The sequence below is a fragment of the Halobaculum sp. CBA1158 genome (assembly GCF_021431925.1).
Lineage (GTDB): Archaea > Halobacteriota > Halobacteria > Halobacteriales > Haloferacaceae > Halobaculum.
The window spans coordinates 1-56640 of sequence record NZ_CP090371.1; the positions used below are offsets into that span (position 1 = coordinate 1).

The 56640-nt window shown below is 71.3% G+C and carries 52 protein-coding genes and 1 tRNA gene (1 of these 53 only partly in view); 37 read left to right on the top strand and 16 right to left on the bottom strand.

Annotated elements, in window-relative coordinates; translation table 11 throughout:
- Positions 1 to 1812, top strand: coding sequence for an orc1/cdc6 family replication initiation protein (locus Hbl1158_RS00005; RefSeq protein ID WP_234298046.1), 1812 nt, complete (start codon positions 1 to 3; stop codon positions 1810 to 1812).
- Between the two features lie 170 nt (positions 1813 to 1982).
- On the opposite strand, the gene Hbl1158_RS00010 is transcribed toward Hbl1158_RS00005, so the two are convergent.
- Positions 1983 to 2780, bottom strand: a complete 798-nt coding sequence (locus Hbl1158_RS00010) for a S26 family signal peptidase (protein ID WP_234298047.1) — start codon at positions 2778 to 2780, stop codon at positions 1983 to 1985.
- Positions 2781 to 2962: 182 nt separating this feature from the next.
- Between Hbl1158_RS00010 and Hbl1158_RS00015 the strand changes: the two genes are divergently transcribed.
- Positions 2963 to 4633: a DNA-directed DNA polymerase II small subunit gene (locus Hbl1158_RS00015; RefSeq protein WP_234298048.1), complete on the top strand. Its 1671-nt coding sequence runs from the start codon at positions 2963 to 2965 to the stop codon at positions 4631 to 4633.
- Between the two features lie 27 nt (positions 4634 to 4660).
- Here the strand turns inward: Hbl1158_RS00015 and Hbl1158_RS00020 are convergent, their stop codons facing one another.
- Positions 4661 to 5089: a hypothetical protein gene (locus tag Hbl1158_RS00020; protein ID WP_234298049.1), complete on the bottom strand. Its 429-nt coding sequence runs from the start codon at positions 5087 to 5089 to the stop codon at positions 4661 to 4663.
- 126 nt (positions 5090 to 5215) lie between these two features.
- Here Hbl1158_RS00020 and Hbl1158_RS00025 point away from each other — a divergent pair, with 126 nt between their 5' ends.
- Positions 5216 to 5908, top strand: coding sequence for a class I SAM-dependent methyltransferase (locus tag Hbl1158_RS00025; RefSeq protein ID WP_234298050.1), 693 nt, complete (start codon positions 5216 to 5218; stop codon positions 5906 to 5908).
- Between the two features lie 94 nt (positions 5909 to 6002).
- On the opposite strand, the gene Hbl1158_RS00030 is transcribed toward Hbl1158_RS00025, so the two are convergent.
- The 3 genes from Hbl1158_RS00030 to Hbl1158_RS00040 form a co-directional block, all read right to left on the bottom strand.
- Positions 6003 to 7232, bottom strand: a complete 1230-nt coding sequence (locus Hbl1158_RS00030) for an ABC transporter ATP-binding protein (RefSeq protein WP_234299550.1) — start codon at positions 7230 to 7232, stop codon at positions 6003 to 6005.
- Between the two features lie 100 nt (positions 7233 to 7332).
- Complete coding sequence (locus tag Hbl1158_RS00035) at positions 7333 to 9105, bottom strand: iron ABC transporter permease (RefSeq protein WP_234298051.1); 1773 nt, start codon at positions 9103 to 9105, stop codon at positions 7333 to 7335.
- The gene (locus Hbl1158_RS00040) at positions 9066 to 10247 is read right to left on the bottom strand and encodes a thiamine ABC transporter substrate-binding protein (RefSeq protein WP_234298052.1); all 1182 of its coding nucleotides are present in this window, start codon (positions 10245 to 10247) and stop codon (positions 9066 to 9068) included. The genes Hbl1158_RS00035 and Hbl1158_RS00040 overlap by 40 nt, the downstream gene beginning before the upstream one ends.
- 85 nt (positions 10248 to 10332) lie before the next feature.
- Between Hbl1158_RS00040 and Hbl1158_RS00045 the strand changes: the two genes are divergently transcribed.
- Positions 10333 to 11577 (top strand): AI-2E family transporter, encoded by a 1245-nt coding sequence (locus Hbl1158_RS00045; RefSeq protein WP_234298053.1) that lies wholly within the window; start codon positions 10333 to 10335, stop codon positions 11575 to 11577.
- On the opposite strand, the gene Hbl1158_RS00050 is transcribed toward Hbl1158_RS00045, so the two are convergent.
- The gene (locus Hbl1158_RS00050; protein WP_234298054.1) at positions 11567 to 12412 is read right to left on the bottom strand and encodes a rhodanese-like domain-containing protein; all 846 of its coding nucleotides are present in this window, start codon (positions 12410 to 12412) and stop codon (positions 11567 to 11569) included. The genes Hbl1158_RS00045 and Hbl1158_RS00050 overlap by 11 nt on opposite strands.
- 266 nt (positions 12413 to 12678) lie before the next feature.
- On the opposite strand from Hbl1158_RS00050, the gene Hbl1158_RS00055 reads away from it, so the two are divergent.
- Positions 12679 to 13554 carry a sulfurtransferase gene (locus Hbl1158_RS00055; protein ID WP_234299551.1) on the top strand — a complete coding sequence of 292 codons (876 nt, stop codon included), beginning with the start codon at positions 12679 to 12681 and terminating at the stop codon, positions 13552 to 13554.
- A gap of 111 nt (positions 13555 to 13665) precedes the next feature.
- Here Hbl1158_RS00055 and Hbl1158_RS00060 read toward each other — a convergent pair whose 3' ends face one another.
- Positions 13666 to 15261 carry a stage II sporulation protein M gene (locus Hbl1158_RS00060; protein WP_234298055.1) on the bottom strand — a complete coding sequence of 532 codons (1596 nt, stop codon included), beginning with the start codon at positions 15259 to 15261 and terminating at the stop codon, positions 13666 to 13668.
- A 135-nt stretch (positions 15262 to 15396) separates the two neighbouring features.
- On the opposite strand from Hbl1158_RS00060, the gene Hbl1158_RS00065 reads away from it, so the two are divergent.
- Positions 15397 to 16032: a transcription antitermination protein gene (locus tag Hbl1158_RS00065; RefSeq protein WP_234298056.1), complete on the top strand. Its 636-nt coding sequence runs from the start codon at positions 15397 to 15399 to the stop codon at positions 16030 to 16032.
- 39 nt (positions 16033 to 16071) lie between these two features.
- Here Hbl1158_RS00065 and Hbl1158_RS00070 read toward each other — a convergent pair whose 3' ends face one another.
- Entirely contained in the window at positions 16072 to 16341 is a 270-nt protein-coding gene (locus tag Hbl1158_RS00070; RefSeq protein WP_234298057.1) for a hypothetical protein, read from the bottom strand.
- A 264-nt stretch (positions 16342 to 16605) separates the two neighbouring features.
- On the opposite strand from Hbl1158_RS00070, the gene uvrB reads away from it, so the two are divergent.
- Positions 16606 to 18693, top strand: coding sequence for an excinuclease ABC subunit UvrB (uvrB, locus tag Hbl1158_RS00075; RefSeq protein ID WP_234298058.1), 2088 nt, complete (start codon positions 16606 to 16608; stop codon positions 18691 to 18693).
- A 208-nt stretch (positions 18694 to 18901) separates the two neighbouring features.
- Here uvrB and Hbl1158_RS00080 read toward each other — a convergent pair whose 3' ends face one another.
- Positions 18902 to 20386 (bottom strand): MATE family efflux transporter, encoded by a 1485-nt coding sequence (locus tag Hbl1158_RS00080; RefSeq protein ID WP_234298059.1) that lies wholly within the window; start codon positions 20384 to 20386, stop codon positions 18902 to 18904.
- A gap of 146 nt (positions 20387 to 20532) precedes the next feature.
- On the opposite strand from Hbl1158_RS00080, the gene lipA reads away from it, so the two are divergent.
- From lipA to ilvA, 5 genes are all read left to right on the top strand, one after another.
- Positions 20533 to 21534 carry a lipoyl synthase gene (gene lipA, locus Hbl1158_RS00085; RefSeq protein WP_234298060.1) on the top strand — a complete coding sequence of 334 codons (1002 nt, stop codon included), beginning with the start codon at positions 20533 to 20535 and terminating at the stop codon, positions 21532 to 21534.
- Positions 21535 to 21753: 219 nt separating this feature from the next.
- On the top strand, positions 21754 to 22869 hold the full coding sequence (gene pdhA / locus Hbl1158_RS00090; RefSeq protein ID WP_234298061.1) for a pyruvate dehydrogenase (acetyl-transferring) E1 component subunit alpha: 1116 nt from the start codon (positions 21754 to 21756) through the stop codon (positions 22867 to 22869).
- A 1-nt stretch (position 22870) separates the two neighbouring features.
- Positions 22871 to 23875 (top strand): alpha-ketoacid dehydrogenase subunit beta, encoded by a 1005-nt coding sequence (locus tag Hbl1158_RS00095; RefSeq protein WP_234298062.1) that lies wholly within the window; start codon positions 22871 to 22873, stop codon positions 23873 to 23875.
- Positions 23876 to 23877: 2 nt separating this feature from the next.
- Positions 23878 to 25581 carry a dihydrolipoamide acetyltransferase family protein gene (locus Hbl1158_RS00100; protein ID WP_234298063.1) on the top strand — a complete coding sequence of 568 codons (1704 nt, stop codon included), beginning with the start codon at positions 23878 to 23880 and terminating at the stop codon, positions 25579 to 25581.
- Between the two features lie 94 nt (positions 25582 to 25675).
- Complete coding sequence (gene ilvA, locus Hbl1158_RS00105; protein WP_234298064.1) at positions 25676 to 26917, top strand: threonine ammonia-lyase; 1242 nt, start codon at positions 25676 to 25678, stop codon at positions 26915 to 26917.
- A gap of 491 nt (positions 26918 to 27408) precedes the next feature.
- Here the strand turns inward: ilvA and Hbl1158_RS00110 are convergent, their stop codons facing one another.
- The 3 genes from Hbl1158_RS00110 to rnz form a co-directional block, all read right to left on the bottom strand.
- Positions 27409 to 29382, bottom strand: a complete 1974-nt coding sequence (locus Hbl1158_RS00110) for a DUF460 domain-containing protein (RefSeq protein WP_234298065.1) — start codon at positions 29380 to 29382, stop codon at positions 27409 to 27411.
- A gap of 51 nt (positions 29383 to 29433) precedes the next feature.
- Positions 29434 to 29898, bottom strand: coding sequence for a hypothetical protein (locus Hbl1158_RS00115; RefSeq protein WP_234298066.1), 465 nt, complete (start codon positions 29896 to 29898; stop codon positions 29434 to 29436).
- Between the two features lie 151 nt (positions 29899 to 30049).
- Positions 30050 to 30985 carry a ribonuclease Z gene (gene rnz, locus Hbl1158_RS00120; RefSeq protein ID WP_234298067.1) on the bottom strand — a complete coding sequence of 312 codons (936 nt, stop codon included), beginning with the start codon at positions 30983 to 30985 and terminating at the stop codon, positions 30050 to 30052.
- Positions 30986 to 31194: 209 nt separating this feature from the next.
- Here rnz and Hbl1158_RS00125 point away from each other — a divergent pair, with 209 nt between their 5' ends.
- From Hbl1158_RS00125 to hjc, 6 genes are all read left to right on the top strand, one after another.
- On the top strand, positions 31195 to 32880 hold the full coding sequence (locus Hbl1158_RS00125) for a DUF4382 domain-containing protein (RefSeq protein WP_234298068.1): 1686 nt from the start codon (positions 31195 to 31197) through the stop codon (positions 32878 to 32880).
- A 132-nt stretch (positions 32881 to 33012) separates the two neighbouring features.
- Complete coding sequence (locus Hbl1158_RS00130) at positions 33013 to 33537, top strand: DoxX family protein (RefSeq protein WP_234298069.1); 525 nt, start codon at positions 33013 to 33015, stop codon at positions 33535 to 33537.
- Positions 33538 to 33551: 14 nt separating this feature from the next.
- Positions 33552 to 33842 carry a hypothetical protein gene (locus Hbl1158_RS00135; RefSeq protein WP_234298070.1) on the top strand — a complete coding sequence of 97 codons (291 nt, stop codon included), beginning with the start codon at positions 33552 to 33554 and terminating at the stop codon, positions 33840 to 33842.
- A gap of 301 nt (positions 33843 to 34143) precedes the next feature.
- Positions 34144 to 35193, top strand: coding sequence for an AAA family ATPase (locus Hbl1158_RS00140; RefSeq protein WP_234298071.1), 1050 nt, complete (start codon positions 34144 to 34146; stop codon positions 35191 to 35193).
- Complete coding sequence (locus Hbl1158_RS00145) at positions 35190 to 35945, top strand: protein sorting system archaetidylserine decarboxylase (protein ID WP_234298072.1); 756 nt, start codon at positions 35190 to 35192, stop codon at positions 35943 to 35945. The genes Hbl1158_RS00140 and Hbl1158_RS00145 overlap by 4 nt, the downstream gene beginning before the upstream one ends.
- A 132-nt stretch (positions 35946 to 36077) precedes the next feature.
- Positions 36078 to 36566 carry a Holliday junction resolvase Hjc gene (gene hjc, locus Hbl1158_RS00150; protein ID WP_234298073.1) on the top strand — a complete coding sequence of 163 codons (489 nt, stop codon included), beginning with the start codon at positions 36078 to 36080 and terminating at the stop codon, positions 36564 to 36566.
- 28 nt (positions 36567 to 36594) lie between these two features.
- Here hjc and Hbl1158_RS00155 read toward each other — a convergent pair whose 3' ends face one another.
- Positions 36595 to 37374, bottom strand: a complete 780-nt coding sequence (locus Hbl1158_RS00155) for an SWIM zinc finger family protein (RefSeq protein WP_234298074.1) — start codon at positions 37372 to 37374, stop codon at positions 36595 to 36597.
- 217 nt (positions 37375 to 37591) lie between these two features.
- On the opposite strand from Hbl1158_RS00155, the gene Hbl1158_RS00160 reads away from it, so the two are divergent.
- A complete protein-coding gene (locus Hbl1158_RS00160; RefSeq protein WP_234298075.1) occupies positions 37592 to 37792 on the top strand; it encodes a hypothetical protein in 201 nt (66 codons plus the stop codon).
- A 49-nt stretch (positions 37793 to 37841) separates the two neighbouring features.
- On the opposite strand, the gene Hbl1158_RS00165 is transcribed toward Hbl1158_RS00160, so the two are convergent.
- Complete coding sequence (locus Hbl1158_RS00165; RefSeq protein ID WP_234298076.1) at positions 37842 to 38969, bottom strand: DNA primase; 1128 nt, start codon at positions 38967 to 38969, stop codon at positions 37842 to 37844.
- A 425-nt stretch (positions 38970 to 39394) separates the two neighbouring features.
- Positions 39395 to 40498, bottom strand: coding sequence for an aminopeptidase (locus Hbl1158_RS00170; protein WP_234299552.1), 1104 nt, complete (start codon positions 40496 to 40498; stop codon positions 39395 to 39397).
- A 165-nt stretch (positions 40499 to 40663) separates the two neighbouring features.
- Here Hbl1158_RS00170 and Hbl1158_RS00175 point away from each other — a divergent pair, with 165 nt between their 5' ends.
- The 18 genes from Hbl1158_RS00175 (at position 40664) to Hbl1158_RS00260 (ending at position 54472) form a co-directional block, all read left to right on the top strand.
- Positions 40664 to 41593 (top strand): NADP-dependent phosphogluconate dehydrogenase, encoded by a 930-nt coding sequence (locus tag Hbl1158_RS00175; RefSeq protein ID WP_234299553.1) that lies wholly within the window; start codon positions 40664 to 40666, stop codon positions 41591 to 41593.
- Positions 41594 to 41665: 72 nt separating this feature from the next.
- Entirely contained in the window at positions 41666 to 42235 is a 570-nt protein-coding gene (locus tag Hbl1158_RS00180; RefSeq protein WP_234298077.1) for a hypothetical protein, read from the top strand.
- A gap of 168 nt (positions 42236 to 42403) precedes the next feature.
- Positions 42404 to 42985 (top strand): 2Fe-2S iron-sulfur cluster-binding protein, encoded by a 582-nt coding sequence (locus Hbl1158_RS17240; protein WP_303647428.1) that lies wholly within the window; start codon positions 42404 to 42406, stop codon positions 42983 to 42985.
- Between the two features lie 138 nt (positions 42986 to 43123).
- Positions 43124 to 43196, top strand: a tRNA-Arg gene (locus tag Hbl1158_RS00190).
- A 553-nt stretch (positions 43197 to 43749) separates the two neighbouring features.
- Positions 43750 to 43935 carry a CbtB domain-containing protein gene (locus Hbl1158_RS00195; protein WP_234298078.1) on the top strand — a complete coding sequence of 62 codons (186 nt, stop codon included), beginning with the start codon at positions 43750 to 43752 and terminating at the stop codon, positions 43933 to 43935.
- Position 43936: 1 nt separating this feature from the next.
- Entirely contained in the window at positions 43937 to 44716 is a 780-nt protein-coding gene (locus tag Hbl1158_RS00200; protein WP_234298079.1) for a CbtA family protein, read from the top strand.
- On the top strand, positions 44716 to 45075 hold the full coding sequence (locus Hbl1158_RS00205) for a (2Fe-2S) ferredoxin domain-containing protein (protein WP_234298080.1): 360 nt from the start codon (positions 44716 to 44718) through the stop codon (positions 45073 to 45075). Before Hbl1158_RS00200 ends, Hbl1158_RS00205 begins: the two co-directional genes overlap by 1 nt.
- Before the next feature lie 140 nt (positions 45076 to 45215).
- Positions 45216 to 45863, top strand: a complete 648-nt coding sequence (gene cbiT / locus Hbl1158_RS00210) for a precorrin-6Y C5,15-methyltransferase (decarboxylating) subunit CbiT (RefSeq protein WP_234299555.1) — start codon at positions 45216 to 45218, stop codon at positions 45861 to 45863.
- Positions 45860 to 46603, top strand: coding sequence for a cobalt-factor II C(20)-methyltransferase (locus Hbl1158_RS00215; RefSeq protein ID WP_234298081.1), 744 nt, complete (start codon positions 45860 to 45862; stop codon positions 46601 to 46603). Before cbiT ends, Hbl1158_RS00215 begins: the two co-directional genes overlap by 4 nt.
- Positions 46600 to 47439 carry a cobalt-precorrin-4/precorrin-4 C(11)-methyltransferase gene (locus Hbl1158_RS00220; protein ID WP_234298082.1) on the top strand — a complete coding sequence of 280 codons (840 nt, stop codon included), beginning with the start codon at positions 46600 to 46602 and terminating at the stop codon, positions 47437 to 47439. The genes Hbl1158_RS00215 and Hbl1158_RS00220 overlap by 4 nt, the downstream gene beginning before the upstream one ends.
- 29 nt (positions 47440 to 47468) lie before the next feature.
- Positions 47469 to 48500 carry a cobalt-precorrin 5A hydrolase gene (gene cbiG, locus Hbl1158_RS00225; protein ID WP_234298083.1) on the top strand — a complete coding sequence of 344 codons (1032 nt, stop codon included), beginning with the start codon at positions 47469 to 47471 and terminating at the stop codon, positions 48498 to 48500.
- Between the two features lie 62 nt (positions 48501 to 48562).
- Positions 48563 to 49423 carry an SAM-dependent methyltransferase gene (locus Hbl1158_RS00230; RefSeq protein WP_234299556.1) on the top strand — a complete coding sequence of 287 codons (861 nt, stop codon included), beginning with the start codon at positions 48563 to 48565 and terminating at the stop codon, positions 49421 to 49423.
- 26 nt (positions 49424 to 49449) lie between these two features.
- The gene (gene cobJ / locus Hbl1158_RS00235) at positions 49450 to 50487 is read left to right on the top strand and encodes a precorrin-3B C(17)-methyltransferase (RefSeq protein WP_234298084.1); all 1038 of its coding nucleotides are present in this window, start codon (positions 49450 to 49452) and stop codon (positions 50485 to 50487) included.
- Between the two features lies 1 nt (position 50488).
- Positions 50489 to 50767, top strand: coding sequence for a ferredoxin (locus tag Hbl1158_RS00240; protein ID WP_234298085.1), 279 nt, complete (start codon positions 50489 to 50491; stop codon positions 50765 to 50767).
- Positions 50764 to 51522 (top strand): cobalamin biosynthesis protein, encoded by a 759-nt coding sequence (locus tag Hbl1158_RS00245; protein WP_234298086.1) that lies wholly within the window; start codon positions 50764 to 50766, stop codon positions 51520 to 51522. Before Hbl1158_RS00240 ends, Hbl1158_RS00245 begins: the two co-directional genes overlap by 4 nt.
- Positions 51519 to 52748, top strand: coding sequence for a CbiX/SirB N-terminal domain-containing protein (locus Hbl1158_RS00250; protein ID WP_234298087.1), 1230 nt, complete (start codon positions 51519 to 51521; stop codon positions 52746 to 52748). Before Hbl1158_RS00245 ends, Hbl1158_RS00250 begins: the two co-directional genes overlap by 4 nt.
- A gap of 1 nt (position 52749) precedes the next feature.
- The gene (locus Hbl1158_RS00255; RefSeq protein ID WP_234298088.1) at positions 52750 to 53118 is read left to right on the top strand and encodes a DUF3209 family protein; all 369 of its coding nucleotides are present in this window, start codon (positions 52750 to 52752) and stop codon (positions 53116 to 53118) included.
- Complete coding sequence (locus tag Hbl1158_RS00260) at positions 53099 to 54472, top strand: PQQ-like beta-propeller repeat protein (protein ID WP_234298089.1); 1374 nt, start codon at positions 53099 to 53101, stop codon at positions 54470 to 54472. The genes Hbl1158_RS00255 and Hbl1158_RS00260 overlap by 20 nt, the downstream gene beginning before the upstream one ends.
- A gap of 31 nt (positions 54473 to 54503) precedes the next feature.
- Here Hbl1158_RS00260 and Hbl1158_RS00265 read toward each other — a convergent pair whose 3' ends face one another.
- Positions 54504 to 56640, bottom strand: the 3' portion of a protein-coding gene (locus tag Hbl1158_RS00265) for an ATP-binding protein (protein WP_234298090.1). 158 nt of this gene lie beyond the right edge of the window; 2137 of the gene's 2295 nt are visible here — the last part of the coding sequence; its start codon lies beyond the right edge, outside the window; its stop codon occupies positions 54504 to 54506.

Genomic DNA, 56640 nt, shown 5'->3' on the forward strand with positions numbered 1-56640 from the left:
ATGACACAGGACGATCGAACGGACGATGGAACGGACGGCGAGGGAAGCGACGGAACCAGCGATACTGACGCCGACCAGCACGACGCTGCCGATGATTCACACGAATCCGCGGCAGTAGACGAGTCCCGAGCAGTAGATCCCTCCGGAACGGGCGGTGAATCCGGGGGGGCGGACGAGTCCGAGCGGACGGCCGGTGAGTCCGAGCCGACGGCAGATGAGTCCGGGTCGATCGATGTGTCGACCGACGACGCGTCGTCTCGAGGGGTCACTCCAGATATCGAGGACACTCCGGATGCCGGTGACACCCCGGATATCGGTGACGACAGCGGCTCGTTCCGATTCGGATCTGGATCACGCTCGCGTGCGGACGTGGATTTGGACGTCGACGATCTGGATGTCGACGAGGTACTCGGCGACGACGACGAGGCGAGCACCGGACTGTTCGACGACCTCCTCTCGGGCGAGCCGATCTTCGAGAACAAGGAAGTCCTCCGACCGTCGTACACTCCTCATGAACTCCCTCACCGCAACGATCAGATCAACAAGATGGCGACGATCCTCGTGTCGGCGCTGCGTGGGGAGACGCCGTCGAACATCCTCATCTACGGGAAGACGGGGACCGGTAAGACCGCCTCCGCGAAGTTCGTCTCCCAGGAGCTGGAGTCGACCTCCCAGAAGTACGACGTTCCCTGCGAGGTTGAGTACATCAACTGCGAGGTGACCGACACCCAGTACCGGGTGCTCGCACAGCTCGCGAACAAGTTCATCGAGAAGAACGAGGCGGTCATCGACGACCGACTCGACGACCTCCGCGACCTCCGCTCGGAGGCGACGGACCGTCCGGACGCGTTGACCGACAGCGAGTTCGACGCAGTCGCCGACATCGACGACCGGATCGCCGACCTCGAATCCGACCGCGAGGAGATGGAGGAGGTGCCGATGACCGGGTGGCCCACCGACCGCGTCTACTCCACGTTCTTCGACGCCGTCGACTACCACGAGCGCGTCGTCGTCATCATGCTCGACGAGATCGACAAGCTCGTCGAGAAATCCGGCGACGACACGCTGTACAACCTCTCGCGGATGAACTCCGAACTGGAGAACTCCCGGATCTCCATCATGGGGATCTCGAACGACCTGAAGTTCACCGACTTCCTCGACCCTCGCGTCAAGTCGAGCCTCGGCGAGGAGGAGATCGTCTTCCCGCCGTACGACGCCAACCAGTTACGGGACATCCTCCAGCACCGCTCGGACATCGCGTTCAAGGGCGACGCGCTCACCGAGGACGTGATCCCGCTTTGTGCGGCGTTCGCCGCGCAGGAGCACGGCGACGCCCGCCGCGCGCTCGACCTCCTCCGCACAGCGGGGGAACTCGCCGAGCGCTCGCAGGCGGATCTCGTCGAGGAGGCGCACGTCAGGCAGGCCCAGGACAAGATCGAGTTGGACCGCGTCGTCGAGGTCGTTCGCACCCTCCCGACGCAGAGCAAGATCGTCCTCTTTTCGATCATCCTGCTCGAACAGAACGGCGTCCACAACGTCAACACCGGCGAGGTGTTCAACATCTACAAGCGGCTCTGTGAGGAGATCGACGCCGACGTGCTCACCCAGCGCCGGGTGACGGACCTGATCTCCGAACTCGACATGCTCGGCATCGTCAACGCGGTGGTCGTCTCGAAGGGTCGCTACGGCCGCACGAAGGAGATCAGCCTCTCGGTCCCCATCGACGAGACCGAGGCGGTCCTCATGTCCGACTCCCGTCTCGGCGACATCGAGGACGTCCAGCCGTTCGTGCAGGCGCGCTTCGACAACTGATCGCAACTCTCTCGCTCCGGAACGCTCACGGGATCAACACCCCTTCACTTCGCCTCGAGAAACCTACCTACGTACCTGTATTTTCTCGCCATTTCGATTCCACACGAAACGGTAGATGTCACCGGTACAGACGAGAGAGGGCGGTCACCCGATCACGGTCGATTCCCCTACTACCCGGGGACGGGAGTCGGTACCGATGGGCTCGGTCCGGTGGTTGCAGTCGAAGGGCTCGGTGCCGCGACCGCGGGTCGTCCGTCGTCGGCCGTCGCCGGCGCGGTCCCGGGTGACGCCGCGGTTTCGGACGTCGCCGCCGCGGTTCCCGATTCGGCGGCGACGACGGCCTCCGAGAAGATCAGCCGGACGTATCCCAGGTACGGAATTCGGACTCGGGCGACCCCGTGAATCCAGTCTGCGCGGACCACCGGGGCGATGCCGCTGACCTGGTCGTACTGGGAGTTCGCGTCGCCCTTGGTGATGAAGCCGTCGTAGGGGGCGGGACAGGCCGGCACGCGGTCACAGGAGTCGGCCGGGAGGTGGTCGGGATCCGCGCGGTCGACCCAGTTTTCTCCCTCCTCGACGTGCAAGCGAGCGCGGTGGATGATCGGCGGTCCACCTTCGCCTGGCGGCCGGTAGACGATCACCGATCCGGGGTCGCCGAAGGTTCCGTACTCCTGCTCGACGCCCGTCTCGTAGGTGACGACGCCGGTGTCCTCGTGGGCGAACTCGGGCGAGAAGCGGTCGGGATCCGTGATGAACACCAGGTCTCCGCGCTCCATGTGCGGTTCCATGCTCCCGGACTCGACGGCGACCATCGGCGGCCAGACGCCGGAGACGGCGAACAGGATCAACCCGACGAGCGCGACCGCAAGCGCCGAGGAGAGCACCTCCCGGATGAACAACAGCGTCCCGGTCTCGGCGTTGAGGAACCGCGACAGCGGGTCGTCCGGCCGCCGTCCGTCGTCGCTCATTATCGTCTCTGACCCGGCCGGCGGTGTTGAAGCTTCTGTTACCTCGATTTCTCGACCCCCGGACTCGTCCGCCGCGCCGGCTCCGGTTGTCATTCCGGCTCCGGTTCACCCGCACTCCGACTCTCTCTCGGATCGCGGGCCCGTCCGCTATGCTTTTGCCCGGCGACGGCAGACCCCCGTGCGTGCCGCTGGAATCGTCCTCCCGTGTCGTGCAGGCGCTCGCCAGCCGCGGCTACAACGCCGAGCGGGAGGCCGTCACGCTCATCGCCGAGGCGGACGCGCCCGGCGTCGCGCTGGAAACCGCCGTCGAGGTCGCTCCCGACGACGCGCTCGTGATCACCACGGACCACGTCCGCGAGGCGCTGGCGACCGAGCCGGTTCCCGACCCCAGCGCCCTCGACGAGGACGCGACCGACGACCGCGGTACCGCCGATGGAGTCTCCGCGAGCGAGGGATCCGCCGCAGGCGACGGATCCCCCGTGACTGACGGATCCCCCGCGCCCCAAACCCCCTCGGTTTCGTCTGGAACCGAGTCGACGTATCCCACGGACGACGGTGGGCGAGTTCCAGACGAAACGGGGGGGTCGATAGACGAGTCGACGACGGGCGATCCGTCACCCGAGAACTCGCGGGTCGGCGACCGATCGCCCCCCGCGCCCGTCGTCGCCAACGACATGACTGGCGAGTCGACCGGTACGGGCGAGTACGACGAGTTCGTCGGCGTGTTCCGCGACCGCTACGAGCGGCTCTCGGGTCAACTTCGCGGTCGCGTGAACCACCGTCCCGCCGACTCGATCGAGGCGATGGGCGGGGGGGCCGACGTGGAGACGATCGGGCTCGTCAACGACATCCGGTCGACCGCATCGGGCCACTGGCTGATCGAACTGGAGGACACGACCGGAACGTTCCCGTGTCTGGTGATGAAGGACCGCGACATCGCCGACCTGGTCGACGAACTCCTCCTGGACGAGTGCATCGCCGTCTCGGGGACGCTCGCCGACGACGCGGGAATCGTCTTCGTCGACGCGATCCACTTCCCGGACGTCCCCCGCACCCACCGCCCGAGCACCGCCGACCGCCACGTGCAGGCGGCGCTGATCTCGGACGTGCACGTCGGCTCCCAGGAGTTCCTCGCCGACGCGTGGAGCCGGTTCGCCGACTGGCTTCACACGGAGGAGGCCGAACGCGTCGAGTACCTGCTCATCGCCGGCGACATGGTCGAGGGCGTCGGCGTGTATCCGGGGCAAGACGAGGAACTGGACATCGTCGACATCTACGACCAGTACGAGCGGTTCTCCGAACACCTCAAGCAGGTCCCCGGCGACATGGAGATCGTCATGATCCCCGGGAATCACGACGCCGTCCGACTGGCCGAACCCCAGCCGGGGTTCGACGAGGAGCTCCGGGAGATCATGAGCGCCCACGACCCCCAGATCGTGAGCAACCCGGCCGTAGTCGACGTGGAGGGCGTGTCGATCCTGATGTATCACGGGGTCTCGCTGGACGAGGTAATCGCCGAACTGCCGGAGGAGAAGGCCAGCTACGACGAGCCCCACAAGGCGATGTACCAGCTCCTCAAGAAGCGACACGTCGCCCCGCAGTTCGGCGGGAAGACCCGCGTCGCCCCCGAGGAGCGCGATTACCTCGCGATCGACGAGGTGCCGGACGTGTTCCACACCGGCCACGTCCACAAGCTCGGCTGGGGGAAGTACCACAACGTCCTCGCGGTCAACTCCGGCTGCTGGCAGGCGCAGACCGACTTCCAGAAGTCGGTGAACATCGACCCCGACGTGGCCCACGCCCCGATCCTCGACCTCGACACGCTCGACATGACCGTCCGGAAGTTCGTGTGATTCCCGAACCCGTTCGGATACGTTTCCTCAGGCCTTCTCGACCCGGTAGCGCGTCGTCTCTTTCCCATCGAAGCGAGGCCCGGGACCGACCTCCTCGAACCCGGCGGCGTCGGCGGCCTCGCGAAGCGCGGACTCGCCCTCGACGACGAGCAGTTCCACCGCCATTCCCTCGCTCGCAGCGAACCGCAGCGGCTCTCCGAGGAGGCGCTCGGCGGCCTCGCGGGTCCCGCCGAACTGCGTGACGTGGACCGTCTCCCCGTGGGCGTCGAAGCTGACGAAGCCGAGCAGGTCGTCGGGGTCGGCGTCGACGTCCTCGTTGGGGTCGGTCGCGTCGGCCTCGCCGACGGCGACGCGGACGGTTCGGTCGTGGACCAGCCCCCGCATCGCGGCCGCGGGCGCGTCGGCGATGGACGAGAGCGCCTCCGCGTCGGCCTCCACCGCGTCCCGGACGTGCATACCCCCGCTTCGGCCGCATCCGTCCTAAAGCCTCACCCGCTCTCGACATCGACGGGGTGGGTCGTCCAACCGGCGGATCGGTCGTCAACCGTCGGAGTATTTGTCTCCGGCCGCGAACCCCGGCCCATGAGCGTTCGCGAGGAGTTCGACGCCTGGGCCGCCGACGGCCGCGACAGGGGGATGGAGGAGCGTCACTGGCACACGGCCAAGCACGTGCTCGCGCGGATGCCCGTCGAGGACGGCGACCGCGTCCTCGACCTGGGCACCGGCAGCGGGTACGCCCTCCGCGCGCTGGCGGATTCGACGGGGATGGCCCGCGGCTACGGCCTCGACGGCGCGCCCGAGATGGCCCGCAACGCCCGGGAGTACGCCCTCGGTGCGACTCGCGACGCCGATCTCGGGTTCGTGATCGGTGACTTCGGCCACCTCCCCTTCGCCGACGACTCGCTGCACCACGCGTTCACGATGGAGGCGTTCTACTACAGCGACGACCCCGTCGAGACGCTCCGGGAGATCGCGCGCGTCCTGATACCGGGAGGTACCTTCTACTGCGCGGTCAACTACTACGAGGAAAACGTCCACAGCCACGACTGGCAGGACGCCATCTCGGTCGACATGACGCGCTGGGACGCCGACCGGTACCGCGACGCCTTCCGCGAGGCGGGCCTCCACGTCGCCGAGCAGGACAACGTCCCCGACCGCGAGACGGAGATCCCCCCCGCCGACGAGTTTCCGACCGAGAACTGGGACACCCGGGAGGCGATGGTCGAGCGCTACCGCGAGCTCGGGACGCTGCTCACCGTCGGCGTCGCGCCGTGATCGGGTACCCGAGTCGCGTCCCGGCGTCGCGTCGTAGATAGTCGTGGGGGACGCCGGCGGCCGGCAGTTCGAGCGCGGGGACCGAGCATCCGAGCTACCCGCGATCCGCCCGCTCGACCACGCGTACGTCGTCGCGCTCGACGACGAGTCGCACGGGCTCGCCGGGCGCGAACGATCGCTCGCCGTCCGTGCGCGCCGCGATCGCGACGCCGTTCCAGTCGCAATGGAGGCGGGTGGCGTCGCCGAGGAACTCCGTGCTCTCGACGGTCGCCGAGAGCGTCGTGGACGCTGTGCCGCCGGCGCGTCTCATCCCGATCGGGGATCCCGTGTCGGGGGATTCGCCCGCGGCGTCGCCCCGCTCCACGCCGATCCGTTCCGGTCGGACGCAGGCGACGAGCCGGTCGCCCGCGGTCGGTCGTCGTCCCGCGGTCGGTCGTCGTCCCGCGGTCGACCGTCGTCCCGCGTCGGTCCCACTCGCCTGCGTTCCCTCCGCTTCGACTGGAAGCGGAATCGACATCCCTCGGTCGCTGTCTGCGGGGTTTCCGCCTTCGTCGAGGCCGTCGACACGAAGCCAGGGGGCCGCGTCGGTGTCGTTTCCCTCGACGACGCGCCCGTCGAGGACGTTGTTGTCCCCGAGGAACTCCGCGACGAACCGGGTCGCGGGCGCGTCGTACAGTTCCCTGGGCGGGCCGACCTGCTCGATCCGTCCGTCGTCGACGACGGCGACGCGGTCGGACACAGCCAGCGCCTCCTCCTGATCGTGGGTGACGTACACCGTCGTCAGGCCGAGCTCGTGCTGGATCGTCCGGATCTGCACGCGGAGTCGCTCGCGCAGGCGAGCGTCCAGCGCCGACATCGGCTCGTCGAGCAGCAGGAGCCGGGGTTCGGGCGCGAGCGCCCGCGCCAGCGCCACCCGCTGGCTCTGTCCGCCCGAGAGCGTGTCCGGGTCGCGGTCGGCGAACCCCGAGAGGTCGACCAACTCGAGCAGGTCGTCGACCCGACCGTCGACCGTCGTCCCCTCGGGGGGGTCGGCGAACCGGAGGCCGTAGGCGACGTTCTCGCCGACGGTCATGTGCGGGAACAGCGCGTAGCTCTGGAAGACGACGCCGATCCCCCTCGCTTCGGGTGGAACCCCCGCCATCGACTCGCCGCCGATGGCGATCGAGCCGTCGGTTGGCTCCTCGAACCCCGCGAGACACCGGAGCGTCGTGGTCTTTCCGCAGCCCGAGGGGCCGACGAGCGTGAAGAACTCCCCGGGCTCGATCCGGAGGTCGACGCCGTCGAGCGCCGTCGTCGGCCCGTACTCGACGCGGAGGTTCTCCACTCGAACCCCTCCTCCGGGGTCGTCGCCGTCGCGGTCGCCGTCGCGGTCGCTGTCGCCGTCGCGGTCGCCGTGAGTGCGCCCCCGTCCGGACCGCTCTCGCTCACCCACGGAACTCACCCCCGACGCGCTCGACGACCACGAAGGCGGCGGCGGTCACCGCCAGCAACACGGTCCCCATCGCCGTCGCGGGACCGAGCCGGCGACCGATGAACCGCTCGACGGCGACGGGCATGGTGTAGGTCCCGCCGCCCTCGGCGAGGATCACCGTCGAGTCGAACTCGCCGATCGAGATGGCGACCGCGAACGCCGCGCCGGCGACGACGCCGGGCCACACCAGCGGGAGTTCAACGTCCACGAGCGCCCGCGCCCGCGACGCGCCGAGCGCCCGCGCGGACTCGACGAGCGAGCGGTCGAGGGTGTCGAGCGGCGGCGCGACCGTCCGCACGACGAACGGGTAGGCGGCGACGGCGTGGGCGGCGACGATGGCGACCGCGCCCGTGACGGTGAACCGGTAGCCGAACGCCTCGAACCCGAAGACGAGCCCCCGGAGCATGCCGAGGCCGACGACGATCCCCGACACCGCGAGCGGGGCCATCGACAGCGCGTCGACGAGCCACCGCCCGCGGAAGCGGCGCGTCGTGAGCACGCCCATCGCGACGCCCATCGGCACGGCGACGAGGAGCGTCGCCGCCGCGAACAGCACGGAGTTGACGATCGCGGGGAACGGCTTCACCTGGAACGTCGCCCCGGTCGTCTGTCGCTCGAGGAGGAACCGGTAGGAGTCGAGCGTGAGCCCCGCGTCGCCGGCGACGCTGGCGTATACTGTGCTCGCAAGCGGTGCGAGGAACACGACGGCGACGACGGCGGCGTAGCCGGCGACCGCGAGGCGGCTCGCGAGTCGCTCGCGCGTCCACGACTCGGGCACCAGCGGCCGCCGGGCGAGCGTGCGGTTCCCTCGCCGCTCGGCCGCCTGCGCGCGCTCGTAGCGGAGGTACAGCGCCATCAGCGACAGCGACACGCCGGTCTCGAGCGCCGCCAACGACGCCGCCCGGCCGTACTCCAGTTGCTGGCGCGCCGAGTAGATGAACACCTCGATGGTCGCGAACTGCGCGCCCCCCAGCGCCAGGGGGATCGCGAAGGAGGCGAACGTGAACACGAACGTCAGCGCCGCCCCCGTGAGCATCGCCGGCAGCAGTTGCGGGAGCACCACGTCGAGAAAGGCCCGCGGTCGCGACGCACCCAGCGAGCGCGCCGTCTCGACGGCGCTCGCGTCGACGGACTCCCAGGCGGCCGTCACCACCCGGGTCACCAGCGGGGCGTTGTAGAAGGCGTGCGCGACGAGGATCGCCCCCAGCGACGGGAGCAGGTCGACCGGCGGAAGGCCGACGGCCGACAGCGTCGCGTTGAGCGTCCCGTCCGCGCCGAAGGTGGCGTAAAACCCCACGGCGACGAGCACCGACGGGAGCACGAACGGCACCATCGTCACCGAGCGGAGCGTGGCGCGCCCGCGGAACTCGAAGCGCGCGAGCACCCACGCCCCCGGCAGCCCGAGGACGACGCTGAGAAGGGTCGACAGCGCCGCCTGATAGGCAGTGAAGCCGAGCACGCGCCCGAGGTAGAACTCGTCGGTGAGCACCTCCGCGAGCGGACCGAAGGTGAGGCGACCGTCCTCGACGACGGCGTCGACGAACACGGTCGCGACCGGGTAGTAGAACAGCACGGCGAGCAGGAGGGCCGTACCGACCGCCAGCAGGGGGAGGGCGACCCGCTCCGCGAGCGCCGCGGGGCCGGCCTCACGTGCGCGACGCAGCGCGCGACCGAGTCGGGCCTCGCTCACCCGCCGGCGAAGCGCCGCGCCCACTGGTCGGTCCATGTCCCGAGGTTCGCTTCGAGCTCGTCGTACGTGAAGGTGACCGACTCCGGCGGCTCCTTGGCGTACTGGGCGTAGTCCTCGGGCAGCGGGGCGTCCGCGATCGCCGGGAACGCGACGTTGCGCTGGGCGATCCCCGCCTGGATCTCCGGCCGGAGCATGAACTCCATGAACGCCTCGGCGAGCCGGGGCGCGTCGGTGTCGGCGAAGCGGGCCATCCCCTCGGGGTTCGCGTACCCCTGGTCGTTGAGGAACCGGATCTGGTGTCTGTCGAGGTCCTGGTCCTCGGCGGCGGCGTACACCTGGTCGGTGGAGTAGGAGACGACCATGGGGGCCTCCTCGCTCTCGTAGGCCGCGTAGGAGTCCGACCAGTTGCCCAGCACCGTGATCCCGCCGTCCTGGAGGCGGTCCCAGTAGTCGAGGTACCCCTCCGGGCCGAAGGCGTCAATCGTGTGCAGCATGAACGCCTCGCCCGTCGAGGAGGTGGTCGGGTTCTGGGTGATGAGGTCGCCGGCGTGGTTCTCGGCAAGCTCGTCGAACGTCTCTGGGGCGACGAAGTCGCCGCCGTCCATCGTCGCGTTCCACACCAGCGAGATGTAGCCGGTGTCGAACGGCACCGCGCGGTTCTGCGGGTCGAACTGGAGCCCGTCGCGGACGGCGTCGAGCCCCTCGAGCGCGCCGGCCTCCGCGAACAGCGGGTCGGTGAACTGCCCCTCGCCGCGCTGGCCGTCGGCGTCGATGAGCTGCCCGGTGTTGAGCCCGACGTACACGTCGGCCTCGAACTCGACGCCCTGCACCGCGCGCTCGATGTAGTAGTTCAGCTCCGAGTCGGGGGTCTGATACACCAGCGTCGCGTCGAACTCGGACTCGAACTCCCGCTTGAGCCACGCGCCCGGACTCGTCGACGGCGCGTTGACGAACGGCGGGTACGTCGCCACGACGAGCGTGTCGGCCATCGGCTCCGTCGGCTCGCCGGTCGTGGTCCCCGGATCGCTCGTCTCCCCGCCCGAGTCGTCGGTCGTGTCGGCCGGCTCGCTTGTCGGATCGGCCGTCCGCTCGGCCGAACAGCCGGCCAGCGCGGCGATCCCGCCCGCGCCGACCGCCCGGATGAACCGTCGCCTGCTGCGACCACTCGCGTCTGTCATTACCGGGTGGTCACACCCGGAGGTAATTAACCCCCGCGATCCGGTGCGGGGAACGGTTTTGTACCGTGGGGTTCGGGATCGGGGCATGCAACCGACCCGTCGGACGGCGCTGGCCGCGCTGCTCGCGGGCCTTCTGGTGCTCACGGCCGTCGTCCTCCAGAGCGTCCTCTCGACGGTCGTGTTCGCGATCACGGTCGCGTACGTGCTGTACCCCCTCCGGCAGTTGATCCGCGAACGCGGTCGATCCGAACGGTTCGCGGCCGCCACGGCCACGACGGCGGGGTTCCTCGGCGTCGTCGCGCTCGCGGTCCCGCTGGGGTACGTGCTGTACCGCCGGCGTCGCGACCTGATCGGCTTCTTCGAGACGCTTCCCCCGCGCGTGGTCGTCGAGGCCGGCCAGTTCGCCTACGTCGTGGAGTTCTCCGACTGGTTCGCGCTCGCGCGGACGGCGCTCCGCGATGTCGCGTTCTCGCTGGCGGCGGCCGCGCCCGTCATCGCGCTGAAGCTGGTCGTGTTCACCTTCCTGGTGTACGGAGTGCTGCTCAAGCCGCACGCGCCGCGGGCGGCGCTGTTGCGGCTGTGCCCCGGGGAGTACCACGACGTGCTGTTCGCACTCCACCGCCGCACGGCGACCACGTTGCGGGCGATCTACGTGCTCCAGGGCGCGACCGCGGTCGCGACGTTCGTCCTCGCGTTCGTCACGTTCGCGGCGCTCGGGTACGACGCGCCGTTCTCGCTGGCGGTCGTCGCGGGCGTGCTCCAGTTCGTCCCGGTGCTGGGACCGAGCATCGTCGTCGTCGCGCTGGCGGTCGTCGACGTGGTCGCCGGCGACGCCTTCCGGGCGGCGATCGTCCTCGTCGTCGGCCTGATCCTCGTCGGGTTCATCCCCGACGCGGTGATCCGTCCGCGGCTGGCCGGCGGCACGACCGACCTCCCGGTCTCTGTGTACTTCGTCGGCTTCGTCGGGGGGCTGCTCACGCTCGGTGCGATCGGCTTCGTCGTCGGCCCGCTCGTCGTCGCCCTGCTCGCGGAGACGGTCAGACTGCTCTCGGCGAACGGGGACGCCGTCACGGCCCAGCAGCAGCTTCCGGGGCCGGCTCCTCGCGACGACCCGTCCGGACTCGCGAAACGGCTCGAACGCTTCGTCGCCGGCGACCCGGTGGCGGACCCCGAGAGCGTCGCCGGCGACGCGACCTCGGCCGACCGCGCCGGCGACTCGGCGGAGTCAGGATCCCGGGACAGCGTCGGCGACGACCCGACTGCCGCTGGCGACGATTCGACTGCCGACGGCGAGGACGAGGGATCGGACGACGCGGACGCTACTCGCTGACGGTCTCGCCACCGCGCTCCTCCCACTCGGTGAGGCTGCCCTCGTAGAACAGGACGTCTTCGTAGCCGAGGTGCCGGAGCACGAGGTACGTGTGGCTGATCCGACGGGCGGTGTTGCAGTACAGCAGCACCGCCCGATCCGGGGTGATCCCCCGGTCCGCGAGGATCGATTCCAGCTCTCCCCGGGGTTTCAGCCCCCTGGTGTCGGCGTCGACCAACTCGAGCCAGTCGAGCTGGACCGCCCCGGGGAGGTGCCCCTCCGCGTGCTCCCACTCCTCCCGGGTGTCGACGATCACCGTGTCGCCGTCGCGGTCCGCGTCGCCGTCAGGATCGCCGTCGCCGTCGCGGTCCGCGTCGCCGTCGAGGCGCTGGCGAACCCCCGCGAAGTCGACGAGCGGCGAGTCGCCGCCGGCGACGGGATCGGTCGGCTCGTAGTCGCTCGGATCCGGCTCGGGGGCGTCCCGTTCGGTCGCGTGCCCGCGGCTCCACGCGCTGTAGTCGCCGTCGAGCAGGTGCAGTCGATCCGGGTCGTGACCGTACAGTTCGGCGGTGACGAGAAAGCGCGCGGCGAAGACGCCGTGCTCGTCGTCGTAGGCGACGATCTCGTCGTCGCGGTCGATCCCGGCCGTCGAGAGCAGGTCGCCCCATCGCTCGGTCCCGGGGAGCATCCCCTCGTCCCCGACCTCGGACCTGAACTCGTCGAACGGGATCGAGACCGCCCCCGGCAGGTGGCCGATCCCGTCGTACTCCCATGCGTCGCGCACGTCGACCACGGCGAGGCCGGGGTCGTCCAGTCGGTCCGCGACCCACTCCGCGGAGACGAACGTGTCGGTCATACCCTCCGTTCGCGAGGGGGAGACAAAAGCCCGGCCGAGACGGCGACGCCGGCGGCGCGTCCGGGAAACCAGCAATAGTTGCCCAAACATACCGTCGGCGTGAACCCCCCCCGATCCGCGTCGCCCACGCGACGACGCGATGGCGGCATCGGGGACGGACAGAGGGCCGAGGGCGGCGGATATACGGCAACATTCTCCGGTTCGCGGAACGAATGGCCGCCTCTGCCGGGGATACGGGTATTAAACCCCGAGGCGACGTATGGGAGATCGCAATGTCAGACTACGCAAAGGACGTACTCGTCAGCGCCGAGTGGGTTGAAGAGCGCCTCGACGAGTTCCAGTCCGACGACCCCGCGCACCGACTGGTGGAGGTGGACGTGGACACCGAGGCGTACGACGCCGAACACGCCCCCGGTGCCATCGGCTTCAACTGGGAGACGGACCTCCAGGACCAGACCCAGCGCGACGTGCTCACGAAGGAGGACTTCGAGGCGCTGAACGCCGAGCACGGCATCAGCGACGACTCGACGGTCGTGCTGTACGGCGACTCCTCGAACTGGTTCGCCGCCTACACCTACTGGCAGTACAAGTACTACGGCCACGACGACGTGAAGCTGCTCAACGGCGGCCGCGAGTACTGGCTGGACAACGACTTCCCGACGACTCAGGAGGTCCCGGAGTACCCCGAGACCACCTACGAGGCCGACGACCCCGACGAGTCCATCCGCGCGTACCGCGACGACGTGGACGACGCCATCGGCGCGGGCGTTCCCCTCGTCGACGTGCGCTCGCCCGAGGAGTACAGCGGCGAGATCCTCGCCCCGCCGGGCCTGCAGGAGACCGCCCAGCGCGGCGGCCACATCCCCGGCGCGCGCAACATCTCGTGGGCCTCGGTCACCAACGACGACGGGACGTTCAAGACCAAGGAGGAGCTGGAGGAGCTGTACGACGACGTGCTCGCGGAGGGCGACGACGAGATCGTCGCCTACTGCCGCATCGGCGAGCGCTCCTCGGTCGCGTGGTTCGCGCTCCACGAGCTCGTGGGCGCAGACCAGACCGTCAACTACGACGGTTCCTGGACCGAATGGGGCAACCTCGTGCGCGCCCCGATCGTGACGGGCGACGAACCCGGCGGGAACTGAAGCGAGACGCGAGGCGGAGCCGAGCGTCTCGGTAGGACGCCGGGGCGGTCCCGTGCCGCCCCGGCCAGGACCGACACGAGGCCGTTCGACGGCCCGTTCTTTCGACGCGCGCTACCCGCCCAGCACCGCCGCCGCGATCCGCGGGGTGAGGAACGCTTCGATGGCCGCCGCGACGACCAGCAGGATCGCGATCCCGACGAGGACGTGCGCCGCCCGCTCGAACTCGTCGGCGACGGTCGCGGCGCTGGCGCGTCCGCGGAGGCCCCGCCAGCCCACGACGCCGAGGTGCAGACCGAGGCCGCCGGCGACGGCGATCACCGGCAGTTCGAGCACGCCGTGGGGGGCGACGAGCGCGAGGAAGGCGGCCCGGTCGAACACGCCCGCGAGCGCCCCGACGAGCAGCCCGTTGAACGCCAGCCCGGAGGCGGCCGGGATGCCGAGCGCGAGCCCGCCGAAGGCGATCCCGGCGCTCACGAGCCAGTTGTTGACCGCGATGGTGAGGAACGGGCCGACGGCGACGGAGCCGAACACGCCGGCCACGTCCGCCGGCGGCGGGACCGCGACGCCGTAGGGGGCGGTCGTGGCGTAGCCGACGACGACGCCGCCGGCCAGGATCCCGAGGCCGGCGAGCACGGTGACGGGGTGGCCGCGAAGGAAGGCGACGAGTTCGCCCCACCCGTCGGCGAGCGCTCGCCGGAGTCGGGTCCTGACGGCCGGTCGCTCCACCGGGGCCGGCACGCCGACGCCGGCGTAGAGGGCGGTCGCCCCCGCCTCCAGCAGCGGGACGACCACGAGCGGGAGGAACAGTCCGCCGAGGCGGCCCGCGCCCGCGGCGTTGGCGACGGTGACGGCGATCCCGACGCCGACGTAGCCGCCGACGGCGACCAGCGCGAACGCCACCGCGCGGGCCGGGTGCGCTCGAACGAACCCGACGCTGCCTCGGACGGCACCCAGCGCCCCGCGCTCGTCGACGACGGCCGCCGACTCGGCGAACGCCAGCAGGAACCACACGAGGGCGGCGACGAGTCCCCCGATCCCGACGACGGCGACGCCCACGAAGATCGCGAGCGCCCCCGTCGCGGTCGTGATTTCGCCCGCCGGCGAGCCCGCGGAGGCGGTCCACCCCGAACGAGAGGCGACCCCGGCGACGACCGCCAGCGGAAGGCCCACCGCGAGCAGGACAAGTGCCGCACGCACGACCGCGACGCCGACGAACGTCCGCCAGCGACCGATCGTCTCGACGCCCGAGACCAGCGGCGGTCGGCCGTCGAGGGCGGCCCAGACGGTGCCGTACGTCGCCGCCGAGGCGACGGCGCGCGCGAGGACGCTCACGACGACCGCGCCGACCCCGCCCAGCGCGACTGTCGCGATCACCGCCGGCGTCGCGGCGGCGGTCACGGCGTCGCCGACGCCCGGCGGCAGGTCGCCCGCCATTCCCGCGGCCGGGCCGCCGCCGGCCGATCCGGACTCTCGGGCGGCGGTCATGACCTCCCCGAGCGCGCGCACGAGCGGCTCGAGCCGTCCGGTCGCGGCGAGGATCGCGGCCGTGCCCGCGATCGCGACGACGACCGGCACCTGTGTGGCGGCGGTGACGCCGAGCGCGAGGAGGTATGCGGGGAGGACGGCTGCGGGGCGATCGCGGAGGAGTCGTCCGGCGGCGCGGAGGGCGTCGGCGACCGACCGGGGACCGTCGTGGGGACGCGGCATGTGTCCCGTCTCCGACGCGCGCGGCGTAAGCGTGTCGCCGGCGCGGTTGCGTCGTCGCCGTCGCCTCGACCCTGCTCGGTTCCCTGGCGTCGTCGTGGCGAGGGTTTCAAGCACGGGAGCGGCGTACGGTCGCGCATGGACGCAGCCACCTTCTCGAGGGAGTTCCGCGACGACAACGAGACGCCGCTCTCCCGGCTCGGATCCTCGAAGTCGCTGTACGCGCTCACCGGCGGCGAGATGGACGCCGGGGCGGTCCGGACGGCCGTCGCCGCGGAGTTCGCGCTCGCCGGTCGCACCTTCGAGTCCTGGAGCGCAGACGAGGCCAACGGCGACGCCGCCGCGCTGTTCGGCGACGTGGCCGAGGACGCCCGCGAGCATCGGGACACGGCCGACGCCGACGTGGACCCCGCGGGCGACGACGTGCACGAGTACCCCGAGTACGACGTGCTCGCCGACCTCGACGCCACGGCCGAACGGGCCGGCGGGCTGTACGGCCGCCTCGTGCTCGCGCACACCCGAACCGAGCAGACGGTCGGCTTCTTCGTCGGCGACGCCGACCCGGCGTCCTCGAACGAGTTCCGCGCGGTCCGCGACGATCTCGACGACCGCCTCGACGACGCGCTCGACCTACTGGCCTCGGTCTGTGAGGGCGACGACGACGGGGACTGGGCCGCCGCCCGCGACGCCGCCGACGCCGTCGTTGACGCCGCATACGACGACTACGTCGAGACGCTGGAGTCGATGGGCGTGAAGCCGAAGAACGTCTGTTGAGGGGGTCGTCGTCGACCGCGCGGCGACGCGTCGACCGGCTCAGACGCCGGGGAGGTCCTCGCGGTACTCGTTGATGCACTCGACGGCGTCGGCGACGTGTTCCTCCGCGTCGCCGCCGGCGTTCCCGGCGGCCTCGCGCAGGACGTGCGTCTGTTTGGCCAGCCAGCCGTGGTCCGGGCCGCGCTCGCGGTCGACCGCCGACGCCAGCGCGTCGGCCGCGTTCTCGAGCCGTTCGGCCGGCTCGCCGTCGGCGCTCTCGGCCGCCCGCTGTGCGTGCTCGCTCGCTTCCGTGAGGAGTTCCGGTCGCATGGGCGACGGTTCTCGGCTCCGCGTCGTAGTCGTTTCGACGCGACTCCGGGGCCGCGTGGGGTTCGTTCGTCGTCGTCGCGTTCGCCGTCGTCGTCGCGTTCGCCGTCGTAGTCGCCATCGCGGTCGCCACTCCCTCGGGTCGCGGCGACCGCGCTGTCTGTGGGCGGTGCAGCACGGGACCGCTCCGCCGTTGTCCGCGGTCTCGCCGGCCGGAAGCCGGCTCGACCGCGCTCGTCAAGTGGTTCCCACCCCACACCACACACAATGAGTGAATCGCAGGGGCCCCTCTCGCCGGACCGGCCCGAGGCCGAGAAGCCGCTTCGCGTCGACGCCCCGTTCGACCCCGCGGGCGACCAGCCCGACGCGATCCGCCAGTTGGTGGACGGTTTCGAGTCCGGGATGACCGAGCAGACGCTGCTCGGCGTCACCGGCTCCGGGAAGACGAACACCGTCTCGTGGGTCGTCGAGGAACTCGACACCCCGACGCTCGTGATCGCCCACAACAAGACGCTCGCGGCGCAGTTGTACGAGGAGTTCCGGAACCTCTTCCCCGACAACGCCGTCGAGTACTTCGTCTCCTACTACAACTACTACCAGCCCGAGGCGTACGTCGAACAGACGGACACCTACATCGACAAGGAGATGTCGATCAACGACGAGATCGACCGCCTCAGGCACTCCGCAACCCGCTCTCTCCTCACGCGGGACGACGTGATCGTCGTGGCGTCGGTCTCGGCCATCTACGGGCTGGGCGACCCCAATAACTACCGCGGGATGGCGCTGGAGTTGGAGGTCGGCCAGGAGATCGGCCGCGACGAACTGCTGAAGCAACTGGTCGACCTGAACTACGAGCGCAACGACGTGGACTTCCAGCAAGGGACGTTCCGCGTGCGCGGGGACACGGTCGAGGTGTTCCCGATGTACGGCCGCCACGCCGTCCGGATCGAGCTGTGGGGCGACGAGATCGACCGCATGCGTAAGGTCGACGTGGTCGACGGCGAGGTCGTGAGCGACGAACCCGCCGCGCTGATCCACCCCGCGGAACACTACTCGCTCCCCGAGGAGCAGATCGACCAGGCGGTCTCGGAGATCGAGGAGCTGATGGAGCAGCGCGTCTCGTACTTCGAGCGCCAGGGCGACCTCGTCGCCGCCCAGCGAATCGAGGAGCGCACCACCTTCGACATTGAGATGCTCCAGGAGACGGGCTACTGCTCGGGCATCGAGAACTACTCCGTCCACCTCTCGGACCGCGAGTCCGGCGACGCACCCTACACCCTGCTGGACTATTTCCCCGACGACTTCCTCACGGTGATCGACGAGTCCCACCAGACGCTCCCTCAGATCAAAGGACAGTACGAGGGCGACAAGTCGCGCAAGGACTCGCTTGTCGGCAACGGATTCCGCCTGCCGACGGCGTACGACAACCGCCCGCTCACCTTCGAGGAGTTCGAGGAGAAGACCGACCGCCGTCTGTACGTCTCGGCCACCCCCGCGGACTACGAGCGCGAGCGCTCCGAGCAGATCGTCGAGCAGATCGTCCGCCCCACCCACCTCGTCGACCCCGAGGTGACCGTCGAGCCCGCGCAGGGACAGGTGGACGACCTGATGGACCGCATCGACGACCGCATCGAGCGCGGCGAGCGCACCCTCGTCACCACCCTCACCAAGCGGATGGCCGAGGACCTCACCGAGTACCTCGAGGAGGCCGGCGTCGAGGTCGCGTACATGCACGACGAGACCGACACCCTGGAGCGCCACGAGATCATCCGCTCGCTCCGGCTGGGGGAGATCGACGTGCTCGTCGGCATCAACCTCCTCCGGGAGGGACTGGACATCCCCGAGGTCTCCCTCGTCGCGATCCTCGACGCCGACCAGGAGGGGTTCCTCCGATCCGAGACCACCCTCGTGCAGACGATGGGTCGCGCCGCCCGGAACGTCGAAGGCGAGGTGATCCTCTATGCCGACGAGACGACGGGCGCGATGGAGGCGGCGATCGAGGAGACCAACCGCCGTCGCGAGATCCAACGCGAGTTCAACGAGGAGCACGGCTACGAGCCGCAGACGATCGACAAGGAGATCGGCGAGACGAACCTCCCCGGGTCGAAGACCGACACCTCCGGTGTCGCCGACGACGAGGTGGCCGACGAGGCGGAGGCGCAGGCGCGGATCCAGGCGCTCGAAGAGCGCATGGAGGAGGCCGCGAGCAACCTGGAGTTCGAGCTGGCGGCGGACATCCGCGACCGGATTCAGGACCTCCGCCGAGAGTTCGACGTTGACCCCGAGGAGGTCGGGATCGAGCCGCCGGGCGAGGACACCGACGGGATCGATCCGGGCCCCGGCGCTGAGTTCTAGCGAGGTGGAGCGAAGCGAGACCTCGGAAGACGGCGGCGAACTTGCGGGCGAGCCGCCCAGAAAGAGAGCGAGGTGGAGCGAAGCGAGACCTCGGAAAACGGCGTTCACAAATCGCGACGCGATTTGTGAGCTCACGAGACCGCCGGTCTCGTGAACGGCGAGGTCCGTTCGTCGTTCGCGTATCCGGGGCCCTCCGATCGGCCCCGTATCAGTCGTCGGCCGCAGTCGCGCCGTCGCCCGCGTCGCCGCCGGCGTCCTCGGCCGCGCGCTCGTGGAGCCCCCGTCCCGTGGAGTAGCGGAAGTAGCCGACCAACCCGACGGCGGCGACGACGTTCGACGCCGTGATCGCCCAGAACGGTCCGAGCGCTCCCCAGCCGAGCACGTACGCGCCGACCGCGGCGACCGGGACGCGGACCGCCCAGTACTGCAGCATCGTCGAGTACATGCTCACGTCGGTCCGACCCGCGCCGTTGAAGCCCGCCTCGACCGTCCAGATCGCGCCCAGCGCCCAGTAGCCGAACGCGAGGATCTGGAGGTACGCGACCGTCAGCGTCAGCGCCTCGCCCCCAATCCCGGGGACGAACGCCGTCGCGATGAGCTCCGGGACGAGGTACTGGACGATCCCCAGCGAGCCGAGGCCGACGGTCCCGACGCCGACGCCGAGCCACGTCGCGCGCGTCGCGCGGTCGGGGCGGTCCGCGCCGAGGTTCTGGCCCACGAGGGTCGTCCCCGCCGAGCCGATGGCGGCCGCCGGGACGAACACGACCGTCGCGATGCGCGCGCCGACGGTGTAGGCGGTCAGCGCGGCCGCGCCGCCGGCGAACGAGACGATCGCGACGACGATCAGCCGGGCGACCTGCCGGGCGGCCGACTGGCCCGCCTTCGGCGCGCCGACCTCGACCAGCTCCCGGAACTCGTCGAGGTCGAGGCCGGCGGCGTCGAGGTGGAAGGTGAAGCCGCGACGCGAGGACAGCGCCGCCGCGATCATCACGAGCGCGCCGACGCCGAAGCCGACCGCCGTCGCGTAGGCGGCCCCGGCGATCCCCGAGCCGGCGTAGCCGGTCGCGGCGTACAGCGACGACTCGAGACCCCCGAGTCCGAGCATTCCGAACAGGGGATTGTCGACGAAGCCGAAGATGAGGATCGGGTCGAGCCCGACGCTGATACCGATCGACAGGAGGTTCACGAACAGCGGCGTGCGCGAGTCGCCCGCGCCGATGAAGCCGTACTCGAACACGTCGCTGACGGCGGAGACGGTGTATGCGATCGCCATCGTCGCGAGGTAGACGGCTCCGAGGGCGACGACCTCGGGTCCGGGGTCGAACAGCGACGTGAGCTGTCGCCCGAAGACGCCGGTGATCGCGACCATCGCCAGCATCACAGCGACGGCGGCGACCAGCGCGTGGAACACCGCCCGGCTGGCCCCTCGCTCGTCCCCCTCGCCGACGCGCTGGGAGACGAGGACGTGCTCGCCGGTGAACACGCCGCCGGTGACCGCCGTCATCAGCCCGATCAGCGGCGCGACGAGCCCGACGGCCGCGACGGCCTCGCCGCTGAGGCGACCGAGCCAGAGCACGTCGACGACGCTCTGGGCGACCACCGCGAGCTGCTGGGCCACGATGGGGATCGACAGGAACGCCAGCGCCCGTCCCAGCCGCCCCTCGGTGATCTCTTCGGTCGACACGTCCAACATTCGTGAATCTATTCTCCGGTATTTCCGATACAAAAAATAGCTATCGGTACAATATTCTATCACGATCGGCGTGTTGTTTTTTCCCCGCGGACCGTCGCCGTCACGACATACCGTACTCTTTTGCCCTCGGCACCGGAGATCCGCGTATGAGTAGTCGGCGGCGCAAGCCCGACTGGCTGAAGATGCGGCCGCCTTCCGGCCAGCGATTCGCCGAGATCAAGTCCACGCTCCGCGAGCACGACCTCCACACGGTGTGTGAGGAGGCCAACTGTCCCAACCTCGGGGAGTGCTGGTCAGGAGGCGGCGATGCTCCCCCGAACGCGGAGGCGGCGGACGCCGCCGACGCGAACGAGAGCGGTCCCGGTCCCGGCACCGGCCCGGGCACGGCGACGTTCATGCTGATGGGCGACCGCTGCTCGCGCGGGTGCAACTTCTGCGACGTGGAGACCGGCGGGATGGAGCCGCTTGACACCGACGAACCGGCGAACGTCGCGAGCGCGGTCGCCGAGATCGGCCTCGATTACGTCGTGCTCACCTCCGTCGACCGCGACGACCTCGCCGACGGCGGCTCCCGGCACTTCGCGGAGACGATCCGCGCGATCAAACGGCGCGACCCCTCGATCCTCGTCGAGGTGCTCATCCCCGACTTCGGCGGCGACCCCGACGCGATCGATCGGATCGTCGACGCCGGCCCGGACGTGATCGCCCACAACATCGAGACGGTCGAGCGCCTCCAGTGGCCCGTCCGCGACCGCCGGGCGGGCTACGGACAGACGCTCGACGTGCTCGAACGGGTGGACCGCGAGTCCGACATCCACACGAAGACGAGCGTCATGCTCGGCCTCGGCGAGTACGACCACGAGGTGTACCGCACCCTCCGTGACCTGCGGAGCGTCGGCGTCGACATCGTCACGCTCGGACAGTACCTCCAGCCGTCGCGCTCGCACCTGGACGTGTTCGAGTACGTCCACCCCGACGCCTTCGACACTTGGGCGCGCGTCGCCGAGGAGGAACTGGGCTTCCTCTACTGCGCCTCCGGCCCGATGGTCCGCTCCTCGTACAAGGCGGGCGAACTCTTCGTCGAGGCGCTCGTTCGCGAGGGGACGAGCGTCGAGGCGGCCCGCGAGGCCGCCCGCGCCGCCGACTGATCCCGTCTCCATCATCGATTGTCACAGATTCCCGCCGCTTCCCAGCAGTTTTCGTCGTCGCTGTCGGCCTCACCCAGTAGAACTGGACGAACGTCCGTTTCACCTCCGCATCGTCGAACGGCTTGAGAATCGGTGGCAGTATTTCTGTCCACAGTAAACTATTTACGAAAACACTATCACGCGGGGCGGACAGCGTTCGGGTATGCGAAGGTGGGTACCGTGAGCACGCTCGAGCGCGACCCCCGCGACGGCATGGTGCAGGTCCTGGACGAGGACGGGGGCGTCGTCGGCGACGTGCCGGACCTCTCCGAGGAGGAGTTCGTCGCGATGTACCGTCACATGAAACTCGCCCGCCACTTCGACGAGCGGGCGGTGTCTCTCCAGCGACAGGGGCGGATGGGGACGTACCCGCCGCTGTCCGGCCAGGAGGGAGCGCAGGTCGGCTCCGCGATGGCGCTGGCCGAGGACGACTGGATGATCCCCTCCTACCGCGAACACGGCGCGGCGATGGTTCGCGGGCTCTCGCTGGAACAGACGCTGCTGTACTGGATGGGCGACGAGCGCGGGAGCCTCGTCCCAGAGGAGGCGAACGTCTTCACGCCCGCCGTGCCGATCGCCAGCCAGATCCCCCACGCGACGGGGATGGCCTGGGCGGACAAGCTGCAGGGCGACGGCGAGACCGACACCGCCTTCATCTGCTACTTCGGCGACGGGGCGACCAGCGAGGGCGACTTCCACGAGGGATTGAACTTCGCGGGCGTGTTCGACACGCCGACGGTGTTCTTCTGCAACAACAACCAGTGGGCCATCTCGGTTCCCAGGGAGCGCCAGACGAACAGCGAGACGCTGGCGCAGAAGGCCGTCGCCTACGGCTTCGAGGGCGTCCAGATCGACGGAATGGACCCGCTGGCGGTGTACAAGGCGACGACGGAGGCGCTGGAGAAGGCGAGGAATCCCGGCGAGGGCGAGCGCCGCCCGACGCTGATCGAGGCGGTCCAGTACCGCTTCGGCGCGCACACCACCGCCGACGACCCCAGCGTCTACCGCGAGGAGGACGAGGTGGAGAAGTGGAAGGCGAAGGACCCGATCCCCCGCCTGGAGGAGTTCCTCCGGAACCAGGGGATCCTCGACGACGAGCGCGTCGCCGAGGTAGAGGAGTCCGTCCGCGAGGCGGTCGCCAACGCCATCGACGCCGCCGAGTCGACGGTGCGGCCCGACCCCGGATCGATGTTCGATCACGTGTTCGCCGAGCAGTCCCCCGAACTGCGGCGGCAGGCCGAGGAGTTCGCACAGCTTCGCGAGGAGTACGGCGACGAGGCGTTCCTGGAGGAGTGACATGAGCAGTCAAGAACAAGATCAAGCCACGCAGAACCTGACGCTGGTACAGTCGGTCCGCGACGCGCTCGCGACCGAGATGGAGTCGGACGACGACGTGCTCGTGATGGGCGAGGACGTCGGCAAAAACGGCGGCGTCTTCCGCGCCACCGAGGGCCTGTACGACGAGTTCGGCGAGGACCGCGTCATCGACACTCCGCTGGCGGAGTCGGGCATCATCGGCACGGCGGTCGGCATGGCCGCGATGGGGCTGAAGCCGGTGCCGGAGATCCAGTTCTCCGGGTTCATGTACCCCGGGTTCGACCAGATCGTGAGCCACATGGCCCGCCTGCGCACTCGGTCGCGGAGCCGGTACACGCTGCCGATGGTGCTCCGTGCGCCGTACGGCGGGGGCATCCGCGCGCCAGAACACCACTCCGAGTCGAAGGAGGCGTTCTACGCCCACGAGGCCGGGCTGAAGGTGGTGATGCCCTCGACGCCGTACGACACGAAGGGCCTGCTCATCTCGGCGATCCGCGACCCGGACCCGGTGATCTTCCTGGAGCCGAAGCTCATCTACCGCGCCTTCCGAGGCGAGGTACCCGAAGACGACTACGAGGTGCCGATCGGCGAGGCGACGACCCGCCGCGAGGGGTCGGACGTGTCCGTGTTCACCTACGGCGCGATGACGCGCCCCTCGCTCGAGGCGGCCGAGGAGCTTGCCGAGGAGGGGATCGACGCGGAGGTCGTCGACCTCAGAACGGTCTCGCCGATGGACCGCGAGGCCATCGTCGAGTCGTTCAAGAAGACCGGTCGCGCGTGCGTCGTCCACGAGGCTCCGAGGACAGGCGGGCTCGCCGGCGAGATAACCGCCACGCTCCAGGAGGAGGCGCTGCTGTACCAGGAGGCTCCGATACAGCGCGTGACGGGCTACGACGTGCCGTATCCGCTGTACGCCCTGGAGGACTACTACATGCCGAACGCGGCGCGAGTCGCCGACGGTATCAAGGAGGCCGTGGACTTCTGACCATGGCCGAGAAGGAGTTCAAACTCCCCGACGTCGGCGAGGGCGTCGCAGAGGGGGAGCTCGTCAACTGGCTGGTCGACCCCGGCGACACCGTCACCGAGGACCAGCCGGTCGCCGAGGTCGAGACGGACAAGGCGCTCGTGGAGGTCCCGTCCCCGTACAACGGGACGGTGAAGCAACTGCACGTCGAGGAGGGCCAGATGGTCCCCGTCGGCGACGTGATCGTCACTTACGAGGTCGCGGACGAGGAGGGCGAGGCCGGGAGCGACGGGACGGCCGAGGAATCCACCGACGAGTCCGCGGAAGCGACGGGATCGGCCGCCGCTGAGACCGCCGAGACCGCCGAGGCTGGAGACGACGCGGATGACTCGGCCGACGCGGCCGACACGAGCGCCGCCGGCGACGCTGCCGACGACGCCGACGAGACGCCGGCACCGTCGTCGGGTCGCGTGTTCGCGCCGCCCTCGGCCCGCCGGGCCGCACGCGAACTCGGCGTCGACATCGCCGCCGTCGAGGGGAGCGGTCCAGGCGGGCGCGTCACCGAGGGCGACGTGCGCGCCCACGTCGAGTCCGACGGCGCGCCCGATACGGGTGCCGCCGGCGACGCCGACGGAGGCGACTCCTCCGGGCCGAAGCCGGTCGACATCGACGGCAAGCGGTCGGCAGTCTCTCGAAAGAACGGCGACGGCGAGGCCGCCGGAGCCGACGCGTCCGCGTCGGCAGCGTCGTCCGTCGAGGCGGCGGGTCGCGACCGGACGCTCGCGGTGCCGGCGACGCGCAAGGCCGCCGAGGAGGCGGGCGTCGACATCGACGACGTGCCGACCGACGAGACGCGCGACGGCGAGGCGTTCGTCTCGACCGAGCAGGTGCAGCAGTACGCGCAGGCCGTGAAAGAGGCGAAGGCCGCCGAGGCGGCGGCCGAGTCCGCGACGGCCGGCGGCGACGGGGCGACCGCGACCGCTGAGGGCGGCGACGGCGAGGCGGCCCCGTCTGCCGCGTCCGCCTCCCGGGAGCCGGAGACGGTCCCGTACCGCGGCGTCCGCCGCACCATCGGCACCCAGATGGCGGAGTCGAAGTACACGGCCCCGCACGTCAGCCACCACGACACGGCCGTCGTCGACGACCTCGTCGACACCCGCGCGGAGCTGAAAGCGCGCGCCGCCGAGCGCGACGTGAAGCTGACGTACATGCCGTTCGTGATGAAGGCGATCGTGGCCGGACTCAAGCAGTTCCCGTACCTCAACTCCGAGCTTCGCGAGGACGACGAGGAGATCCTCCTCAAGAAGGAGTACAACGTCGGCATCGCGGTCGCGACCGACGCGGGGCTGATGGTCCCCGTGGTCGAGGACGTCGACGAGAAGGGGCTGCTGCGGATCGCCGAGGAGGTGAACGACCTGGCCGCCCGCGCCCGCGACCGGAAGCTCGCCCGCGAGGAGATGCAGGGCGGCACCTTCACGATCACCAACTTCGGCGCGGTCGGCGGCGAGTACGCCACCCCGATCATCAACTACCCCGAGACGGCGATCATGGGACTGGGCGCGATCGACGAGCGACCGGTCGCCGAGGACGGCGAGGTGCGGGCGGCCCACACGCTGCCGCTGTCGCTGTCGATCGACCACCGCGTCATCGACGGCGCGGAGGCGGGGCGGTTCACGAACTTCGTGATGGAGCGGCTGGAGAACCCCGAGCTGTTGCTGCTGGAGTAGCCGGACCGCGCGGCGGGTCGTCCGCCACGACTCGCAGCCGGGTTCCGATCCACGCAACTTTTGCGCCCCCACGGAGACGCCACCTCCAACAGCCATGTCCGACCTCGTCACCGTCACCGACATCCGGCGGGCCCGCGAGCGATTCGACCCGGAGATCGTTCGCGAGACGCCGGTCGAGCGCTCGCGGTCGCTCTCGGAGATGAGCGGCGCGGACGTGCGCCTCAAGATGGAACACCTCCAGCGCACCGGCTCGTTCAAGACCCGCGGTGCGTCGAACAAGATCCACGAGCTCGTCGCGGGCGGCGCGAGCCGGTCGGACGCGGGCGACGCCGAGCGCGTCGTCGCCGCGAGCGCCGGCAACCACGCCCAGGGGGTCGCGCTGGCGGCCACGAACGCCGGGATCCCCTCGACGGTCGTCATGCCCGAGGACGCCCCGCAGGCGAAGGTCGACGCCACCCGCGGCTACGGCGCGGAGGTCGTCCTCCGCGGCCGGGAGTTCCAGGTCGCGGTCGCCCACGCCCGCGACCTGGCCGACGAGCCCGGAGCCGTCTTCGTTCACGCCTACGACGACCCTGCGATCGTCGCCGGCCAGGGTACGCTCGGCCTCGAAATTGCCGAACAGGTGCCGGATCTCGACACCGTGATCGTGCCCATCGGCGGGGGCGGCCTCATCGGGGGAGTCGCCACCGCCCTCGCGGCGGTCGCCCCCGAGGTGCGCGTCGTCGGCGTGCAGGCCGATGACGCCGCGACCGTGCCCGAGAGCCTCGACAAGGGCGAACCCGTCGACCGCGAGGAGACCCGCACCATCGCCGACGGCATCGCGACCGGCGGCGTCGCCGACCTCACCTACGACCTCATCGAGCGCCATGTCGACGAGGTGGTCACCGTCAGCGACGACGAGATCGCCCACGCCATCCTCACGCTCCTGGGGCGCGCCAAGCAACTGGTCGAGGGCGCGGGCGCGGCCTCGGTCGCCGGCCTCCTGTCTGGTCGCGTCGACGTGACCGACGAGACGGTCGTCCCGCTGCTGTGCGGCGGCAACATCGACATGTCGATGCTCGACACCGTGCTCGAACACGCGATGACCGACCGCGACCAACTGCTGCGCCTGCGCGTCCGCATCGAGGACGAGCCCGGTGAGCTGTCGACGCTGTCGACGGTCCTCGCCGACCGCGGCGCGAACGTCCGTCACGTCCGCCACGACCGCGCCGTCGGGGAGCTCCGCGTCGGCGAGGCGTACCTCACCTTCGAGGTGAACACGTCCGGACGCGAACACGCCACCCAGCTCATCGACGCGATCGACGAGCGCGGCTACGAGGTAACCCGGATAAACTGACACGTCTCGTGCCGCGGTGACAACTCTCCACGCGCCGATCGTGGGAACCGTCCGCACTCCAGTCGAAACGAAGGGGTACTCGCGTCGGAGTCTGACGACTTTCGGCATATACGAAACGATTCAGCCGTTGACCGTTGTCTGACGGACGTCTGCTTTCAGACGGACGAACGGCTCTCGCTCGACCGACACATGTCAGATTAAAACTAGTATCGATCGACCGAAACGGGTCCCGGGGGATCGCCTCGACTGGAGGAGAGTTCTCGGCGAACGACGCGTCTACCGGCGGGTGGCCGTCCCCCGAGGGTTCGTCCGTTCGCTTCGCTCACTCCGCGCCGCTCGCGCTCACGGCTCGCTTCGCTCGCCGTTCACGTATCGAGGCCTCGCTCACTACGTCCGCTCGGCCTCGCCCATTTCGTGGGCGGTTCGGGCGAGACGGTCTCACTCCGTTCGACCGCCTCCACCTCACCGCCGACTATCCGAGCCCTCGCTCACTACGTTCGCTCGGCCTCGCCTGCCCGATGTTCGGAGATGATCTCGTCGACCATCGCCTCCGTCTGCTCGCGCTCGCGCTCGGCGGCGCGGCGTTCCCAGTCGTCGATCACGTCCTCCACGTCGCTCTCGCGGGCGACTGCGAGTTCGTCGACCTCCTGGATCGCCACGTCGTCGGCGGGACCGACGGGGATCTCGTGGTCGAACAGCACCTCTCGGGCGACGTCGGAGAGCCCGCCCGTCCGCAACACGACGCGGGGCTCGGTCTCGGCGAGGCGTTCGGCGGTCGCCTGCCCGGCTCCGGAGGCGTCACGGAGGTACACCACGTCGCCGGCGGCGAGTCCGTACTGCTCGTCGGCCCGGCGGATCGCCCGCTTGGTGAACTGATCGACGGTCTTCACGGACACGAGGTCTCGGCCCTTCGAGACCTCCGCGAAGTCGTCGTGGTCGAGCTTCCACAGCGTCTTGAGCCGCGCGAGCTTCTCCTCGAGTTCCTCGACGGTCTCCTCGGCCTCGTCGCGCTCGCGCTCCAGTCGGTCGTTCTCCCGGCGAATCCGGGTGACCTCGCGGTCGCGGCGGGCCTCCATGCGCTCCTCGCGGCGGGCGTCCGACAGCTCCGTCTCCAGTTCGTCGATCCTGTCGTCCTTCCGCTCGATCGTCTCCTTCAGGTCCGCGACGTGCTCGTCGAGCCGCTCGACCTGCTCCTCCAGGTCGCGGATCCGCTTTTCCTCGTCGGTGAGTTCGCGCGGCTCGGGTCCCGACTCCTCGTCGTCCTCGCCGTCGTCGTCCCGCAGGTCCGACAGCGCCCCCTCGACTGACTGCTCGTCGGCGACGACCCTGGCGATCACCTCCGCGCGGTCGACGCCGGCGGGGATCTGCCGACCGATGCGCTCGAACTGGTCGGCGTGGTCGTCGACCGCGAACAGCGCCGCGGCCAGCGCGTCGCGCTCGTGGTCGTTGTCGTACGCCTCCTCGCGGGTCCTGTGGAGCTTCTCGTCGATCGGGAGGTCCGACTCGGGCGTCCAGCCGGCGGCGTCGAAGCTCCGACGGAACGTCTCGACCGTCTCGGGCATCGGCGTCACGTCGGCGGCGACGATGACCGGTCGCCCGCGCTCGATCAGCCACTCGATCACCGCGGCGGTGTCGGCGGTCCTGGTGGAGAACACGTCGAAGACGGTGCCGTCGAGCCCCACGACGGCGGCGGCGGTGGTCGTCCCCGGGTCGATCCCGACGACGACGCGGTCGCGGCGCTTCACCAGCGGCTCGAACTCGATCCCGTCGCGTCGCTCGCGGTCGATCTCGACGCGGGTGTCTCCCCCGCGACCCGCGCTTACCGGAATGTCCTGGGGGCGTGCCTCCACGGAGAAGACGGCGTTCTGGTAGCCGCCGTACTTCTCCGTGATGTCGACCTCGTAGTCGAGCCCCGCGTCGTCCAGTTCGGACTCGACCTCGCGAGCGCGGCGCTTCACGTTCCCGTGGATCCGGCGGGTGTAGCGGTCCTGGCTCCAGCCGCCCTTGCCCGTCGAGCGACCCCTGGACACCTTCACGGTCGTCGTGTTCGTGAAAGCGGACACCTCGTAGCCGACGTTCGCGGCCGCGAGGCGGGCGCTGGCCTCCGCCTCCTTCATCGGCTTCTTGCCGTACGGGACGCCGTGGCGGGCGGCGACTCGTGAGAGCGGCTCGGGTCGCTCGTCTCCGGTCACCTGCACCAGCGCCGTGCCGTGGGGGAGCGCGCGGAGGAATCGCACGAGCGCGTCCTTGTCGGCCGCGAGTTCGTAGGCGTTGTCGGTGGCGACGATGGCGGGCTCCTCGTCCTCGATGCGCCGGCGGAGCTTCCGGTGTGAGACCACGTCCCGCTCGAACGACTCGCCGTCGAAGACGACGAGCGCGTAAGAGGGCGCGTCGCCCCGGATGTCACCGCTTTGGATGTCGACTCCGAACACGAGGGAGTCGAGCGCGCTCGTCCGGGCGTTCACGAACCGGCATTGGCGGTTGACGGTGAAAAACTCCGCGCCGGGACCGTCGTGTCACCGATCCGCACGCGCCGCTCGCTGGAGACGGCGAGAGTCGTCGACCGCGGCTCGAATCGCCGCTTCGAGCCGTTGGAACGTCCCCGATCGTCCCTTTTCGACGTACGCGTCGGCGACCGTCCACGCCGCGTCCGCGAGTGCCCACGGCGGCGCGCCCGTCGCGAGTACGACTGGCGCGCGCAGGCCGAGCCACGCCGCCCGACGGATCGCCGACTCGCCACCGACGCCAGGATCGATCACCACGCAGTCGGGCGGCCGCCTGGTCGCATCCGTCGGCGCGTCGCCGGCGTCGGCCACCGCTTCGACGGCCATCGCTTCACGTCCCAACAGCGCCGTCGCGGCCGACCGGAAGCTGTCGTTCGGATCGACCAGCAGGACCCCGATCCGGTCACAGTCGGGAGCGGGCACTTCCCGGGCGGATCTCTCCCGCGTCGCCGTGTCCTCCGACGTGATTGCGGCCATCGTCTGTCCGTTCGGCCTCGCTCGCTTAACGGATGCTATGACCCGAGTGTACCGGTGGATACGGCTACGTATCGCTCGGGGGTCCGCTGATGACAGATCGGTGGACAGGGTCTCCGCGGGTCGGTCCCGGCGTCAGCCGGCCGCTGAACGCTCACTCGTCGTCGGCGTCGGGGAACGGGACCTCGATCTCCTCGCCGTCGTCGGGCAGGAACGCCTCGCCGTCGAACGCCTCCGCGGCCTCCCGCTCCAGTTCGTGCGCCCGGCCGGCGTACCGCGAGGAGAGGTGCGTGAGCGCGAGTCGCTTCGCCTCGGCGCGGTCGGCGACCTCGGCGGCCTCTCGCGCCGTCGAGTGGGCGGTCTTGCGCGCGCGGTCGACCGCCTCGTGGAGGAACGTCGCATCGTGGACGAGTAGGTCGGCGTTCTCGGCGGCCTCGACGGTCGCCTCCACCGGGCGGGTGTCGCCGGTGTAGACGACCCGGCGGCCGGGCCGCGGCGGGCCGACGACCTCCTCCGGGTCGACGACGCGCCCGTCGTCCAACTCGATCGTCTCCCCCGCGTGGAGCCTCCCGTACGCCGGCCCGGGCGGGATCCCCAGTTCCGCTTCGGCCTTCTCGCGGTCGAACCGGCCCTTGCGGTCGGCCTCGACGAGCGCGTAGCCGACCGAGGAGGTGCGGTGGTTCGTCTCGAAGGCCCGAACCTCGTACTCCTCGCGGTCGAGCGCGACCGCGCCGGGGCGGACCTCGCGGACGGTGACCGGAAACCCGGGGTCGTGGCCGACCGCGTGCACCAGTTCCGTGAGGTGGCGTTTCGAACCGGGCGGGCCGTGGATCGCCAGCGGCTCCTCTCGGTCGTTGAAATCGAGGCTCTGGACGAGCCCGGGGATGCCGAGCACGTGGTCGCCGTGGAGGTGCGAGACGAACAGGTGCGAGAGTCCGAAGCCGGTCCCGAAGCGCATCATCTGCCGCTGGGTGCCCTCCCCGCAGTCGAACAGGAACTCGTCGCCCTCGCGGTTCAGGTGGACCGCGCTGGGGGCGCGCGACACCGTCGGCACCGCGCCGCTCGTGCCGAGGAAGGTGACCCGGATCATACGCGGGAGTGACGGGGCCGACGGTGAAACGCTGTCGAAGCGCCTCCGACCGCGGCCGCGATACCGCCCCCGAACCCCTGGGTCGACTCCCCCCGAGGACGACCGCGTCGATCGCGACTGAATCCGACGCCGTCTCGGGATTAATCCGGATGAATCCCGCTTTGCGGCCGGTTCGGTATATGCCGACGCGGTTCGTGTGATCGGGTGTAATGTCACGACACACGACGGGATGGGCGGCCGTTGCGGCGGCCCTGATGCTCGTCCTCGCCGGCTGCGCCGGCGGCGTCCCCGGGGGCTCCTCCGGAACGGACGCCGGCACCGCCGGCGGCGACGACGGGGGAACTGTGAACTTCTACATCAGCGACCAGCAGAACGCGATCGACCAGTTCGAGCACCTGAACGTCACGATCACCGAGGTCACGCTCGTCAGAGCCGACGACGGTGACGGCGAAGACGCCGACGGCGACGCAGAGACCGACGAGCCGACCGAGACGACTGAGCCGACCGAGACGACTGAGCCGACTGAGACGGTAACCACCGCGTCGACCGAGACGCCCGAGTCCGACGACGACGAAGGCGAGCAGGTCACCTACGAGGTCGACAACGTGACCGTCGACCTGACCGAGTTGCAGGGCGCGAACGCCTCGCGGCTGGGCTCGATCCCCGCCCCGAACGGCACGTACACGAAGGTGTTCGTCGAGATCGACGCGGTCGAGGGCACCCTCACCGACGGCTCCTCGGCGGACGTGAAGCTGCCGTCGAACAAGCTCCGACTGAACACGGAGTTCACCGTCGGAAACGGCGAGGAGGTCGACTTCGTGTTCGACGTGACCGTGTTCGAGCGCGGGAACCAGGGGTACATCCTGCGCCCCGTCGCCGGCGAGTCCGGCACGGGTGACGACGTCGAAATCCGCGACGTGGACGACCGTGACGACCGCGGCGACGACCGCGGGAACGCGGGCGACCGCGGCAACGACGACGAGAGCGAGACGGACGACGACGAGAGCGAGACGGACGACGGCGACAGCGCGTCCGACTCCGGTCAGTCGTCGATGAACTTCTACCTCAGCGACGAGGAGAACGCCATGGGAGACTTCGCCCACCTCAACGTCACCGTGACGAAGGTCGGGCTGCGGACCGCCGGCAACGACACCGGCTGGGTCGAGAAGGACGTCGACGACCGCACGGTCGACCTGACGACGCTGCCGGGCGCGAACGCGACGAGGCTCGGCACCTTCGGCGTCGAGAACGGCACGTACACGAAGGTGTTCGTCTACGTCGACGGCATCGACGCGACGCTGGAGAACGGCGACTCGGCGAACGTGAAGCTGCCGTCGAACAAGCTCCAACTGAACACGGAGTTCACCGTCGGCGACGGCGAGGAGGTCGACTTCGTCTACGACATGTCCGTGTTCAAAGCCGGCAACTCGGGCAAGTACATCCTCAAGCCGGTCGTGAGCGAATCCGGCACGGCCGACCAGGTCGACATCGAGGACGTCGACGAGAACGCGGACGAGGACGCGGAGGGCGCTGACGACGACGCTGACGACGCCGCTGACGACGCCGCCGACGAACCGGGCCTGAACGCCTCGTTCGTCGGGAACGTCACCGCCGGCGAGAACGCGACCGTCGAGGTGACGCGCAACGGCTCGGCCGTCGGGAACGCGACCGTCGAGGTCGTCCAAGAGGTCGACAGCGAGGAGTCGACCGGGACGTACAGCACAGACGCGGACGGAACGGTCACGTTCCCGGTCGACGCCAACGCGACCGAGTTGACCGTCGAGGTGAACGCCGACGGCGACGAGGCAGAGTTGGAGCGTGAGTTCGAGTCGACCGGCGGCGACGAGGCCGACGACGAGGACGACTCCGCGGCGCTGCGCGCCCCCGCAGTCTGACCGGCGATCCTCGATCAACGATCGGGCAGTACGGCAACGATTGCGCCGGGTTTCGCCGGCTTTCACCGACTGGGAACTGGGTCTCGCTTATACCGGGATGGCCGTCCAATTCGCATCTGTGAGGTGAGACCCATGGCATACTCGGAAACCAACCCGCTGGCCGAGGACTTCGGCTTCGACGTCGGTGGACCGCTCGCCGCGTACTGGATCGCCCTGCTCCGTGTCATCACGGGCTGGTGGTTCTTCCACGCGGGCGTGACGAAGCTCATCGAGGACGGCCTGAGCTTCACGTACGGCACGACGTACATGCAGGGGATGACCGGCACGGCCCTGGGCCCGATTCCGGTGTGGATGGGCAACAACCTCGCGTGGCTCATCGAGCCGGGGGTCCCCCTGTTCGAGACGCTCATCGGACTGGCGCTCATCGCCGGCGCGTTCGTCCGGCTTGCGGCCTTCGGCGGGGTCGTCTTCATGACCCTGTTCTGGGTCGGCAACGCCGGCTTCGGGAACGGCCTCGTCAACAGCGACCTGATGGGGCTGCTCCTGTTCGCCACGATGATGGTGTTCGCGGCCGGCCGCTACTACGGCCTCGACGCCGTCATCGAGCGCCTCGACGTGGTGAACCGCTACCCCAGACTCCGCTACCTGCTCGGTTAACGAGGTGAACACGAATGCAAGAATTCGACATCGTCGACACGATCGCGACGGGCTTCGCCGCGGCCCTGATGCTGCTGGGCATCGTCGGCCTCGGCGTCGTGGAACTGCTCGCGGGACGGCCGTACAGCCCCGTCCCGCTCACCAACGAGGCGGGCGACGTGATCGCGACGCCCGCGGTCGACCCGACGCTCCGGACCGGGCTGGTCCTGCTCGGCCTCGCGGTGCTTTTCGCGTGGGGCCTCTACCGGGCCACCGTGACTCCGGGAGCCCCCGACCGGACGCCTCGCGAGGTCACGGCCGACTGAGGGTCGCGGCCGACCGACGGTCGCGGCCACGGCCAACTGAGGGTCACGGCCGACCGGGGTTGCGTCAGTCAGATCGGCTCCGATCGAACGGCGAGCACGCGCCGACCACGCGTCGATAACGCATCGACCGTGCGGCACCACCGACCCGCCTGGCGGGTCGCAGTCGCTGTCTTCGCCCCGTTTCGTTTCGTTCCGTTCCGTTTTGTTCCGGTTCGGCTCGCTTCGCTCTCGCCGCGAGCGTCGGGATCCGTGCGAGCGACAACGGCAGGGTTCAAGCCCGCCCGCCCGCTACCGTCCGGTAATGGACGGCCCGCTGTGGACGGACACGCACGCCCCCGCGCTCGCGGACCTCCCGCAGGAGGACGTGCGCGAGCGGCTCTCGCGGGCGGTGGACGAGCCGATGAACCTCGTGGTGCAGGGCCCGCCGGGGTCGGGTAAGACCGCCGCCGTGCGCGCGCTCGCCGGGGCGGCCCACGACGACCCGGACAACGACCTCATCGAGGTCAACGTCGCGGACTTCTTCGGCCGCAGCAAAAAGGAGATCCGCGAGGACCCACGCTTCGCCTCGTTCCTCGAGGGCCGGAGTCGGATGGCGAAACGCGACATGATCAACCGCGTGCTCAAGGAGTCGGCGGCGAACGCGCCGATGTCTGGCACGTACAAGACGGTCCTGCTCGACAACGCCGAGGCGATCCGCGAGGACTTCCAGCAGGCGCTGCGGCGCGTGATGGAGCAGTACCACCGCACGACGCAGTTCGTCGTCGCGACGCGCCAGCCGGCGAAGCTCATCCCGCCGATCCGATCGCGGTGTTTCCCGGTGCCGGTGCGCGCGCCGACGACCGACGAGACGATCGAGGTCCTCCGGGGGATCTGCGAGGCCGAGGGCGTCGAGCACGACCACGACGGCCTGGAGTTCGTCGCCAGCGCCGCCGGCGGCGACCTTCGGCAGGCCGTTCTCTCCGCACAGACCACGGCCGTCGAGCACGACGAGGTGACGATGAACGCCGCCTACGAGACGCTCGGCGAGGTCGGCACCGACGAGGAGGTCCTCTCGGCGCTGGAGGCGGCCCAGGCGGGGCAACTGAAGGACGCCCGCTCGACGCTCGACGACCTGCTCCACGACGACGGCTACGAGGGGGGCGACCTGCTCCGTGAGGTGCTGCGCGTCGCGCGCTCGAAGTCCGACGCCTCGCCCGAGTCGGTCGCCCGGCTCCACGCGCTGGCGGGCGAGGTCGACCTCGACCTCGTCGACGGGAGCGACGACCGGATCCACCTCACGCACCTGCTCGCGGCGTGGGGCGCGCGGCGGACGACGACCGAGACGACCCTTCACGACCCTGTGGACGCGTGACTCGTACCCCCACCCCCGCGCCGATCGGACTCCCGAATCCCCTTCCCGACCTCGCCCCCGGCAGCGCCCGCCGCGTGGCCGTCCCGGTCGCGCTCGCTGTGCCGTTCCTGTTCCTCGTGCCGCCGCTCGGACTGGCGCTGCTGGCGCTGGGAGCGTTCTCCGCGTACTTCTACCGCGACCCCGACCGCACCCCCGCGGGCGAGGGGATCGTCGCGCCCGCCGACGGCCACGTCTCTGTGATCCGCGAGGACGGCGACCGCGTCCGCGTCGGCGTGTTCATGAGCCCCGTCGACGTGCACGTCTGCCGCGCTCCGGCCGACGGGACCGTGACGCGGCTCGATCACCGCGGGGCGGCCCACCGACCGGCGTTCGCCAAGGGGTCCGAGCGCAACGAGCGGTTCGAGTACGCGCTCCGCGCCGTCGACGGCGAGGGCGACGCGAGCACGACGGCCGATCGCGCCGGCGATGTCGACCGCACCGGCGCGGAGACGACGGCCGCCCGGGACGGCGACCCGGCCGCCGACGCGACCGCCGTCGTCGACGGCGCGCTCATCGCGGGGTGGTTCGCCCGCCGCATCACCCCCTACGTTTCGCGTGGAGACCGGCTCGACCGCGGCGACCGACTCGGCTACATCGCGTTCGGGTCGCGCGCCGACGTGGTGCTCCCGCCGGCGTACGACCCCGAGAGCGTCCGCGTGAGCGTCGGCGAGGCGGTTCGAGCCGGCGAGTCGGTGATCGCGCGCCGCGAGTGAGGCGGTCGCGGAAACGACGCCGGCGACCCACCGGCGACCCACCGGCGACTCCACACCCCGTCCGCGTTCACTTTCACTCCGCACTCCCGCGGGACCGTCCCGCTTATCCGCGCCAGCGACCCACTCGCGTCCATGCCGGGCAACCCGAAGGGCGACCGCCGGGAGCGCGAACTCGTCAACAGGCTCGACGAGGCCGGCTTCGCGGTGATGCGCGCGCCCGCCAGCGGCTCCTCCACCGACCGCGAACTGCCGGACGTGCTCGCGGGCGACGCCAGCGCCTTCTACGCCGTCGAGGCGAAGTCCTCCTCGGGCGACCCGATCTACCTCCGGGGCGAGGAGGTGGAGGCGCTCATCTACTTCGCGCGCAACTTCGGCGCGTCGCCGAAGATCGGCGTCCGCTTCGACCGCGAGGACTGGTACTTCTTCCACCCCGGGGACCTGTACGTCACCGACGGCGGAAACTACCGAGTGAAAAAGGAGACCGCCGTCGCCGACGGCGAGACGATCGACGACCTGCTGGCCGCCGGCGACGACACGGAGTCGGACACCAGCGTCGCGGAGGTGCTCACCGCCGTCGAGCAGGGCGTGCTCTCGGCCGAGGAGGCCGAGGAGATGCTGTAACCGTATCCCGAATCGGTCGGCGTCCGTCTCAAAGCCCGATCACGGGAACGGACGGTCGCTCTGCGGGATCGAGTCGCCGCAGCCGCGAGGCGGGGAAGCCGTACGTCCGCCGGCCGGACACGTCGAGCGGGCCGGGACTGGCGAGCGCGTTGCCGACGTACACCGCCTCGACCACGGGCTCGTGGTCGCCGTAGTCGGCGTTCGTCTCGTACCCGCTGATCGGCCGGCCCTCGTCGGTCTCGTATTCGTCGGCGCGTTCGGTCGTGACGCCCGTGGCGACGAGGAGCTTGTCGGCCTCGCTGTCGCGGACGAACGACCCGATCGCGGGGCGGTGTTCGCCACAGAGGAACGCGCCCGTCTCCCGAACGGGGACGAACACGCCGTCGCCGCAGACGGCGCAGGCGGCGACGCGCTCGCCGGGGGCGGGAACGCGACCGATCCCGACCTCCATGTCGACGCGCCGGAGGTGCTTACACCGCTGGCCCCGGATCGCGTGGTCCGGACAGGTGCAGGCGTCGCTCGCGAGGTCGACGACGTAGGAGCCGCCCTCGGTGTCGACGAGGTAGCGGTCGTCGTCCCGGAGGGGGTACACCGCCATCGGCTCGGTGCGCGCGCGCCCCGTCCTGGCGTCGGCACCGCCGGTAGTCGTCCCGCCGGGATCGGGACCCGACTGGCGGTCGGACGCGTCGTCGTCGAAGAGGGCGGTTCTGGCGCGCTCGCGGGAGTCGAGCGTCCGGAGTCGCTCGTCGGACGCCGCGGTCTCGTCGTCGGAACGGGCCGTTCGATCGCGTGTGAGCGTGGGAGTCATGTGATCGATGAAAGTAGAGTCCGGAAGAACCTAAGCCCTCTCCCGGCCGGGTCGAGCGTGCTCGGACCCGCCCCCGACGTTCGTCGCCGCCGGCTCTTCGTCGCCGCTGGCCCTTCGTCACCGTCGCCCCTTCGTCGCCGCTGGCCGCGTCGGCGACGTATCGGCCGCTCGGGGTCGCTTCGAAGCCCTTTTGCCGGGTCCACGGGAACGCCGGTGCATGGAACTCGACGCCGAGATGCGCCGAAAGATCGCCGTCTCCACCGGCGCTGTCGTCGTCTTCATCGCCCTCCTGATCGCCATCGGCACCCGGTTTTCGACGGGGCACAACCTCTCGGTTCCGGGGGCGTACTACATCGTCGGCATCATCGCTCTGTTCGTTCTGCTGATGGCCGGGGCCGGCGTCTACCTCGACGACTAGACGACGCTCGAACTCTCCTGCGCTTCTCGGTCGCGGACGGGCGTCGCGCTCACGCCTCCGCGTCGCCGCTGGCTCCGCGGCCGCTGTCGGTCCCGTCTCCGTCGCCGGCGCGGTCGCGCCAGTCGACCACGTCGTCGGCCTGGCGGAGCTGTCTGCTGTAATACTCCATGGGGTGCGGGGCGACGCTGCGGTGGTTGTCCTCGTTGTCGCAGATCCCGTACTCGCCGAGCGTCCGGCACGACGGCGGGGGGTACTGCGCGCCCGACTCGTCTCTCAGGTACGCGAAGCGGTCGGCGACGAGGTCGGGACCGAGCGACGTGAGCGCGACGACCTCGTCGCTCTCGAGGTTGAGCCCGGCGAGAAACGCCAGAAGCGAGAACAGCTCCCGGGAGTCGAGGTCGTCGCCGGCCTGGGCGCGACCCAGCAGCTTCGCGATACACGGCGGGAAGTGCTCGGGCGCGACAACTTCCAGGTCGGCGCGGACGCTCCGGTCGGCGAGGAGGTCGCGCAGGTCGCTTATTTCGGCTTCCAGTTCCGCGGCGAGGTCGTCGCCGACGCCCTCGAACGGGAGGCCGTCGGCGACGCGGTCGCGAACGGCCTCCCGGAGCAGGCGGTACAGCTCCTCGCGCTCGGCGCGGACCTCGCCGTCGGCGAGGTCGCGGTTGACGAGACGCCAGTCGTCGCCCCACTCGGGGTCGACGTACGAGAGGTACGCGCCCACGCCGAGCCAGAGCCACTTCCCCTCGGGCTGGCCCGGCTTGGGTGCTTCCGCCCGGACGGCCCCGTCGAGGTCGAACTCCCGGAGGAGCGCGTCGCGGTCGACGGCGGCGGGGTCGGGGCGGGCGTCGCCGGAGCGCTCGCGGTCGAGGTCCTCGGTGAAGCGGCGGTAGGCGGTGCGGGCCTCCGCGTCGGCGTACTTCTCGACGGCGGCGTGGGAGTCGAGCAGCGAGACGAGGATCCGCGCGATGGGGTACGAGAGGAGCTCGTCGCGGGCGTCCCACTCGACGGGGTCGTCGGCCTCGACTGTGCCCTCGGTGAGCGCGCGCTCGACCCGCTCGCGCCCCCGGTCGACGGCGGGGTCGCCGTCGGCGACGAGGGCGGCGAGGTCGACGCCCGACTCGCGGACGGCCTCGCGGGCCGTCGCGAAGAAGGGGTAGCGGGCGTGGCGCGGCTCCATGATCGCGTGTTCGTGGTGGTGGCTGGTGGTTAAGCGCGACGGTCTGATCCGTACTCGGCTCGCTCCGTCGCGGACGCGGTTCGTTCGCCTCGCTCGCTCCGCTACGATGCTTGTTTCCTCCCGCCTCACGAGCGCGTCCTCGGGAGGGCAACCCATCCCGAGTTCACGGCCGTCGCCGCGAACGGCCCGTTTCGTTCCCGCCCACCGCGACCGCACCGCGGGCCTCGCCCACCCCAGCCGACTCACTCGTCGCTCACTTCGTTCGCTCCTCGTTCGCCCCTCGCGCGCGGCGACCGCGCACACGGCGCGGTCGGCCGCGCGCCGGTCTCGGTGGGTCGTGCACGCCGTGCGAACGGGTGCTTTCGAACCGCTCGTGTCGGTGCCGACGACGGACCCAGTACCGAACGACGCAACGACGGGTCGAACTACTCCGCCTCGAACCCCTCCTCCCACCGGAACGTTCCATTCCGCTGCACCACGTCGCCGTCGACCAGCATCCGCGAGTCCTCGGACACGTCCGTGATCATGTCGACGTGGACCGCCGAGTCGTTGCCCGACTCGCCCTCTGGGAGGCAGGCGTCGTACGCGCGCCCCAGCGCCAGGTGGATCGTATCGCCCATCTTCTCGTCGAAGAGGATCGAGTCGGTGAAGCGGTCGATGCCGCGGTTCATCCCGATCCCGAGTTCGCCGAGTCGGCGCGCGCCCTCGTCGGTGTCGAGCACGTCCGCGATCGCCTCCTCGCCCTGCTCGGCGGCGAAGTCGACGACCTCGCCGTCCTCGAAGGTGAGCGAGACGTCCTGCACGCGCCGGGCGTCGATGGTCATCGGCACGTCGAAGAACACCTCGCCGTCGGTCGCGTGCGGCGCGGTGAACACCTCGCCCGAGGGGAGGTTGTGGGAGTCGTACGCGACCGACGCCGCGGAGTTGACCGCCGTCCGATCCTCGATGGACATCGTGAGGTCCGTCCGTTCCGTCTCGATCCGAACTTCGCTGCCGGCGTCGAGGACCTCCTTCATGTTCGCCATCTCGTCGGCCAGCGCCTCCCAGTCGCGGAGAACGGCGTCGTACACGAAGTCCCGATACTCCTCGTAGGCCATGCCGGCCTGCTGGGCGAGGGACCTGGTCGGATGTACCGTCGAGACCCAGTCGGTGTCCATCCGCGCCTCGCGCGTCGCCGTGGTCGCTTTGCGGGAGCGCTGCCGGCGGTCGCCGTCGACGTCCGCCAGCGCCGTGGTGTTGCGACCGCCGCCGATGCGGAGGTACACGTCAGCCGCCTCAAGCATCGCCAGTTCCGGCTCGCTGTGGGCGAACTCGCGGCCGTCGTCGCCGGCGCGGAGGAACGCCCGGCCGACCTCGCTGGACCCGTACGTCGTCAGCAGCGTCGCGTCGCGCTTCCCCACCTCCGCGGCCACCGCGACCGCCAGGTCGTGGGCCCCCTCGGCGACGTCCATCACGACCTGATCGCCCGCCTCGACGCGGGCGCTCCAGTCGACGAGTACCTCTGCGTGCTCGCGCACTCGGTCGTCCATGCCGGCGACTGCGGCGGGCGGGCGCGTAAGTGCGACGCTTTCGGGCGTCCGATCGACCCGCTCGCCGACGCCCTCGAACGGGAGGCCGTCGGCGGCGCTGTCGGTCGCGACGCCCGCGCACATCGCAACGCCTACGCCGCACCTCGCCGACGCGCCGGTATGAGCATGGAGATCGGCGTTATCGGGCTCGGACGGATGGGTGCCATCGTCGTCGACAGGGTCCTGGCGGCGGGACACGACGTGGTCGCGTTCGACCTCGACGCGGAGGCGACCGCGGCGGCCGCGGAGGCGGGCGCGGAGCCGGCCGACTCCGTCGCGGACCTGTACGACCGACTGGCTGGCGACGAAGGGGGAGATGGCGAGGGCGACGACGACGGTGCCCGCATCTGGCTGATGGTGCCCGCCGGCGACCCGGTTGACGCCACGCTCGACGAACTGGAACCGCACCTCGACGGCGACGACGTGGTCGTCGACGGCGGCAACTCCCACTTCGAGGACTCTACCCGCCGGGCGGCGGCGACCGACGCCGCCTACCTCGACTGCGGCACCTCCGGCGGCCCCGCCGGGGCGGAGCTGGGCTTCTCGCTGATGGTCGGCGGCCCCGAGTGGGCCTACGAGAGCATGACGCCGGTGTTCGACGCCGTCGCCACAGGTCCCGCCGGCCACGACCGCATGGGGCCGGCCGGCTCCGGGCACTACGTGAAGATGATTCACAACGGCGTGGAGTACGCCCTGATGCAGGCCTACGGCGAGGGCTTCGAGCTGCTCCATCGCGGTCGCTACGACCTGGACCTGGAGGCCGTCGCGCGCACGTGGAACAACGGCGCGGTCATCCGCTCGTGGCTGCTCGAACTCTGTGAGGAGGCGTTCCGCGAGGAGGGCAACGATCTGGGCGACGTGGCCGACCGCATCGAGGGCGGATCGACCGGCACGTGGACCGTGCAGGAGGCGCTCGAACAGGAGGTGCCCGTGCCTCTCATCTACCAGGCGCTGGCCGAGCGCTTCGACTCCCGCGAGGAGCGGTTCGGTCGCCGGCTCGCGAGTCGGCTCCGGTACGGCTTCGGTCGCCACGAGGTCCCCCGGACCGGGGAGTAGCGTACCCGCTTCCCGTTCCCCGGTCCGCGGCGGTCCGCCACGGACTTCACGGAGCCGCGACAACGGCCGCGCATGGTCTCCGAATCCACACGGCGGCTGGTCGCCGTCGCCCTCCTCGCGCTCGCGGTCGGTGCGGTGGTCGGTCCCTCGGTGAACGCGCTCCCCGGTTTCTCCGATCACACGGGTCCCGAAGAACTGCGCGTCACCGAGTTCGAACGCCTCGATTCCGGCTGCGCCGAGGACGTGGCGACGTACGCCAGCAGCTCCTTCGACGCCGGCAACTACTCGCGCGTCACGTTCATCGAGACCGCCGACACCGACGCGAACCTCTCGGCGTGGACCGAACGCACGTCGCCTGCGGGAACGGACCTCAGCACCTTCCGCGTTCACGTCGAGTCGCGCCACGAGGGCTCGACGAACGTCACCTGCGACACCGGGGTCGTGTATCGAATCACGGTGACGCCCGACGGCGGGAGCCCCGAGGGACTGATCCCCGACGCGCACGGCACGCGGATCCAGTGGATGGAGAACGGCGCGTACGCCGGCTGTTCGGGATCGTACACCAGCCCCCTCGACGGACGGTGTCCCGGCGCGACCGACCCGGCCGCCGACCGGGCGTGGGCGAACGCCTCCGTGAACTGATCGGGATCGGCACGGCCGTGACGGTTCTCGCCCGGCTCCGGGCCGAACACGGCCGCGAGCTTCCGTGGCCGGTCTCGGGCCGAACACGTTCGCCGTCGGCGACTCCACCGCCCCGACGACGGCGAACGATCACAACCCTTGTTACCCCCCGCTCCATAGCGCGAGCATATGGTAGACCCCGTGGCAGTCGGGTTCGGCGCGGGCCTCGTGTTGGTCTTCGTCGCCCTGCACTTCGCCCGCGGCACCGGCTGGGAGGCCACCGCGGACATCTCAGAGGAGGTGATCGAGCACCGCGCCTCCACCGTACCCGAGACGGACTTCCCCGAACCGGGGAGCCGCGCGATCGGCGGCGGGAGCGCCCCCGCCGGCGCGGTCGCGGCCGGGGAGGAGGGCGAACTGGCGGAGGGCGAGGCCGTCGAGGACGACGCCGGTCCCGGCGACATCCCGGAGGACGAGATCGAGTACTTCGAGGTCGAGTTCGCCAAGGAGGGCGAGACGATCGAACTCGCGAACGACGAGACCGTGCTCGACCAGGGCGAGGAACACGGCTGGGACCTGCCCTACGCCTGCCGGCAGGGGCAGTGCGTCTCGTGTGCCGGACAGATCACGTCCGGCGGCAACGCCGAGGACTACGTCGAACACGACAACCAGCAGATGCTCGACGACGCCGAACTCGACGAGGGGTACACGCTCACCTGCGTCGCGTACCCCCGCGCGGACTTCACGATCGAGACCGGCGAAGCGCCCTGAGGTCGGTCGCGACGCGGCACCCTTCTCCGGCGGCGCGGTGACGTTCGGATGTCGGCGAGCGACGGCTTCTCCACGGACCGACGGTCGGCTGTGACGGTTCCGAAGGCTTATTCGCCGGGCCGCGATACGAGGCTGTGAGGGCGGCTAGTTCAGCGGACAGAACGCTTGGTTCCGGACCAAGAGGTCGGGGGTTCAAATCCCTCGTCGCCCGCTATCTCTCGCGGCACCCCGTGACGAACGGCACGAACGTGGTGAGTGTCGTGAGGAACCGTGCCGCGTGTGTCGCTTCTGCAAGAGGGATTTGAACGACGGACCGAGCGAGCGGCAGCGAGCGACGTTCAGGTGGTTCAGATCCCTCGTCGCCCGGTGCAAGGTCGAACGAAGTGAGACCTCGACCGTGAACGGGGAGCGAAGCGACCCGTGAGCGGTCCGGCACGCGACGCGGCGGACGGGCGAAGGGGATACCGGTCCGGGTGTACGACCGGAACGCGGTCTCATTTTCGATCGGAACGCCGGAGGGTACGACCGTCCCGTACGCCGGCCGTCGCCTGCCACCGATCGCGTCCGCCTCCCGGCCGCATCGCTCCACGGGGCCACCGCCTGGCCCCGCTGTGTCTCTCGGTCCGACGTCGAGTCAGCGACGAGCGTGGGCGACGACCGTCGAATCCGGGGAGGGATCGGGGCTCCGCCACGGACGCGCCCGCGCCGCCCGACGCTCGAAAAGTTTTACAAACCAGGTTGTGCTTGGACAATCTGAGTTGACGATGACAACAGCCGACACGGTACACGACCGATGGGAACTGGCTCGGACGAATCTGACGGCCGCGCAGGCGGCGACGGCGGCGCTGACCGTCGCGGCGTTGGGGTTCGCGATGCTGTTCCTGCAGGAACCGGCGGCGCACGAGGCGATGCACAACTTCCGCCACGCCGCCGGGATCGTCTGCCATTGAGATGCTCGTCGCGTACCTGGTCCGAGGAGTCAAGGCCGGAGTCGTCGCGGGTGCCGTCTTCGGACTGCTGTTGGCGCTCGTGGCGAATCCCGTGATCGCCTTCGCCGAGGACCGGGCGCACGGGACACACGACGGACAGGCCGGGGGCGCGTCCCACACAGACGACCACCACGCGGGCGAGACGGCCGCCGGCGGCGGCCGGCTCCCCGTCACCGACGCCGTGAGCGTCGCCTCGGGCGTCCTCTGGGGGGTGCTGTTGGGCGTCGTCGGGTTCGGTGCGGCCTTCTACCTCCTCGAGCCGCTGGTGCCGGGCGGGCCGGCGCTGCGGAGCTACGCGTTCGCCGCCGCCGGGTTCGTCACCGTCTCGGGCGCGCCGTGGCTCGCGCTGCCGCCGTCGCCGCCGGGGACGACCCACGCCCTCGGCGTGCGGACGCGGCTGTTCGTCTACGCGGCGATGCTGCTCGCGGGCGCGCTGGCGACGGTCGGCGGCATGGCGCTGTACGACCGCCTCCGCGACCGCCGGGGTCGCGCGGTCGCCGCCGCGGCCGGGCTGGTGCCGCTGGCGGCGCTGCCGGCGGTGGCGGCCGCGCTCCCGTCGAACGCGACGCGGAGCGCGCTCGCGGAGCCGCTGGCCGCCGGCGTCACGGGGCTCGCCGTCTTCGGACAGCTGCTCGTCTGGCTGCTGCTTGCGGGGGTACACGCCCGCCTCCACCGGAGCGACGGGCCGGAGGCGGGACCGACCGCGACGCCGCGGCCCGACCCCGGGGTGGGGGGCGACTGATGCGCGACCGTACCGACGACGTGTACGAGAACGGCTTCACCGACCACGTGCTCGTGTGCACGAACGCCCGCGATTCCGAGTACGCCGCCTGCGCGGACGCCCACGGCGAGGCGGTGCTCGAGGCGGTCCGGACGTGGCTGCGCGACCGCGGCGTGTTCTGGTCGCGGGTCCACGTCGCCGAGACGAGCTGTCTCGGGCTGTGTAGCGCGGAGGGGACCGCCGTCGCGGTCCACCCCCGAGGGCGGTGGTTCTCCGACGTGACGCCCGGGGACGTCCCCGAACTGCTCGCGGACGTGTTCGGCTCCGAGGCCTCCGACCTGCGCGTCGGCCCGTCGCCGGAGGTGGTCGAGTCGCGGTAGGTGATCCCGCCGTCGGCGGTTGGTCGCCCCCGAGTAGCCGCCGGACCGTCCGCCCTAACGCAATTTAAATTGTCTTAGAACAATCCAAATTGTTATATTGCGTCGCTCGTTCGCGATAGGTGATGCCTCGGACATCGCAGATGGACCTCCCGCACGACGCGAAGGCGGGGCCGACGAAGCCCGAAGTACGGGCGGTGACAGTCTCGAAACTCGGTCTCACCGAGGCGGATCACTTCGTCGAGGTGGGGTCGTGCACCGGTGCGGTGACCGTCCTGGCGGCCCGGCGGGCCGGTCGCGTCACCGCGCTGGAGCGCAAGCCCGAACGGCTCGAGGTGACCGAACGGAACCTCGCGGCCAACGGGATCGATCCGACCGCCGACCGCGTCGACCTGGTCGCCGCGGAAGCGCCCGAGGGGCTGCCGGCCGACGCGGACGCGCTGTTTCTCGGCGGCTCCCGCAACTTCGAGGCGGTGCTCGACCACGCCGTCGAGACCGGGGTCCGGCGGGTCGTGATGAACGTCTCGCGGCTGGAGGTCGCCGGCCGCGCGGTCGAGGCGTTCCGCGAGCGCGACATCCTCGACGAGGTGATCCAACTGCAGGCCAGCTACGGGTACGAACTCGCCGGCGCGACGAGCTTCGACGCGGAGAACCCCGTGTACGTGCTCACCGGGGGCGTCGTCGACGACGACCGCGACGGGGGCGGTGAGTCCGAGGCCGTCGACGACGGGTCCGAGGCGAGCGACGACGCGAAACGGTCGGACGCCGACCGAGCCGGGGTGGACGCGTGACGCTGTACGGCGTCGGGCTCGGGCCCGGACGGTCGGACCTGATCACGGTGCGGGGCCGCGAGGTGCTGCGGTCCGTCGACACCGTCTACACGCCCGGGCGGCTCTCGCGCTCGGTCGCCGTCGACCACGTCCCGGAGTCGCGGCTGGGCGATCTCGAGTTCCCGATGACGCGCGACCCCGAGGAGCTCCGCCGGGCGTGGCGGGCGGCGGCCGCGGAGGTCGCCCCCGTCGCCCGCGACGGCGACGCGGCGTTCGTCACGCTGGGCGATCCGAACGTCTACTCGACGTTCGGCCACCTCCGGCGGACCCTCGACGCGTTCCACCCGGACGTGGCGGTGGAGACGGTGCCGGGCGTCTCGGCGATGACGGCGTTCGCGACCGCGCTGGGCGTCGAGGTCGAGGCCGGCGCGGGGCTGGCCCTCCGCGAGGCGGACGCGGGGACGTCGCCGACGGGTCCCGACCGCATGATCCTGTTCAAGGTGACCGACGCGCCGGCGACCCACGAGGGGCTCGTCGAGGCGGGCTACGAGGTGACGTACGGCCGCCGCCTGTTCATGGAGCAGGGCGAGACGCTCGTCACCGACGACCCCGCGGAGGTCGCCGACCGCGACTACTACACGCTGGCGTACGCCCGCCGACCGGACGCCGGGGCGGAGCCGGCGACGGCGGCGTTCGCCGACGGCGACGCCACGGCGACCGACGGCGGCACCGCCGTCAACGACGGGGGGACCGACCGATGACCGGCGACCTCCCCGAGCCGTCGACGGAGGTGCTGGACGACCGCGAGGGCGTCCCGTTCGTCGGCGCGGGCCCGGGCGACCCGGGGCTGCTCACGGTGCGGGGCCGGGCGCTGCTCGCCGACGCCGACCTGGTCGTCCACGCCGGGTCGCTGGTGAACAGCGAACTGCTCGACGCCTTCTGCGACCACGCCGAACAGGTGAACTCCGTCGGGAAGGACCTCGAGGAGCTGATCCCGCTGATGCGGGACGCCCACGAGGACGGGCGGACGGTCGTCCGACTCCACTCGGGCGACCCCTCCGTCTACGGCGCTGCGCTCGAGCAGATGGACGCGCTGGAGTCGGAGGGGGTCCCCACCTACTTCGTCTCCGGCGTCACCTCGGCGTTCGCCGCGAGCGCGACGCTGGGCACCCAGCTCACGCTCAACGAGGTGGCGAACCACGTCGCGTTCACCCGCCCGCAGGGGAAGACGCTCGACCCCGAGGAGGACCACATCTCCGAGTTCGTCCGCATGGGCGACGTGACCGTCTGCATCTACCTCGGGACCCACGCCGTCCGCGAGACGATGGAGCGTCTGCTGGACGACGGCGTCGACCCCGACACGCCCGTCGCGGTCGTCTATCACGCCTCCTGGCCCGACGAGGACGTGATCCGCGGGACGGTCGCCGACGTCGCCGACGCGGTCGAGGAGGCGGGCTACCGCGCCTCCGCGCTCGTGGTGATCGGCGAGGCCGTCACCGGCGGCGGCTACGAGCGCTCGTACCTGTACGGCGACTGGGCGAACCGCGGGGGCGACGGCGGAGAGACGGACGCTGAGACGGCCGAGAGCGACGATTGATACCGACGATCGACAGCGAGGACCACGACATGAGCACGGACGACGACACGACGAACGCATCGACCGGCGACGCGACGGGGTCGGACGCGGGCTCCGATTCCTCGGACTCGGGCGGCGGACACTGTTCCACCCCCGACTCCGACGGCGAGGTCGCCGAGACGCTCGGCATCGTCACCTTCGAGCGCAAGCGCGAGACCGCAGAGGAGATCAGGAACGGGCTCGCCGACCGCTACGAGCGCATCGACCTGCTGGAGTACCACGGCGACGTGTTCGCCGAGCACTGGGGCGAGTACGACGTGTTCTGCGGGCTGATGGCCAGCGGTATCGCGATGCGCAAGACCGCCCCCCTGCTCGACGACAAGTGGGAGGACCCCGCGGTCGTCGTCGTCGACGAGGAGCTGACGTGGGCCATCCCCCTGACCGGCGGTCACCACGGCGCGAACCAGGTCGCCGACGACCTCGCGTCGCTGGGGGCGGTCCCCGCGATGACGACCGCCAGCGAGGCCGCGGGCAAGCAGGGCGTCGAGGAGCGCGCGAAGGCGCTGGACGCCCACGTCGTCAACGGCGACTCGACGGTCGCGACGAACCTCGCGGTGCTGGACGACGAACTCGGTCCCGTCGCGCGCCTCGACGGCCCGCGGGCGGTCCTCGTCGGCGACGACGTGACCGTCCTCAAGCGCAACAGCGACCCCGAGGACGGCGTCGTCCTCGGGACCGGTTCGGTCTCGGGCGCGACCGCCGAGCAGTTCGAGGCCGCCTGGGAGCGCGCCCTCGCGGAGGCCGACGCCGACTGGGCCGACGTGGAGTTCGTCGCCACGGGCACCCGCAAAGAGGAGGAGCCGGGATTGCTGGAGGCGGCCGAGAACCGCGACCTCGGGGTCGTGAGCTTCGAGAAGGAGACGCTGGAGGAGTTCGAGGGGCCGACGCCGTCGCGCTCGAAGGAGCTGATCGGCTGGCCGGGCATCTCCGAGGCCTCGGCCATCGCCGGGGGCCGCGAGCACGAACTCGTGGTCGAGAAGATCGGCCACGAGGACAGCGTCACCGTGGCGGTGGGGCGATGAGCGGCGACGCGGGCGACGGCGACGCGGCCGCGGGAGGCGGCCACTCGCCGGGCCGGCCGCTCCTGTCCGCCTCGCGCGCGGCCGCCGGCGGCGACCCGGACGGGGAGGCCCCCGACGGCTACGGCACGCTATACGTCGTCGGGATCGGCCCGGGCCTGCCCGGGGAGATGACCGACCGCGCGCGCCGGGTGATCGAGGGGGCCGACTGCGTGATCGCCTCGAACCTGTATCAGGCGTTCCTCCGGGACGACGGCACCCTGCCGCCGGAGGAGGAGCAGGAGGGAATCGATCAAGAGCTGGTCCGCTCGTCGATGGGCAAGCAGGTCGAACTGGCACGGGAGGCGTTCGAGCGCGTCCGCGACGGCGAGGACGTGGCGCACGTCTCCGGCGGCGACCCGAACGTGTACGGGAAGTCGGACCTGCTGTTCACGATGGCCGAGGCGGAGGAGGCGACGGACGTGCCGATCGAGATCGTCCCCGGCGTCACCGCGGGGTTGAGCCTCGCGGCGACGCTGGGCGCGCCGCTGTCGAACGACTTCTGTACGGTCTCGCTGTCCGACAAGTGGCGCGGCTGGGACGAGATCGAGGAGAAGCTCCACGCGGCGGCGACGGCCGATTTCGTGATCGTCCTGTACAACTGCTGGCGCGACTACGAGCGCGCGATCGAGGCGATCCGCGAGGCCCGCCACGACGACGTGCCCGTCGCCATCGTCAACGACGCCGGCCGCGGCGACGCCGGCCGCAACGTCGACGGCGAGACGTACACCCTGACGACGCTCGGGGAGGCGACCGAGCACGACGAGGAGGTCGGCGGGATGGGCACGTCCATCCTCGTCGGCACCCACGAGACCGAGGTCTGGGAGAACGACTACCGCGACTACCTCGTCACGCCCCGCGGCGGGCGCGACGTGGAGGACTTCTGAGACACCACGACACCACATCACACACCATGAGCGACGACACCACCTGCGGCGGTTCGACCGACGAGGCGAACAGCATGGAGACCACCGGGGCCGAGACGGGGACGAGCGCCTGCGGCGCGACGACCGACGGCGGGACGGCGACCGACACCGGCGGGTCGGGCGACGCGGCCCCCGGGTCGGCCTGCGGCGCGTCGTCGGGGTCCTCGGACGCCTCGGGGTCGTCCTCCTGCGGCGGCTCCTCGTCGGCGACCGACGAGAAGGTCGAGGCCACCGTCGACGACTTCGAGGCCGACCCCGGACGGCTCGTCGCCGTCGGGCTCGGTCCCGGCCACGCCGACGGGATGACCGCGCGGGCGAAGTCCTCGCTGGCGGACGCCGAGCACATCGTCGGCTACACGACATACATCGACCTCATCCCCGACGAGATCACCGAGCAGGCCGACGAGCTGTACGACACGCCGATGTGTGGGGAGGTCTCCCGGACGGAGGAGGCGATCGACCGGGCGCTGGCCGGCCACGACGTGGCGATCGTCGGCTCGGGCGACCCGAACGTGTACGCGCTCGCCGGGCTCGCACTCGAGATCCTGGAGTCGAAGGGCGCGACCGCCTCGATGGTCGACTTCGAGGTCGTCCCCGGCGTGCCGGCGGCCCAGTCGTGCGGCGCGCGGCTGGGCGCGCCCCTCGTCAACGACTCGGTGTCGGTCTCGCTGTCGGACCACCTCACACCGATGGACGAGATCGAGTCCCGCCTCCACGCCGTCGCCGGCGAGGGGTTCACGATCTCCATCTACAACCCCTGGAGCCGCAAGCGCCGCGAGAACTGGGAGACGGCCTGCGAGATCCTCCGCGAGCACCGGGCCGACGACACCCCCGTCGGCATCGTCCACGGCGCGGGCCGCGAGGACGAGGAGATTGAGATCACGACGCTGGGCGAACTGGAGTCGTACGGCGAGACGGACCTCGTGGACATGACGACGACGGTCGTCGTCGGCAACGAGGAGACGTACGTGTGGGACGACCGGATGGTCACCCCGCGCGGCTACGAGACCAAGTACGACTACTGAGATGACCGAGCCAACCAGCTACACGGTGACGGTCGACCGCGACGCCTGCGACGGCGTGTTCGCGTGTCTCGTCCGCGACCCCCGGTTCGTCGAGGACGACGACGGCCTCGCGGGGATCGACGCCGCCGACGCCGAGGCGGTCGAGCGGACGGACGCGAGCGTGGCCGCCACGTTCGCCGACGACCGGATCGACGACGCGCGGCAGGCGGCCGCGGCGTGCCCGCTGGACGCGATCACCGTCGAGGCCGTCGAGGCCGCCGAGGCGGGGGCCGAGCCGTGAGCGACGCGGCCGACCCCGCCGCCGACGGCGAGTCCGTCGAGGCGGTCGACGACGCACCCCTCCCGGACGCCCCCGAGGACCTCCTCGCGGCGACGCCGGAGGCCGCGTACCTGTGGGGCCGCGTCGCCGCCGACGGCTCGATCGCGGGCGACGAGGTGAGCGTCCGCGTCGGCGACGCCGAGGCCGCCGAGCGCGTCGCCGCCCTGTTCGGCGAGCGCGACGTGGACCGCGCCCGCGAGGTGACCGAGCGGGAGTACGCCCACAACACCGACGTGACCCGCACGAGCGACGAGTTCGTCGTCGCGGCGCAGACGCCCGCGGCCCGGCGTGCGGCCGCGGCGTTCGGCCTCCCCGCAGACGGCGACGAGTCCGGCGGCTACCGGTTCTCGGCGCTCGACGACCACCGCCGACAGCTCCTCCGCGGGCTCGTCGAGGGCTGTGGCACCGTCTGCTACAAGTCGGACGCGAACGCGGTGGGGATCTCGGTCGTCCACGACGACGAGGCGCTGCTCGCGACCGTCCGCGCCCACCTCGACGCCGCCCCGGTCGACGCGTCGTACGGCGACCTGAACGAGTCCTCCTCGGGCGGCTACTGGTTCGGCGTCGCCGACGACGCCGGCCCCGCGCTCGGGGAGTGGCTGTACGAGGGAAGTACGGAATCGGGGCTGTTCGCCCCGCAGCGCAGGCGCAAGACCCGACGGAGCATCGAGCGCGTCCGCGGGGACGGAACCGACGCCGACGGAGGGGAGCCGTGAGCAGCGAGACCGCTCCCACGCCCTCGTCGCTGTCGGACGAGGCGGTGCTGCTCGTCGGCCACGGCTCCCGTCGCGAGAAGTCGAACGAGCAGGTCCGGGAGCTCGCCGCGGATCTGGAGTCCCGACTCGGCATCCCGGTCGACGCGGCGTTCCTCGAACTCGCGTCGCCGGCCATCGACGAGGCGATCGCGGGGCTCGCGAACGCGGTTTCTCGCGTCTCGGTCGTCCACCTCTCCCTGTTCGCCGCGAGCCACGTGAAGAACGACGTGCCGCTCGCGGTGAAGCGCGCGCGCGGCGAGCACCCGGATCTGGAGATCGCGAACGGCTCGCATCTGGGCGTCCACCCGGCGCTGATCGACCTGCTCGACGACCGCGCGGCGGCCGTCGAGCGCGAGCTCGGCGTCGATCGCGCGGACGACGAGGTGGCAGTCGTGCTGTGTGCACGGGGCTCCTCGGACCCCGACGCCAACGCGGACGTGCACAAGCTCGCCCGCCTGCTGTACGAGGGCCGGGCGTTCGACGACGTGCGCGCCACCTTCATCGGCGTGACCGAGCCGACGCTGGACGACACGCTCCACGCCGTCGCCCGCGAGCGACCGGACGCCGTGGTCGTCCTCCCGTACATGCTCGGCGACGGCGTCCTCACCGGTCGGATCAAGGAGGGTGCCGCGGAGTTCGACGACGAGTACCCGTACGTCGCCGCCGCGCCGGGCGAGCCGCTGGGCACGGACCCGCGGCTGCTCGACGTGCTCTCGGACCGCTGGCAGGAGGCCCGCACCGGGAGCGTCGAGATGTCCTGTGACACCTGCAAGTACAAGGTGGAACTCGACGGCTACGAGGCCGACGAGGGGGGCGCGCGGGCGATGCTGCGCGCGCTGAATCACAGCGCGGCCCACGCCGACCGCGAGGACGTGGACGACGATCCCCACGCCCACGACGCCCCCGCCAACCACGTCGCCGTCTGCACGAACCAGACGTGCGCCGCGGCCGGGTCGCCCGCGGTGCTGGAGCGCCTCCGGCAGGCCGTCCGCGACTCCGACGCCTGCGACGCCCGGGTCACCCGGACCTCCTGTCTCGACCAGTGCGGCGACGGCCCGATGGTGGCCGTCTACCCCGACGGCGTCTGGTACGGCGGCGTCGGGGAGGACGACGCCGACCGCATCGTCTCCTCGCATCTCGACCGCGAGCGCATCGTCTCCGACCTCGTCCACGACACCCTACAGTAACATGAGCTGTCTCGAACTCGAAGCGCTGCGACTCGGCCTGATGACCGTCCTCGGCACCGACGACCGCGCCGCCCGCGAGCACGCCGAGAAGGAACTGGAGGGCGAGCTCGAGGGGCCGATCGAGGGGCTCGCGAGCGCCGAATCGCTCGACGAACTCCGCCGGCACCTCGACGCCGCGCTCGTCGACCTCGAGGAGGAGGTGGCGACGCTCGACGACGCCGACCCCGAGGCCGACTACGTCCGCGGCCGCCTCGTCGCCGTCCGCGACGCCGAGCGAAGTCTCGCGCGCCTGGCCGACCACGGCGAGGGGCTGCTCGACGGGCTCGGCGAAACGCACCACGACCTGCACGATGCCTTCCCCGTCGAGTAGCGAGGCGGCCGCCGCCGACGGGCTCTCGGGCCACGCGAGGCGGTCGCTCGACGCGGTCGACCCCTGCGGGTCGCGCCAGCGCGGCCGCCGTTCTGCCGTCGCGCTCCTCCCCGAACTGGTCGTCGTCGGCACCGCCGGCGGCGACCTCCGGGCGTTCGAGCGCGACGGCGACGGCGGTCTCGGCTCGGAGCGCTGGCGCGTCGCCGGCGAGGAGCCGGTCGTCGCGCTCGCGCCGTTCGACGGCGGCGTCCTCGCGGGCACCCGCGGCGAGCGCGGCCTGCTCCGCCTCGTCGACGCCGACGGCACGGAGCGCTGGCGGGTCGAGGCGGCGGCCGACGTGGGGTCGCCGGCCAAGGAGACCCGCTTCTGGTACCCGTTCGTCGCGGCGCTGGCGACGGACGGCGACCGGGCGTATGCGGCCGCCCGGCGGTACGAACGCCGTTCGGGCGGCGACGACGGCGACGGGGAGACCGACTCCGCCCGTCGCTTCGAGAGCGTCGTGTACGCCGTCGAACCGGACGGGACGGTCGCGTGGCGCTCCCCCGCCCGCGCCTCGCCGATCGCGCTGGCGACGGACGGCGACCGACTCGCGGTCGCGTACAACCGCTGTCCCGAGCCGGCGGCCCACGACGCCGGCCTCGTCGTGCTCGACGCCGCCGCCGGCGACGAGCGGCTCCGGTGGGACCCGCGGGTCGGGGTCGGCTCCGACGCCGCGACTCCCGCGGGTCGGGACGCGGACTCCGGCACCGCCGACCGGGGCCGCGCGGTCGGCGACGTCGCGCTCACCCCCGACGGCTACGCGGTCGCGAGCCACGCCGACCGCCGCGGGTACCTCCTCGACCGCGACGGCGGGGTGACCGCGACGCTCGAGCTGGGTGCGACGGCGACGTGCGACCCGGCCGACGGTGGCGAGCCCGAGCGGGCGTACGCCTACCCGAACCACGTCGTCGCCGGCGACGGCGTCGTCGCGTTCGTCCTCGGGAACACCTTCCCGGTCGAGGGGCGCGAGACCGACGCTCGCCACCCCGCCGAACACACCGCCGTCGGGGTCGACCCCGACGGAACGGAGCGCTGGCGGGCTCCAGTCGGGGGATTCGCGCACCACGTCGCGAGCGACGGGGACGCGCTCGCGGTCCCGACGGCGCAGCACTTCCGCGAGCGCGACCCGTCCGTCCACGGCGTCCGACTGATCGACCTCGCGGACGGAAGGGCACAGCGCCGGCGGACCGAGGGCGTCGCCGCCGCCGTCGCGCTCGGGGGCGAGGCGGTCGCGGCCGTCGAGGAGCCGGTCGCGTACCACGACGGCGACGCCGACGGCCACGGGGCGTATCGCCTGCACGGCTGGGGGCGGTAGCGTGCGGACGAACGAACGGCGGGGCGGCGACTCAGTCCCGACGCGCCTCGTCGGCCGCGCGGTCGACGCGCTCGGCCGAGAGGGCCGCGAGCGGGACGCGCTCGGCGTCGGCCGTCTCGAGCAGCGCCGGGACGACGCCGTCGGCCTCGCCGGCGTCGACGACGAGCGTCCGGTCGACGGCCGCCCGGAGGGGTCCGGCGGCGTCCCGGACCGCCGCGGTGGGGCGCTCGGCCGCGTTCGCGCCGCCGTCGGTGACGACGACCGCCAGCGCGGCGTCGGGGTCCGCCCGGCGACACACCTCGGCGGCCGTCTCCAGCCCCGCCGACAGCGGCGTCCGGTCGCCCGTCGGGAGGTCCTTGAGGTGTCGGGCCGCCCGGCCCACGTCGTCCGTCGGCGGGAGCAGCACGTCGGGGCTGTCGCCGGCGACGGCGACGAGCGCGACGGCGTCGCGGTGCTCGTAGGAGTCGCGCAACAGCTCGACGGCGACGCCCTTCGCCGCGCGCATCGGCCCCCGCATCGACGCGGAGGCGTCGACGACGAAACACACCAGCGTCTCGGCGTCGCCCGCGCGGACCGACCGCCGGAGGTCGCGCGACTCGACGCGGTCGCTCCCCCGACGCGCGGCCGCCCGAACGGACGCGCCGGCGTCGACGGGGTCGCCGGCCTCGGGGTCCGCGCGCTCGGTGCGCACCCGCGCGCCGCGGCCGTCCGCGCTCGCGGCGGCGTCGCCGCGACCGCCGCCGGAGCCGCCCGCGGGGTCCGTCTCGGGGGCCTCGACCTCCGGCGCGGCCGCCTCGCCGACGCCCGCCCGGGCCGCCCCGGGGACGATCGGCGTCGCCGCCTCCGCGTCGTCGCCGGAGCCGTCGGCGTCGGCATCGGTCCCGCCATCGCCGTCCGACCCGTCCGACCCCTCGCCCCCGTCCGCCGTCGCGTCGGCCGCCGAGCCGGGACCGCCGGACGGTCCGTCGCCCCCGTCCACGGGATCCGGCGGGGTCGCCGCGTCGCCCGCGGACGCGCCGGGCGGGGGGTCAGCTGGCTCCGAGGAGTCGGCGGAATCGGGCCCGGATCCAGCGCCGTCGTCGGACCCGTCGCTCCGGCCGGCCCCGTCGGGGTCGGCACCGCCGGGCGCGTCCTCGCCGGCGGTCCCGTCGTCCCCGCCGGACCCGGTCGAGTCGCCGGCGTCACCCGGATCGTCCGGGGGAGCGTCGCCGGCGTCGCCGGACGCGTCGCCCCCGTCCCGGTTCTCGGGCTCGCCGTCGGGCCCGTCCTCGTCGCCGAGGCGGTCGTCGATCAGCTCCTCGGCGTCCGGCGGGTCCTCGAAGGGATCGCTCCGCAGGCGGTGCGGGAGCGCCCACGACAGCGCCGTCCGCACGTCGCCCTCGGCGACGCGGGTGCGCCCCGCAAGCGCCGCGAGCGTCCGGGCGCACCGCGCGGCCGCGATGTCGCCGCGGTGGCCGTCGACGCCGGCGTCGCGGCAGGTCTCGACGACGTCGCGGACGAACGCCTCCGGCAGCGTCACCGACGGAAGCAGGTCGCGGGCCTCGGCGACGGCCGCGGCGGGGTCGCCGAGCGCGGCGTCGGTTCCGCTGGCCGGGGCGGGGTCCGCGGAGGAATTTTCGCCGGCCGCGACCGCCTCGCCCTCGAGCGCGCGGTCCACGACGGCGACGCGGTCGTCGGTGTCCGCGAGCCCGGTCACCTCGACCGCGAGGTCGAACCGGTCGCGAAGCTGCGGCCGGAGGTCGCCCTCCTCGGGGTTCATCGTCCCGATCAGGGTGAAATCGGCGGGGTGGCTCCGGGAGACGCCGTCGCGCTCGACGGCGTTGACGCCGGCGGCGGCGGCGTCCAGCAGCACGTCGACGAGGTGGTCGTCGAGGAGGTTCACCTCGTCGACGTAGAGGACGCCGCGGTTGGCCCGCGCGAGCAGCCCCGGCTCGAACGACGCCTCCCCGTCGAGCGCGTCCGCGACCGACAGCGAGCCGACGACCGCCTCGCGGGTCGCCCCCAGCGGGAGCGTGACGAACGGCGCGGGTCGCCTCTCGACGGGCACGCTCGCACGTCGCCGGCAGTCGGGACACTGCCGGGCGCGCTCGCCCGGCGGACAGCCGAACGGGCAGTCGGCCACGACGCGTCGCTCTGGGAGCGCCCCCGCCAGCGCGCGCGCCAGCGTC

Excerpts from the sequence above, each read along its gene's own strand:
- rnz (WP_234298067.1), bottom strand. The coding sequence starts at position 30,985 with ATGATCCGGGTCACCTTCCTCGGCACGAGCGGCGCGGTGCCGACGGTG.
- cbiG (WP_234298083.1), top strand. The coding sequence starts at position 47,469 with ATGAGCACGGACGACGACACGACGAACGCATCGACCGGCGACGCGACG.
- Hbl1158_RS00025 (WP_234298050.1), top strand. The coding sequence starts at position 5,216 with ATGAGCGTTCGCGAGGAGTTCGACGCCTGGGCCGCCGACGGCCGCGAC.
- Hbl1158_RS00180 (WP_234298077.1), top strand. The coding sequence starts at position 41,666 with ATGGTCTCCGAATCCACACGGCGGCTGGTCGCCGTCGCCCTCCTCGCG.
- Hbl1158_RS00200 (WP_234298079.1), top strand. The coding sequence starts at position 43,937 with ATGCTCGTCGCGTACCTGGTCCGAGGAGTCAAGGCCGGAGTCGTCGCG.
- hjc (WP_234298073.1), top strand. The coding sequence starts at position 36,078 with ATGCCGGGCAACCCGAAGGGCGACCGCCGGGAGCGCGAACTCGTCAAC.
- Hbl1158_RS00050 (WP_234298054.1), bottom strand. The coding sequence starts at position 12,412 with ATGACCGACACGTTCGTCTCCGCGGAGTGGGTCGCGGACCGACTGGAC.
- Hbl1158_RS17240 (WP_303647428.1), top strand. The coding sequence starts at position 42,404 with ATGGTAGACCCCGTGGCAGTCGGGTTCGGCGCGGGCCTCGTGTTGGTC.
- Hbl1158_RS00165 (WP_234298076.1), bottom strand. The coding sequence starts at position 38,969 with ATGGAGCCGCGCCACGCCCGCTACCCCTTCTTCGCGACGGCCCGCGAG.
- Hbl1158_RS00170 (WP_234299552.1), bottom strand. The coding sequence starts at position 40,498 with ATGGACGACCGAGTGCGCGAGCACGCAGAGGTACTCGTCGACTGGAGC.
- Hbl1158_RS00035 (WP_234298051.1), bottom strand. The coding sequence starts at position 9,105 with ATGGACCGACCAGTGGGCGCGGCGCTTCGCCGGCGGGTGAGCGAGGCC.
- Hbl1158_RS00065 (WP_234298056.1), top strand. The coding sequence starts at position 15,397 with ATGGACGCAGCCACCTTCTCGAGGGAGTTCCGCGACGACAACGAGACG.
- cobJ (WP_234298084.1), top strand. The coding sequence starts at position 49,450 with ATGAGCGACGACACCACCTGCGGCGGTTCGACCGACGAGGCGAACAGC.
- Hbl1158_RS00020 (WP_234298049.1), bottom strand. The coding sequence starts at position 5,089 with ATGCACGTCCGGGACGCGGTGGAGGCCGACGCGGAGGCGCTCTCGTCC.
- Hbl1158_RS00060 (WP_234298055.1), bottom strand. The coding sequence starts at position 15,261 with ATGCCGCGTCCCCACGACGGTCCCCGGTCGGTCGCCGACGCCCTCCGC.
- Hbl1158_RS00140 (WP_234298071.1), top strand. The coding sequence starts at position 34,144 with ATGGACGGCCCGCTGTGGACGGACACGCACGCCCCCGCGCTCGCGGAC.
- Hbl1158_RS00135 (WP_234298070.1), top strand. The coding sequence starts at position 33,552 with ATGCAAGAATTCGACATCGTCGACACGATCGCGACGGGCTTCGCCGCG.
- Hbl1158_RS00205 (WP_234298080.1), top strand. The coding sequence starts at position 44,716 with ATGCGCGACCGTACCGACGACGTGTACGAGAACGGCTTCACCGACCAC.
- cbiT (WP_234299555.1), top strand. The coding sequence starts at position 45,216 with ATGGACCTCCCGCACGACGCGAAGGCGGGGCCGACGAAGCCCGAAGTA.
- Hbl1158_RS00045 (WP_234298053.1), top strand. The coding sequence starts at position 10,333 with ATGCAACCGACCCGTCGGACGGCGCTGGCCGCGCTGCTCGCGGGCCTT.
- Hbl1158_RS00260 (WP_234298089.1), top strand. The coding sequence starts at position 53,099 with ATGCCTTCCCCGTCGAGTAGCGAGGCGGCCGCCGCCGACGGGCTCTCG.
- Hbl1158_RS00195 (WP_234298078.1), top strand. The coding sequence starts at position 43,750 with ATGACAACAGCCGACACGGTACACGACCGATGGGAACTGGCTCGGACG.
- Hbl1158_RS00040 (WP_234298052.1), bottom strand. The coding sequence starts at position 10,247 with ATGACAGACGCGAGTGGTCGCAGCAGGCGACGGTTCATCCGGGCGGTC.
- Hbl1158_RS00005 (WP_234298046.1), top strand. The coding sequence starts at position 1 with ATGACACAGGACGATCGAACGGACGATGGAACGGACGGCGAGGGAAGC.
- Hbl1158_RS00240 (WP_234298085.1), top strand. The coding sequence starts at position 50,489 with ATGACCGAGCCAACCAGCTACACGGTGACGGTCGACCGCGACGCCTGC.
- Hbl1158_RS00070 (WP_234298057.1), bottom strand. The coding sequence starts at position 16,341 with ATGCGACCGGAACTCCTCACGGAAGCGAGCGAGCACGCACAGCGGGCG.
- Hbl1158_RS00255 (WP_234298088.1), top strand. The coding sequence starts at position 52,750 with ATGAGCTGTCTCGAACTCGAAGCGCTGCGACTCGGCCTGATGACCGTC.
- Hbl1158_RS00220 (WP_234298082.1), top strand. The coding sequence starts at position 46,600 with ATGACCGGCGACCTCCCCGAGCCGTCGACGGAGGTGCTGGACGACCGC.
- Hbl1158_RS00080 (WP_234298059.1), bottom strand. The coding sequence starts at position 20,386 with ATGTTGGACGTGTCGACCGAAGAGATCACCGAGGGGCGGCTGGGACGG.
- Hbl1158_RS00175 (WP_234299553.1), top strand. The coding sequence starts at position 40,664 with ATGGAGATCGGCGTTATCGGGCTCGGACGGATGGGTGCCATCGTCGTC.
- Hbl1158_RS00130 (WP_234298069.1), top strand. The coding sequence starts at position 33,013 with ATGGCATACTCGGAAACCAACCCGCTGGCCGAGGACTTCGGCTTCGAC.
- Hbl1158_RS00160 (WP_234298075.1), top strand. The coding sequence starts at position 37,592 with ATGGAACTCGACGCCGAGATGCGCCGAAAGATCGCCGTCTCCACCGGC.
- ilvA (WP_234298064.1), top strand. The coding sequence starts at position 25,676 with ATGTCCGACCTCGTCACCGTCACCGACATCCGGCGGGCCCGCGAGCGA.
- Hbl1158_RS00010 (WP_234298047.1), bottom strand. The coding sequence starts at position 2,780 with ATGAGCGACGACGGACGGCGGCCGGACGACCCGCTGTCGCGGTTCCTC.
- Hbl1158_RS00100 (WP_234298063.1), top strand. The coding sequence starts at position 23,878 with ATGGCCGAGAAGGAGTTCAAACTCCCCGACGTCGGCGAGGGCGTCGCA.
- Hbl1158_RS00115 (WP_234298066.1), bottom strand. The coding sequence starts at position 29,898 with ATGGCCGCAATCACGTCGGAGGACACGGCGACGCGGGAGAGATCCGCC.
- uvrB (WP_234298058.1), top strand. The coding sequence starts at position 16,606 with ATGAGTGAATCGCAGGGGCCCCTCTCGCCGGACCGGCCCGAGGCCGAG.
- Hbl1158_RS00155 (WP_234298074.1), bottom strand. The coding sequence starts at position 37,374 with ATGACTCCCACGCTCACACGCGATCGAACGGCCCGTTCCGACGACGAG.
- lipA (WP_234298060.1), top strand. The coding sequence starts at position 20,533 with ATGAGTAGTCGGCGGCGCAAGCCCGACTGGCTGAAGATGCGGCCGCCT.
- Hbl1158_RS00095 (WP_234298062.1), top strand. The coding sequence starts at position 22,871 with ATGAGCAGTCAAGAACAAGATCAAGCCACGCAGAACCTGACGCTGGTA.
- Hbl1158_RS00125 (WP_234298068.1), top strand. The coding sequence starts at position 31,195 with ATGTCACGACACACGACGGGATGGGCGGCCGTTGCGGCGGCCCTGATG.